44 protein-coding genes (2 of these 44 running past the window's edge) are annotated in these 57,671 nt (G+C 40.9%); 11 read left to right on the forward strand and 33 right to left on the reverse strand.

What is annotated here, in order from left to right; all coding sequences use genetic code 11:
* Together HS960_RS11270 and HS960_RS11275 are read right to left on the reverse strand one after the other, a co-directional pair.
* Positions 1-1,526 carry the 5' portion of a chloride channel protein gene (locus HS960_RS11270; RefSeq protein WP_075992018.1) on the reverse strand. The gene continues 274 nt to the left of window position 1, outside the view, so only the first 1,526 of its 1,800 coding nucleotides appear in the window; its start codon is at positions 1,524-1,526; the stop codon falls past the left edge of the window.
* Between the two features lie 6 nt (positions 1,527-1,532).
* Positions 1,533-2,471 (reverse strand): hydrogen peroxide-inducible genes activator, encoded by a 939-nt coding sequence (locus HS960_RS11275; protein WP_182332696.1) that lies wholly within the window; start codon positions 2,469-2,471, stop codon positions 1,533-1,535.
* Positions 2,472-2,697: 226 nt separating this feature from the next.
* Here HS960_RS11275 and HS960_RS11280 point away from each other — a divergent pair, with 226 nt between their 5' ends.
* Positions 2,698-4,860 carry a S46 family peptidase gene (locus HS960_RS11280; RefSeq protein WP_182332698.1) on the forward strand — a complete coding sequence of 721 codons (2,163 nt, stop codon included), beginning with the start codon at positions 2,698-2,700 and terminating at the stop codon, positions 4,858-4,860.
* 163 nt (positions 4,861-5,023) lie between these two features.
* On the opposite strand, the gene HS960_RS11285 is transcribed toward HS960_RS11280, so the two are convergent.
* The gene (locus HS960_RS11285; protein WP_153846897.1) at positions 5,024-6,202 is read right to left on the reverse strand and encodes a MalY/PatB family protein; all 1,179 of its coding nucleotides are present in this window, start codon (positions 6,200-6,202) and stop codon (positions 5,024-5,026) included.
* Positions 6,203-6,383: 181 nt separating this feature from the next.
* Here HS960_RS11285 and HS960_RS11290 point away from each other — a divergent pair, with 181 nt between their 5' ends.
* Positions 6,384-6,767: a diacylglycerol kinase gene (locus tag HS960_RS11290; RefSeq protein ID WP_153846896.1), complete on the forward strand. Its 384-nt coding sequence runs from the start codon at positions 6,384-6,386 to the stop codon at positions 6,765-6,767.
* On the opposite strand, the gene HS960_RS11295 is transcribed toward HS960_RS11290, so the two are convergent.
* Positions 6,750-7,238: a hypothetical protein gene (locus tag HS960_RS11295; RefSeq protein WP_153846895.1), complete on the reverse strand. Its 489-nt coding sequence runs from the start codon at positions 7,236-7,238 to the stop codon at positions 6,750-6,752. The genes HS960_RS11290 and HS960_RS11295 overlap by 18 nt on opposite strands.
* Before the next feature lie 265 nt (positions 7,239-7,503).
* Between HS960_RS11295 and HS960_RS11300 the strand changes: the two genes are divergently transcribed.
* The gene (locus tag HS960_RS11300) at positions 7,504-7,692 is read left to right on the forward strand and encodes a hypothetical protein (RefSeq protein ID WP_075992013.1); all 189 of its coding nucleotides are present in this window, start codon (positions 7,504-7,506) and stop codon (positions 7,690-7,692) included.
* Between the two features lie 155 nt (positions 7,693-7,847).
* Here HS960_RS11300 and HS960_RS11305 read toward each other — a convergent pair whose 3' ends face one another.
* The 9 genes from HS960_RS11305 to HS960_RS11345 form a co-directional block, all read right to left on the reverse strand.
* Complete coding sequence (locus HS960_RS11305) at positions 7,848-9,581, reverse strand: thiamine pyrophosphate-dependent enzyme (RefSeq protein WP_182332700.1); 1,734 nt, start codon at positions 9,579-9,581, stop codon at positions 7,848-7,850.
* A gap of 301 nt (positions 9,582-9,882) precedes the next feature.
* Entirely contained in the window at positions 9,883-11,664 is a 1,782-nt protein-coding gene (locus HS960_RS11310; RefSeq protein ID WP_202883788.1) for a DUF4091 domain-containing protein, read from the reverse strand.
* Between the two features lie 129 nt (positions 11,665-11,793).
* Positions 11,794-12,576, reverse strand: coding sequence for a M90 family metallopeptidase (locus HS960_RS11315; RefSeq protein ID WP_153846893.1), 783 nt, complete (start codon positions 12,574-12,576; stop codon positions 11,794-11,796).
* Between the two features lies 1 nt (position 12,577).
* Entirely contained in the window at positions 12,578-13,339 is a 762-nt protein-coding gene (locus tag HS960_RS11320) for a hypothetical protein (protein ID WP_153846892.1), read from the reverse strand.
* A 166-nt stretch (positions 13,340-13,505) separates the two neighbouring features.
* Positions 13,506-14,789, reverse strand: coding sequence for a glucose-1-phosphate adenylyltransferase (locus HS960_RS11325; RefSeq protein ID WP_153846891.1), 1,284 nt, complete (start codon positions 14,787-14,789; stop codon positions 13,506-13,508).
* A gap of 6 nt (positions 14,790-14,795) precedes the next feature.
* Entirely contained in the window at positions 14,796-16,208 is a 1,413-nt protein-coding gene (locus HS960_RS11330; RefSeq protein ID WP_153846890.1) for a glycogen synthase, read from the reverse strand.
* 35 nt (positions 16,209-16,243) lie between these two features.
* Positions 16,244-18,202, reverse strand: a complete 1,959-nt coding sequence (gene glgB, locus HS960_RS11335) for a 1,4-alpha-glucan branching protein GlgB (protein ID WP_182332702.1) — start codon at positions 18,200-18,202, stop codon at positions 16,244-16,246.
* Between the two features lie 2 nt (positions 18,203-18,204).
* Positions 18,205-20,664: a glycoside hydrolase family 31 protein gene (locus HS960_RS11340; protein WP_182332704.1), complete on the reverse strand. Its 2,460-nt coding sequence runs from the start codon at positions 20,662-20,664 to the stop codon at positions 18,205-18,207.
* Between the two features lie 148 nt (positions 20,665-20,812).
* Positions 20,813-21,286 carry a Dps family protein gene (locus HS960_RS11345; RefSeq protein WP_182332706.1) on the reverse strand — a complete coding sequence of 158 codons (474 nt, stop codon included), beginning with the start codon at positions 21,284-21,286 and terminating at the stop codon, positions 20,813-20,815.
* Positions 21,287-21,625: 339 nt separating this feature from the next.
* Between HS960_RS11345 and HS960_RS11350 the strand changes: the two genes are divergently transcribed.
* Positions 21,626-23,305 carry an RluA family pseudouridine synthase gene (locus HS960_RS11350; protein WP_182332709.1) on the forward strand — a complete coding sequence of 560 codons (1,680 nt, stop codon included), beginning with the start codon at positions 21,626-21,628 and terminating at the stop codon, positions 23,303-23,305.
* 301 nt (positions 23,306-23,606) lie between these two features.
* On the forward strand, positions 23,607-26,204 hold the full coding sequence (locus HS960_RS11355) for a DUF5686 and carboxypeptidase-like regulatory domain-containing protein (protein ID WP_228280287.1): 2,598 nt from the start codon (positions 23,607-23,609) through the stop codon (positions 26,202-26,204).
* A 69-nt stretch (positions 26,205-26,273) separates the two neighbouring features.
* On the opposite strand, the gene HS960_RS11360 is transcribed toward HS960_RS11355, so the two are convergent.
* The 3 genes from HS960_RS11360 to HS960_RS11370 form a co-directional block, all read right to left on the reverse strand.
* A complete protein-coding gene (locus HS960_RS11360) occupies positions 26,274-26,432 on the reverse strand; it encodes a hypothetical protein (protein WP_182332711.1) in 159 nt (52 codons plus the stop codon).
* 310 nt (positions 26,433-26,742) lie between these two features.
* Positions 26,743-28,428, reverse strand: a complete 1,686-nt coding sequence (locus tag HS960_RS11365; RefSeq protein WP_153846884.1) for a protein-disulfide reductase DsbD family protein — start codon at positions 28,426-28,428, stop codon at positions 26,743-26,745.
* Positions 28,429-28,527: 99 nt separating this feature from the next.
* Positions 28,528-29,595, reverse strand: coding sequence for a PLP-dependent cysteine synthase family protein (locus HS960_RS11370; RefSeq protein ID WP_153846883.1), 1,068 nt, complete (start codon positions 29,593-29,595; stop codon positions 28,528-28,530).
* Between the two features lie 160 nt (positions 29,596-29,755).
* Between HS960_RS11370 and HS960_RS11375 the strand changes: the two genes are divergently transcribed.
* Positions 29,756-30,214 carry an Lrp/AsnC family transcriptional regulator gene (locus tag HS960_RS11375; RefSeq protein WP_046675839.1) on the forward strand — a complete coding sequence of 153 codons (459 nt, stop codon included), beginning with the start codon at positions 29,756-29,758 and terminating at the stop codon, positions 30,212-30,214.
* Between the two features lie 93 nt (positions 30,215-30,307).
* On the opposite strand, the gene HS960_RS11380 is transcribed toward HS960_RS11375, so the two are convergent.
* The 3 genes from HS960_RS11380 to yihA form a co-directional block, all read right to left on the reverse strand.
* Positions 30,308-31,984, reverse strand: coding sequence for a PNGase F N-terminal domain-containing protein (locus HS960_RS11380; RefSeq protein WP_182332713.1), 1,677 nt, complete (start codon positions 31,982-31,984; stop codon positions 30,308-30,310).
* Between the two features lie 80 nt (positions 31,985-32,064).
* On the reverse strand, positions 32,065-32,919 hold the full coding sequence (locus tag HS960_RS11385) for a UbiA-like polyprenyltransferase (RefSeq protein WP_120334694.1): 855 nt from the start codon (positions 32,917-32,919) through the stop codon (positions 32,065-32,067).
* Between the two features lie 17 nt (positions 32,920-32,936).
* Entirely contained in the window at positions 32,937-33,566 is a 630-nt protein-coding gene (gene yihA, locus HS960_RS11390; RefSeq protein ID WP_153846881.1) for a ribosome biogenesis GTP-binding protein YihA/YsxC, read from the reverse strand.
* Positions 33,567-33,872: 306 nt separating this feature from the next.
* On the opposite strand from yihA, the gene HS960_RS11395 reads away from it, so the two are divergent.
* Entirely contained in the window at positions 33,873-34,808 is a 936-nt protein-coding gene (locus tag HS960_RS11395; protein ID WP_182332714.1) for an ABC transporter ATP-binding protein, read from the forward strand.
* On the forward strand, positions 34,801-36,126 hold the full coding sequence (locus HS960_RS11400; protein WP_182332715.1) for an ABC transporter permease: 1,326 nt from the start codon (positions 34,801-34,803) through the stop codon (positions 36,124-36,126). The genes HS960_RS11395 and HS960_RS11400 overlap by 8 nt, the downstream gene beginning before the upstream one ends.
* Positions 36,127-36,269: 143 nt before the next feature.
* On the opposite strand, the gene HS960_RS11405 is transcribed toward HS960_RS11400, so the two are convergent.
* Positions 36,270-36,797 carry a DUF962 domain-containing protein gene (locus tag HS960_RS11405; protein WP_075991994.1) on the reverse strand — a complete coding sequence of 176 codons (528 nt, stop codon included), beginning with the start codon at positions 36,795-36,797 and terminating at the stop codon, positions 36,270-36,272.
* Positions 36,798-36,938: 141 nt separating this feature from the next.
* On the opposite strand from HS960_RS11405, the gene HS960_RS11410 reads away from it, so the two are divergent.
* A complete protein-coding gene (locus tag HS960_RS11410; protein ID WP_153846878.1) occupies positions 36,939-37,589 on the forward strand; it encodes an HAD-IA family hydrolase in 651 nt (216 codons plus the stop codon).
* Positions 37,590-37,834: 245 nt separating this feature from the next.
* Here the strand turns inward: HS960_RS11410 and rny are convergent, their stop codons facing one another.
* From rny to pheT, 4 genes are all read right to left on the reverse strand, one after another.
* Complete coding sequence (rny, locus tag HS960_RS11415; RefSeq protein WP_088161054.1) at positions 37,835-39,388, reverse strand: ribonuclease Y; 1,554 nt, start codon at positions 39,386-39,388, stop codon at positions 37,835-37,837.
* Between the two features lie 354 nt (positions 39,389-39,742).
* On the reverse strand, positions 39,743-40,033 hold the full coding sequence (locus HS960_RS11420) for a cell division protein ZapA (protein WP_046675831.1): 291 nt from the start codon (positions 40,031-40,033) through the stop codon (positions 39,743-39,745).
* A gap of 54 nt (positions 40,034-40,087) precedes the next feature.
* Positions 40,088-40,393: a hypothetical protein gene (locus tag HS960_RS11425; RefSeq protein ID WP_153846877.1), complete on the reverse strand. Its 306-nt coding sequence runs from the start codon at positions 40,391-40,393 to the stop codon at positions 40,088-40,090.
* A 40-nt stretch (positions 40,394-40,433) separates the two neighbouring features.
* Complete coding sequence (gene pheT / locus HS960_RS11430) at positions 40,434-42,830, reverse strand: phenylalanine--tRNA ligase subunit beta (protein WP_153846876.1); 2,397 nt, start codon at positions 42,828-42,830, stop codon at positions 40,434-40,436.
* Positions 42,831-43,340: 510 nt separating this feature from the next.
* Here pheT and purL point away from each other — a divergent pair.
* Complete coding sequence (gene purL, locus HS960_RS11435; protein ID WP_182332717.1) at positions 43,341-47,072, forward strand: phosphoribosylformylglycinamidine synthase; 3,732 nt, start codon at positions 43,341-43,343, stop codon at positions 47,070-47,072.
* A 38-nt stretch (positions 47,073-47,110) separates the two neighbouring features.
* On the opposite strand, the gene HS960_RS11440 is transcribed toward purL, so the two are convergent.
* Together HS960_RS11440 and HS960_RS11445 are read right to left on the reverse strand one after the other, a co-directional pair.
* Positions 47,111-47,557: a DoxX family protein gene (locus HS960_RS11440; RefSeq protein WP_075991990.1), complete on the reverse strand. Its 447-nt coding sequence runs from the start codon at positions 47,555-47,557 to the stop codon at positions 47,111-47,113.
* A 234-nt stretch (positions 47,558-47,791) separates the two neighbouring features.
* Positions 47,792-48,706: an AEC family transporter gene (locus HS960_RS11445; RefSeq protein ID WP_182332719.1), complete on the reverse strand. Its 915-nt coding sequence runs from the start codon at positions 48,704-48,706 to the stop codon at positions 47,792-47,794.
* 107 nt (positions 48,707-48,813) lie between these two features.
* Here HS960_RS11445 and HS960_RS11450 point away from each other — a divergent pair, with 107 nt between their 5' ends.
* Positions 48,814-49,644 (forward strand): helix-turn-helix domain-containing protein, encoded by an 831-nt coding sequence (locus HS960_RS11450; protein ID WP_153847458.1) that lies wholly within the window; start codon positions 48,814-48,816, stop codon positions 49,642-49,644.
* Between the two features lie 55 nt (positions 49,645-49,699).
* Here the strand turns inward: HS960_RS11450 and HS960_RS11455 are convergent, their stop codons facing one another.
* From HS960_RS11455 to HS960_RS11485, 7 genes are all read right to left on the reverse strand, one after another.
* Positions 49,700-52,036: a mechanosensitive ion channel family protein gene (locus HS960_RS11455; RefSeq protein WP_153847457.1), complete on the reverse strand. Its 2,337-nt coding sequence runs from the start codon at positions 52,034-52,036 to the stop codon at positions 49,700-49,702.
* Between the two features lie 115 nt (positions 52,037-52,151).
* Complete coding sequence (locus tag HS960_RS11460; RefSeq protein WP_182332721.1) at positions 52,152-53,555, reverse strand: radical SAM protein; 1,404 nt, start codon at positions 53,553-53,555, stop codon at positions 52,152-52,154.
* Between the two features lie 11 nt (positions 53,556-53,566).
* Positions 53,567-53,806 (reverse strand): hypothetical protein, encoded by a 240-nt coding sequence (locus tag HS960_RS11465; RefSeq protein ID WP_046675824.1) that lies wholly within the window; start codon positions 53,804-53,806, stop codon positions 53,567-53,569.
* 5 nt (positions 53,807-53,811) lie between these two features.
* Positions 53,812-54,564, reverse strand: a complete 753-nt coding sequence (locus HS960_RS11470) for a prolipoprotein diacylglyceryl transferase (RefSeq protein WP_182332723.1) — start codon at positions 54,562-54,564, stop codon at positions 53,812-53,814.
* 137 nt (positions 54,565-54,701) lie between these two features.
* Positions 54,702-55,862 (reverse strand): diaminopimelate decarboxylase, encoded by a 1,161-nt coding sequence (lysA, locus tag HS960_RS11475; protein WP_075991987.1) that lies wholly within the window; start codon positions 55,860-55,862, stop codon positions 54,702-54,704.
* Between the two features lie 15 nt (positions 55,863-55,877).
* Positions 55,878-57,191 (reverse strand): aspartate kinase, encoded by a 1,314-nt coding sequence (locus HS960_RS11480; RefSeq protein ID WP_153847454.1) that lies wholly within the window; start codon positions 57,189-57,191, stop codon positions 55,878-55,880.
* A gap of 125 nt (positions 57,192-57,316) precedes the next feature.
* Positions 57,317-57,671, reverse strand: the end of a protein-coding gene (locus HS960_RS11485) for a D-2-hydroxyacid dehydrogenase (protein WP_075991985.1). It continues 593 nt past the right edge of the window; the window shows 355 of its 948 coding nt (coding positions 594-948); the start codon falls outside the window, past its right edge; it ends in the stop codon at positions 57,317-57,319.

Genomic DNA, 57,671 nt, shown 5'->3' on the forward strand with positions numbered 1-57,671 from the left:
AATTTCCCTTCGTAATCCACCACCGGAAAGATATTGCGTTTACTATGGATGATGTCGGTTTGTCGACCTTTTGGTGTTTCGTCAGGGCGTAAGATCACAAAATTAGTTTCCAATACATATTTTATCCGCATCATACTTAACACGGATCGATCCTTGTCTTCATAAGAAATTAGATCACCAGACTCCGCCAATACCTTGGTGTAAATGGAATGCTTTAAAACCGACCGATTAATCAAATAGGAAATGGAACAAACCAGCATCAATGGAACCATCAAAGTATAACCTCCCGTCACTTCTGCAATCAAAAATATGCCCGTCAACGGCGCATGCATAATTCCACTCAACGCACCGGCCATCCCCGCTACCACAAAATTTGGTACATTTAACTCGGCAATTCCCGTCAAGTTTACACCATAAGAAAATGCAAAGCCCAACAGACCTCCCATCACTAAACTTGGCCCAAATACCCCACCATTTCCACCGCCATTTAAGGTAAATAATGCAGCAAGGGATTTTCCAAATAAAGTCAATATCGTATAGCCCAGGACGACTAATCCCATATCCTTGTAGTCTGAGAACAAGCTGTTCTTAACAATCGAGTTAAACTGACCATTGAGAATCTGCTGAATGGTAATATAGCCCTCACCATACAGCGCTGGGAATACAAAAATCATCAGACCTAAGGCAATACCACTGACCCACACTTTATTATAGGGATTCTTAATCTTAGAAAACCATTTCCCCACACTCCTGGAAACACGTGCAAAGTAAATCGTATAAAGCCCAATCAGCACAGCTAATAGCAAATAAAACAACAATGCCGAAACTTGCCAATCGGAATTGAACGTACTGAATAAGGGTTCATTATAAAGCACCCGAGAGACAACAGAAGCCAATGCCGATGAGATCAGCAAAGGAATGAACACTGGAATTGAAAATTCGGGAAGCAAGATCTCGATAGCAAAAATCATTCCTGCCAAAGGGCTGTTGAAGGCGCCTGAAATTCCTGCAGCTGCACCACAAGCCAATAACATGGTAACTTCCTTATACTGCAATCCAAAGAAACGGGCGATATTAGAACCGATAGAAGAACCACCCAAAGCAACAGGAGCTTCCAAACCACAGGACCCGCCAAAGCCAACGGTAATAGCCGATGTCACCACCTGAGAATAAATATTGCTGGGATCCAATCGGCTGCCTTTCCGACTGATGGCATAAATAATCGGGGTAATCCCGTGCTCCATCTTCTTCCCTTTCAAAAATTTGCGAACAAAAAACACGCTGAGCAGAATCCCGATCAATGGAAAAATCAAGTAAACCGAGTACTTTACTTTCCAATCGATATCATCCTGTATAGTCGTTGCAATAAAATGGGTTAATCTTTTTAGCACAGATGCCATAATACCACCAACAATTCCAACCAAAAACGCGAGTATAATGATAAAGTTCCGGTTAGAAACTTTCTTCATTCGCCATTGATTGATCTGGTCTATTTTTTTAAAAAAACGTCTTTTGAGGTTTCTCATATCGTTCTATTGAAAGCTCAACACTTCCTTTTTCTTTTTTGTTTTGAATTTATCGGGTACTACGGCCAATATTTCTTTTTCTAAGGCCTGAATTGCATGTCTCTTTACATAATTTTGCGTCGTCACCAATGATATCTCCCGTACTGGTTCCGGTGATTTGAAATAACGGATCCTATCCAATTGTTCATCGGAATAATCCCAAATCGACAACTCAGGCAATATCGTGATTCCGTCGTTGATATCTACCATACGTTTTAGGGTCTCTACGCTACCCGTATTATACTCAAATCGCCCTGTAAGATCTTGATTATGTTTGTGATGACAAATATTAAGCACCTGCCCGCGCATACAATGTCCTTCATTGAGCAACCAAAGTTTATCATCGGCAATATCATCACCACTCAGTATCATTTTTGGAAACAGTGGACTATTGGCTGAAATATAGGCAACAAAATTCTCATAAAATAAGGGTGATTCCAAAATCCCGGGATCATTTAAGGGAGTAGATAGCACACCACAGTCCAAAAGTCCGACCTTCAATTCATGCACAATCCGTTCTGTCGTATATTCCCATATCTGCAATTGTAGTTTCGGATATTTCTCCATAAATGTGGTCAGCACATTCGGAAGTAAATAAGGTGCGATTGTCGGGATAACACCGACCCTTAGTGTACCCTCAATTTCCCCTTTTTTATCTTGTACAATCTCATTGATCTTTCGGCTTTCCGTCAATACCAATCGAGCTTGAAGAATAATTTTCTCGCCGATTTCTGTAGGAACAACAGGCTGACGGCTCCGGTCGAAGATTTTTGCCCCTAAAGACTCTTCAAGTTTTTGTATTTGCATGCTCAACGTCGGTTGCGTGACAAAACATTTTTCTGCAGCTGCAACAAAACTTCGGTAGGTATCAACAGCTACAATATATTCCAGTTGGATTAAGGTCATCTTACTATCTTTAAAGCACAAAATTACGAATCCTGTCGTAAACCAATGTCAAATCCTTTATAATTAAAGTCAACAGGAGCATTTGGCCTGCCGATTATACAATAAATACCTTGCCAAAAAGATCCAGTATATCCACTATTGTTACATTAGTTCACATAAAAAATCGATTTCATCAAAATGCTTTTCTTAAATTTGGAGATTTACAACAGTTGATAGTTAAAATCCTATGAAGTTTATAAATCGTACGACAATTGCACTAGCTTTATTCTTAACCATGGCAAACAGTCCTTACAGCAAGGCAAATCCCGATGAGGGAATGTTTCCATTGAGCGAATTAAATAGAGCTGGATTGAAGAAAGCTGGGTTAAAGATCAGTGAGAAAGATATCTACAATCCCGGTCAGGTCGGACTGGTAGATGCCCTGGTTCAAGTCAGTGGATGTACAGGGTCGTTTGTCTCAAACCGTGGTCTGATCGTTACCAATCACCACTGTGCTTTTTCTGCCGTTCAACTTGCCAGTACTGCAATCAACAATTACTTAAAAAACGGTTTTGTCGCACAAAATCAAGAACAGGAAATTGAGGCAAAAGGATTAAAAATAAGAATTACCGATTCTTATGAGGATGTTTCCGCTAAAATATTAAATGCTGTCGCCAACATCAGTGACCCGGTAGAGCGTATCAATACGATTAAACGTAAACAACAAGAACTGGTTAAACAAGCGGAAAAAGAAGATCCCACGATTAAAGCTGAAGTATCGGAAATGTTTATCGGTAAAAGTTATGTCCTATTCCGTTATAAAACAATCGAAGACGTTCGTTTAGTTTATATTCCACGTCAAAACATCGGTGAATTTGGTGGAGAGACAGATAACTGGGTATGGCCACGCCACACCGGAGATTATTCTTTTCTGAGAGCTTATGTCGGCAAAAACGGAAAATCTGCACCTTATTCTAAAGACAACGTTCCTTACCAGCCCAAAAAACACCTTAAAGTCAATCCAAATGGTGTCCGGGAAAATGATTTCACCTTTATCCTTGGTTATCCCGGAAAAACATTCCGACACAGACCAGCACAATATATTCAATATCAACAGGAATACCTTTTGCCTTACGTATCCAACCTGTATGATTTCCAAAATAAACAGATGGAGGAAGCAGGAAAAGATAATACCGATATCGCCTTGTCCTTGGCAACACGCATAAAACGTAATGCGAATGTATTGAAAAACTATCGTGGTAAACTCAAGGGTTTACGAGGAATCGACTTGCTATCGACAAAAAAACAAGAAGACGAAGCACTGGCGGCTTTTATCTTAAGTAAACCCGAACTGAAAAACAAATATGGAAGTCTACTCACTGATATTGATGCCTATTATCAGCTGAGTGATCAAGATGCCCTGAAAGAACTTTGGATCAATAATATTTACAATAGTACGAGCTTATTGAAAGTAGCTCGCGACCTGAACGTTCTGAAAACCAACTTGGCAAAGGAAAAATCATCCCAAGCTACCAAGCAGCTTTTCGAGCTGAATATCGAAAAATTAAAAACCGCTGTTAAAGAAACCTACGAAAGCTACAATAAGCAGGCTGATCAGCGTATTTTCTCCAGAATGTTGGAAGATGCCATCGCATTCCAAGGTAAAAATCAATTGGCTTCCATTCAGAAATTGCAATTTAATACGGGTACCGCACAAGAATTTGCAACCGAGATTATTCAGAACAGTAAACTTGGCGATCAAAGTTACATACTAAATACTGTCTTGGCCAATGCCGATGCACTTCAGAAATTTGACGACAAATTATTGGATTTCCAGGGCAAGCTGAACAATGATATTGTCCAGTTCGCTGCTGAACAAAAAAGACGTGAAGGGGTACTGAACAAATTAATGGGCGATTATGTTGCCGTCAAGGAAATTTTTCAGGCCAAAAACTTTATTCCTGATGCAAACTCAACCTTACGCCTGACGTATGGGCACATCAAAGGCTACTCTCCTGCTGATGCAACTTATATGAAGCCATTCACAACAATCGAAGGAATCATTCAAAAAGGAAATCTTGGTTTAGCAGAATTTGACTACCCGCAAGAAATCAAGACAGCTTACCTCAATAAGAATTTTGGTCCTTATCTTCAAAAAGATCTGGGATCTGTGCCGGTCAATATCTTATATGATATGGATACTACAGGCGGAAATTCAGGATCTCCAATAATGAATGCCAATGGTGAATTAATTGGTGTAAATTTTGACCGTGCTTATGACGCAACAATTAATGATTTCGCTTGGAACGAGAGTTACAGCAGATCCATCGGAGTCGACATTCGTTATGTCCTCTGGGTTGCCGATAAAATTGACAACGCGCATTTCATTCTGAAAGAAATGGGTATTTAATAGGGTCTAAACAAACCTCAAAAAATCCGCTGCATCGAGAGATACAGCGGATTTTTTTGTTCATTACGCTATTTCCTTTTCGCTCGGCGGCATAATACTATGAACGAAGAACTCTCCGTAAATCGGAACCTATTCATCTACCAACGCAGCATCTATTCGTATACTATTTTGCTCCTTGCAGTAAAGAGGAGAAAACAGTCTTCAAACGCAACAAGCCTGTTGTCAAGACTTCCCTTGAACAAGCAATGTTGAGGCGAATAAAGGCGTCGCTTCCCTTGCCATACATCGCACCGACATTGACCTGTACATGTGCCTCGTCCAATAAGAACTGCCCCAATTTTCGACTTGAAATCCCCAAAGCGGCGCAATCTACCCATACCAGATAAGTACCCTCCAAAGGAAGCACATGCAAAGCAGGCAGGTATTCAGCCATAAAGCCTTTCAGATAAACATAATTCGCACGAATGTAGCTTAAAGCTTGATCCAACCATTCCCCACCCGACTCATACGCAGCGATCAGGCCTGTAATGGCAAAAGGGCTTATGCTACTTATCTCGTTGGCTAAGAAAGCCTGCTGCACTTTCCTTTTGAGTTCAGGATCGGCCACGAAGACCGTAGCGACCTGGAGTCCTGCCAAATTAAAGGTTTTACTCGGTGCTACACAGGTAATCAAATTCGCCAAAAAGGCTGCACTGATGCTCCCAAAAGGAATATGTGTATGGCCCTCAAATACCAGATCGCAATGAATTTCATCCGAAATGACTAAGACCTGGTGCCGCAAACAGATTTCACCGAGACGTTCAAGCTCAGCTCTAGTCCAAACACGGCCAGCGGGGTTATGTGGACTACATAAAATAAATAACTTGACTTTCGGATCACTAGCTTTATATTCAAAATCTTCAAAATCAATGGCATACTCACCATTGCGGTAAATCAAGTCATTGGAAACCACCTCAGCTTGATTGCGTTCTATTGAGGAAAAAAAACAATGATATACAGGCTCTTGAACCAAAACCTTGTCACCGGGTGAGGTAAATGCGCTAACCAAAGCCGAAAGCGCCGGTACGACACCGATCACAGGAAGTATCCATTCCGGCTGAAGTACAAATTTATGCCGCTGCGAAGACCAGCTCATAACCGCGCTGTAAAAAGCAGCTGGAATAGTAGCATACCCATATACAGCATGTTGAACCCGCTGCGCAAGCGCATCCACAACAGGTTGTGCTGCTGGAAAGTCCATATCCGCAACCCAGAGTGGAATCAAATCGTCATAATCATGTTGATTCCATTTGACCGAATCGGTACCACGACGAACAATCGTTTTATCAAAATTATAGATCATACAGCAATTTACTCAAAATTAGGCTGCATTTGTAATAAAAGCCCCATAAAGTAAAAAGGATGAACAAGAAAGCGGATCAGATGGATATGGCAAAGGAATAGCTCGGACTAAATACAATAAAAAATCCAGTATGCCAAGATAAGCAGAAAGCGCTATCTTTACAGAAAATAGTAGGACAACTATGGCCAAAAACAACTTTTCATTTCGTGCTAGATTAAAGAGTTTTCACTATGCGTTCAGTGGGCTAAAAACAGCCTGGCAGGAAGAACATAATTTCAGGGTGCATTGTATAGCGGCCATTATTGCCATTACCCTGTCATTTGTGCTTCACATAAGTACCCACGAATGGGTTGCTGTACTCTTTTCCATTGGTTTTGTATTTGTCTGTGAATTGTTAAATACCGCATTGGAAAATATAGCCGACTTTATCTGTCCTGAAGATAATCCAAACATAAAAAAAATTAAAGATGTTGCCGCAGCGGCAGTGATGATCAGCAGCATCACTGCACTATTGATCGGCCTCTTAATTTTTATTCCCAAGCTGATCTCATTGGCCCTTCGCTAAATTTTCTAACGCGAATTTCTCATCAAAAGCTATCTTTTTAGGATCGGCAAAAGTCATTTTTCCAGCCTTCTCTTCCATCGCACCATAACCTTCCAGTGCACGCTCTTTGGATAGTTTAAATATTACCTGGCGGACGGATTCCTGTCCCTCAGAAGAAAAAGTATAATCGGCAGTTAAAATATCCCCCTTCAATACACCATCAATATGTCCCTTATTACGATCTTTTTCCTTCCAGGCATAGCTTAGATCACCCTGAACCTTTTCTCCATCAACAGTGATTGATAATGAAATGGTATCGCCATTTTTAAGGTATTGATACGTACTCTTTCCTGTAAGAAAACTCCCGGTATCCAATGGTTGAGTACTTTGAACAGTGTCACCGAGTTTCGCCGAAGTATCCTGTTTTTTTTGTTCCTGATGGCAGGCAGCGCAACACAGCAACACTATAAATCCAAAATTTATTATTCTCATCGTGTTTTTTTGTTTGATAGTATAGATAGCAATTCAAAAGAAATTTTGTTTTAAATAACTAACATTTAAAAATTTAAAATTCAGAAAACAAAAAGCAAGCAAATATTGTTTATAAGTTAGATAGCACTCGACTATTTTAGCACGATATAAGCTATTAAAAATAAACAATTTAGTAACAATAAAATTATTGCGGGCTTATTGTAAAGCTAATTTTTATTAGTAAATTGTACTCTATAAAATTCAGGAATTCTTAACCAATATTAGTATGAAAGATGTAAGCTTTAAGAAATTTGATAGTGGATGTACATCACTCACAAAATTGTCCATTGAAACAGACTTGGCTATTATTGTTAAAGAGCAAGTTACCATTTCTTCCGAATCCAAAGTTGAAAAACTCAGACGCTGTAAAGAAGAATTACTTAAAAGTCTTTGGTTTGTTCAACGTCAATGTTGAGATAACATTTTCCTCCAAATTTCGACTATCCGCTGATCAGCATATTATGGTCTGACAGCCACACATTCAAGTCACTTTTAACACAAAACAAGCCCCTCAGCTGTTATGCTTCGAGGGGCTTTTAATATGTTTAACAATTCGAATATCACAAGTGATTAAAGCGATTTCAAATGTTTATAGTTCGACTTAATGGTATCCCATACTTCTTCGAAATTACCCGACAACATTAATTTTGCCATACTTTCTGTCATCCCTTTCATTTGACTGAAGGATATCTTGGGCGGCATAGCCAATGCATTGGGATTGGTAAATATATCGATCAGGACAGGCTCGTCCGTCATACCAAGAGCTTCAGTGATAACAGCATCCACTTCTTGGGGCTGAGTGACCGTAAATGCGCGTATTCCCATCGCTTGAGCGATCATCGCAAAATCTGGATTGACCATATTGGTTTCCTGATCTTTCAGACCTGATACCTGCATTTCCAATTTAACCATACCAAGTGCACGGTTGTTAAAGACGATGATTTTAATCGGTAAGTTATATTGTTTTATTGTTGCGAGATCCCCCAACAACATGGATAGTCCCCCATCACCACAAAAAGCAATAACCTGACGTTCAGGATGTGTCAATGCCGCTCCAATAGCCATTGGCATGGCATTAGCCATAGACCCATGGTTAAAAGACCCCAGCATGATACGATCCTTTCGCTGATTAATATAACGTGCTCCCCACACACAGCACATCCCGGTATCAAGCAGAAAAATCGCATCATCACTGGCTTTTTGATCAATGGTATGCGCAACAAATTCAGGCTGTATCGCGCATTCACTGCCCGAATCGTCTACATAAGTCATGAGATCTTCCTTGACCTTTGCATAAGAAGCAAGCTGCTTCTCCAGAAATTTTGTATCCGAACGCGCTTCCACAAAAGGCAATACCGCTTTTAAAGTATGCTCGATATCCCCCACAAGCCCATAGTCTACGATGGACCTGCGACCAAGCTTTTCACCTTCAATATCAATCTGGACAATGGTTTTGTTGGTCGGTATAAAATCCTTATAAGGAAAATCAGTCCCCAAAAGTAAAATAAGATCCGAATGGTGCATGCTTTGAAATGCCGACGCCATGCCCAAAAGTCCGGTCATGCCGATTTCATTGGGATTGTCGCGTTGAATATCCAACTTTGCTTTAAATGAATAACCCACCGGCGCATGGATCTTTTGTGATAACGCTACAATTTGCTCCTGTGCTTTCTTGGCTCCCACACCACAGAACAAGGTTATCTTTTCTGCTTGATTGATATATTGGGCTAATCGCCCAATTTCCATCTCCGAAGGTCTAATTTGCGGCTCGGTAAAAAACACCTTGGTTGAGGTATTCATTTGAACCGCTTCCATTTCTGATACATCACCAGGCAAACCGATAACCGCCACATCCCGTTTAGAGATAGCCTGTTGTAATGCATTTTGCACCATACGTTGCACCTGCTCTGGCCGAGTGATCATTTGATTGTAGCAAGAACAATCATCAAACAATTTGATTGGATTTGTTTCTTGAAAATAATCGGTTCCAAATTCGTATGTGGCACAGGTTGATGCGATCACAAGCATGGGTACCCGTGTCTTGTGTGCTTCATAAACCCCATTGATCAGATGCACATGTCCTGGTCCACTGCTTCCCGCACAACAGGCGATCCCGTGCAAATCAGCCTCTGCCGTTGCGGCAAATGCCCCCACTTCCTCATGTCTTACATGTATCCATTGCATCGTTCCATCTGCATGAACAGCTTCGTTGAAAAAATTTAAACTATCGCCCGTTACGGCATAAATACGCTGAATTCCCGCATCCTTTAAAAGACCCACAATCTGGTGTGCTACATTTTTCATACCTATACTATAATTTAAGATTTTGTGACAGCGACCTTATGCAAATTATGTTATCGCCACTTAATAACAACAATAATTTAGCGTAATGGTTTGGGATATTACCTGAACAATACTGTATTACCCAAGCGTATAAACCGATCGAATGTACAACGATAGCCTCAATGGGGAGCAAGGACACACTGCGCTGAAAATTTCAGCCAACAGTGCGCTGCACTTAAAATAGAAAAAGATTGTAATCAACAAAAAAGCTGTTTCAAATTGATTGAAACAGCTTTTTTAAAATTATAGACTTGATAAATCCTTAGTTGATTTGTCGCGACAATTCATCGACAAAACGCTTCGTATCATTGAGATCTTTATTCCAGTCCGCATAGCGTTTAGCGGTATTCAATTTTGCGATTTTCGCATTTAGCTTCGCTAGGTTAGCTTGATCTTTTGACTTCTCCAACTTTGCTTTAAGAATGCCGACTTTGGTATAATCTTGAATACCTTCCAACATACGCTCATAACGGATAGAGCTTCTTCCTTGTGGATAAACAATATAAGTGTCTCCCGCTGGCCATGTACGGAACCTTGAATCATGCAGCGGATCTTTGACCCAGGAGTTAAATGCCCAACGCAATGCTCCATCGAAGCCTGCCGCTAGCGCATACCAAGCCATATAGGTGGATTCTGCTGGATCCGAGAACGTGAATTGATTTGGGAATTCGTCCGAACAACAAACATAAAATGTCGTGATGTACCCTTTTTTACGTCGCTCAATGAGATCTTTCTGATCAAAAGGATCTCCAGCGGCAACGCTGATATCGGTACTTTTATGATAGCGTTGGTAGCTTTTATGATTATCTGCAAATGCAACACCAAATTCGGGCGCTACTTTTTCCAACAATGCTATTGCTGGATCCATTTCCTCCCGGCCTCTTTCATCCATCGCAATATTGGTAATCTTTAACCAGCCCTTTGCGGTAATGTGTTTACTAAAATCCTTTAAGAAAGGCGTCCATAGTTCCTCGAATATAGCTGTACCGGGCTTCGCAATAACATTGACCAGTTCATTTTTGCTCTCATCGAAATAATGTACCTCGTTATTCCATGGTAAAAGCGAATAGCAATTGATCTGTTTGTTGACCCCCAGATCCATCATAAAGTTTACCCACCGATCAAAAACAGTATAATCGTAGGTCCAGGAACCGTCTTTTGCCTTCTTCCAGGTGATCATATCCGCATAAGGATCATAGGTCTGTACGTTCCAGGCATCCTTATTTAAAGTCGCAGTAATCACTTTTTGCCCTGCAGCTGCAAGTTGTTTCATAGTAGGCTTCAACGCTTCAAAATGCTCATCGCTCCACATCTTCACATTATTGACGCGAGCCACAGCAGAAGGGTGTTGCCATTGATCCAAATGATAAGTCCACTGGGATGCAGGTGGCAGCACATGATTTTGCACATTGACCGTAAGTTGTAACTGTTCCTTTACCTGACCATTTTGCTTAACCGAAATTGTCGTTTTATATTGTCCAGCAGCAGCTTCTTTGGGAACCGTTACTGTAATCCATACAGGACGGACTTTCTTAGCTTCAAGGTCATAGCTTTTCAGATCATCCAACATATCTGCCGACAGAGAAGCTTTAAAATCTTCTGGTTTACGATGGCCACAACCACTTGCAAATTCATCAGTCATGACATAACGAACAAAACGTGCTTGTACCGCATCGCTACCGATCACCTTGCCTGTTGTAGACTTTAATTCACTTGCCGATACAGCAACATCTGCTGCGGCAGCACTGGTCCATAACAATACTTGCGCCGATACTTGCTCACCTTTCCAGGCATCCACAGTCGCCGTACGTTGTGTTGTCAGATTTGGATTAACAGATTTGGGATAACGTTTGTCTATCGATACAAACGAAGCATGTAGACCGGCTTTAACATTCGACCAGTTGGATAAAGTATCCTTTGTGGGATCGCCCATTTCAGTAAATGTTGTCCCTGTAGCAAAACGCTGCTGGGAAAATCCCGGATTACTGCCACAAAATAGCATACAAGCCAGGGCAATAGAAGAATAAATTGTAGTTTTAGGCATAACAGTTATAATTAACAAAACTTTAGCGAAGCGATGATCTTCTTTCTAGCCCAGGAGCAGGGTGCTCGCAGAAAAAAGGCAAACAACTTCTGTTTGCCTTAAAAATACTAAAATTTTATTTATCTATAACTAACTTTGTTCAAAAATTTCAGAAAGTGCTTTATAGAGCTCGGCATGATGGGTCTTGAATTTCGCGGGGTTCTCAAAGAAATATTCAGACGCAACCGCAAAAAACTCAGCTGGATTGGTCATGCCATATACATCAATATCAGATTTATTTTCCTTTATCTTGGTAATTTCTTCCCGTATCAGATTCATAAAAGGAATGACTGAAGCTTTATCCATCAAATGTGTGGGAATGCCATCCACTGTGCCATCGGTTTTATCGATCAAGTGCACAAATTCGTGTATCGCTGTATTCTGTCCATCTTTTGGATTCTTAAAGCCATACTCCAGTGCCGATTTAGACAATATCATTTGTCCGTTCATGGCTCCCTCACCCACCATACCCATAATATTACGGTCAGCATGGCCTTCAAATTCATATGCAGTATTGAATTGGGAAGGATAAACCATAATATTGGTCAAATTGGGATAAGTCCATTTCTTAAAGGCAAATATTGGAATAATTGCACTGGCGGCAATCATCATATAATCTTTCAGCTCAACCGCTACACCCACACCTTCAATCTTGACCGTATCCAAAAATTTTAAACAGCGGGTTTCAAATTCCGCTTTGTCCGCAGTGGACAGATTGCGGTAATAGGCAACTTCTTTTTCTAGAATTTCCTTGCCTTCGTCGCTTAATACACGTTTAATGGCTTTGCTATTTTTGGCCGTACGATTTAACAGGTAATAAACAACATAAATGGTTACTGGTATAAGCAGTATAATGAATAGTTTTCCTAGCATATTATTTGATCTGTATCCATTTGGGATCCCGAGCCTGCAAATTACGCAAAAAGCCTTTAAAATGTGAGGTTCCAAATAAGATTAAAATCTTTTGCTGTGGAGCGTCAGCAACTAACGAAGCCAGGTTCTCTTCCCTTTTTTTCATGACAAATTCTTTATCAAATTTGTTTTTTAATGCTGCTTTAATAGGTTTGCAGGAGTAAGGTTCCTGGAGCGGTGTTTTGTAATCACAATCATCCAGGTTGATCGTACCATACAGGTATTCAAACTCGTCAAGCAATTTGTTTTTGGGAATATCCGCATTCACCGCCGTTTCATAATTCACCAGAAAAAAAGAATAATCGGGCTGACTAATGATTCGCTGCCCCAGTTTACGGTACATGGGCGCCCGAAGAACCCGGGAGGTATCGCCCGGTATTTCAATACATTGCTGCAACCCTAGCCGATTACCAGTAAGCTTTCTAAATTTGCGGTCATACAGATCACGTTGTGCCGCACTATCCACCTGATAAGCGATGCTTTCATAAAAAACAACATAGCCCGAATGTTGAAGAGAATCTACAGCACGCTGGATTTGATCATAGTACACACGCGTACCCAGATGCCGCATTGGAATGTAAACGACTGTTCGATTGCCGTTATGAAGTTCAAATCTACGCGAGGCATCACGCAAGACACCACTACCTTGAACCATCAATGAGGTATCACAACCTACAAAGACAAACAGTATAAAAAAAAGGGAGATAACCTGTCTCAATTGCATACGATTTCACTATATTAAAATGCTCTTTGCTAGCAAAGACAGTACCATGAAACAATTATTGCTATCTGCCCATAAATTGAGCCTGTAGATTAGCCGTATTTCGCGATACTTCCATTAGAATAACTTGCAATGATAACAATATATTATCTCCCTTGTTCTATAAATTTTATAGGCTTGTCAATCCTATTGTTGTTCCGTTTGGAATAACTGCATTTTTTTTGATAACAACTATGCCGTCACAAATGGTATAAGTGGGATGATTGGCATTCAGCAAATGAGGTCCGCCATTGATCCGTACATCGTTACCGATACGACAATTTTTATCCAAAATAGCATTCTCAATATAACAGCGTTCTCCAACCCCAACCACAGGTATATTTTTCCGCTTTGCATCCTCCATATCGACGAGATCCTCATAATAGTCAGACCCCATCATATATGTACCGCGTACCACAGATCCTGTACCAATCCGCGAACGAACGCCCACGACGGAACGGTCTACTTTATCCGCTTGGATAATACAGCCATCCGAAATGACAGAATTGATTAATGTTGTACCCGAAATTTTAGAAGGCGGCAACATCCTTGGACGGGTGAAAACCGTATTTTTATCAAACAGATTAAAGGCCGGAATATTATCAGTCAAACCAATGTTGGCCTCATAGAAAGAACCTATGGTACCGATGTCTGTCCAATAGCCCTCAAATTGATAGCTAAGCACCCTATTCGTATCAATTGCATCGGGAATAATTTCTTTTCCAAAATCCATTCCGCGATTCTCTTCCAGCATACGTTTCAGGACGCCTTTTGAAAAAACATAAATACCCATAGAAGCCAGGTATTCCCTACCCTCACCCTTTAAATGATCACTCACTTCTGAACTCCAATCCACCAGCTGCTCGCTATTCGGCTTCTCAATAAAGGAGGTAATGTGATTCTTTTCATCTGATTTCAGTATTCCAAAACCAGTGGCATCTTTGGCGTTTACTGGAATAGTCGCAATGGTCAGGTCGCCTTCGTTTTCGACATGAAAGTCAACCAGGGCATCAAAATCCATTTGATACAGCTGATCCCCCGATAAAATCAATACATAGTCATAATCAATACTAGCCAGCTTCCGGAACGATCGCCGCACGGCATCTGCCGTACCCTCGAACCATTTATCGCCATCATTGGTCTGTTCAGCAGCCAGGATATCAACAAAGCCCTTACTAAAAATACTAAAGTTGTAGGTATTCTTAATGTGGGAGTTGAGTGACGAAGAATTGAATTGTGTCAACACAAAAATCTTGTTAAAACCCGAATTAAGACAATTCGAGATGGGAATGTCCACCAAGCGATATTTCCCGGCAATGGGAACCGCTGGCTTAGACCGTTGATCGGTCAATGGATACAGACGTGAGCCCCTTCCTCCGCCCAAGACGATAGCTACTACATTATGACGTGACATATCAAATTACATTATTTGGTTATATAGACTTATATACTTCGCTGCAGATTTATCCCAAGAAAAATCCAACTGCATCATTTTACGTTGATTCTCCTCAAACTGCTTTTTACTGTCGTAAAAATTTATAGCCCGAACAATCGCTGCACTAATTTCAGTGATTGTCAAACTATCAAAACCTATACCGTAACCATCATTTTTCAGATCGATTACCGTATCTTTTAATCCCCCCACCTGATGCACGATCGGCAATGTACCGTACTTCATCGCATAGAGCTGATTAAGCCCACAGGGCTCAACACGGGAAGGCATTAAAAGAAAATCCGCACTGGCATAAAGCCAATGGGCAAGATTTTCATCATAACCAAAGAACACATCAAAATTATCAATTCCATCATCGACGAGCGATTTCACACGCGACTGGATCGCTGGGTCTCCGGCACCCAGTATAAATATACTTAATCTATCGCGATATTTCTCCGTCAAATCCAAAATTATCTCCGGTAGTAAATCCGCTCCTTTTTCTGTTGCAAATCGGCCGATAAAAACAAGCAGTGGTCGATCTGGATTGATTTTATACTGCTTCGCCAAAGCCTCCTTATTTTTCAATTTGCCAGAAAAAGCTTGTACAACATCATAGTTTTCGAACAAGGTATAATCAATTTTGGGATCCCAGATTTCCCAGTCAATTCCATTGACAATACCGATGGATTTATTTCGCTCATCATAAAATAGATGCTGTAAGCCATTTGCTTCCACATAAAGCTCTTCCAGATAGCCTTCAGAGACCGTTGTGTAAGCATCGCAACATTTAATTAGGGCCGCAAGCGGGTTAATTAAACCATCCCACTCCAATAATCCCCATTTCCAGCTATCGAAAGCAGGCAACAGAATGGCTTTGCTCCAATGTGTCCAGCCCTGATATTGCCCATTGTGCACGGTGGCTACCGTTTTAACATCGGCAAGAAAATTATAGTCATTGCTATACTTCATCAAAAAAGGCATCAAACCGACATGATGGTCGTGGCAATGCACAATATCAGGTACTATAGCTTTATCCTTAAACCAAGCCAATACAGCATGTTGAAAGGCGATAAACTGTTCGCCTTCATCGGGATAACAATACACCTCCTGCCGATCGAGTTTCCCTGGAATCTTAATCAAGTAGAGCTCAAAACCGAGTACCTGATGATCTTCCTTATAAACGCCGTAGCTCAGCAATTCAGATCCTTGATAAAAAGTACCTTCATGAACTAGGCTAAAAGCATGATCCCTAACAAAAGGACGATCATACCAGGGCATGACAACCGCCGCCTCCCACCCCAGCTTGGTTTGGTATTTGGGCAGCGCTCCCACGACATCCGCGAGACCACCTACTTTGGCCACGGGATAACATTCTACACTCAAGTGAAATACTTTCATTCTTCTTTTACAGCATGAGATTTAATAACAAGATTTTATACAGGGATACGCTCGCCTTGTTTAATTGGATTGACTTCCTCTACCGCTCTCTTTCTTTTCAGAATATATCCGCCAAGCGGAGGCAAATGAAGTTGTGCAGACTGTACTTGGTTCATCCAATGCAGGTGCTCACTATGGATATGCAGATTATGTATTCCGGAACCGAAATAGGTCAAATCATCCGAATTCAGCAGCACTTCCCATTCACCGGCGTAAGGTAAACCAATACGGAAATGTTCCCGAACAACAGGCGTTAAGTTAAGTACAACAACCGTATCATCCCAGGAGTCAAATCCCTTTCGCCAATAGACCACAATCGAATTTTCACGATCACCTGCATCTATCCATTCGAAACCTGCAGCATCGAAAGCCTTTTGGTAAAGACTTGGTTGAGCTTTATAAACCGCGTTCAGATCGGCTACAAATTGTTTCATACCCTGATGGGGCGCAAACTCCAAAAGATGCCAATCAAGCGATTGGTTTACATTCCACTCCGAAGTTTGCCCAAATTCACCGCCCATAAACAGCAATTTTGTTCCCGAAAAAGTATACATAAAGAGGTACAATGCTCTCAAGTTGGCAAACTTTTGCCATTCATCGCCTGGCATTTTATAAATTAGGGACTGCTTTCCGTAAACCACCTCATCATGTGACAACGGCAGCATAAAATTCTCATGGAAAGCATATACTGTCGCAAAGGTGAGTCGATCATGATGATAACTGCGGTTAATCGGATCCTCTTTAAAGTAATCCAACGTATCATGCATCCAGCCCATCATCCATTTCATTCCGAATCCCAATCCACCAGCATACGTTGGGCGACTGACACTCGGCCAAGAAGTAGATTCTTCGGCGATTGTCTGCACATCTGGAAAATGTCCGTAAACGGCTTCATTCAGCTCTTTTAAAAATTGTACCGCTTCGAGATTCTCATTTCCTCCAAATTCATTGGGAATCCACTCGCCTGCATTTCGACTATAATCCAAATACAACATAGAAGCTACCGCATCTACCCGAAGTCCATCGATATGAAAACGATCCAACCAATAAAATGCATTACTGATCAAAAAAGAACGCACTTCATTTCGCCCATAGTTAAAAATATAGGATTGCCAATCGGGATGAAACCCTTTCCTGGGATCTTCATGCTCGTATAAGCTCGTGCCATCAAAACGATAAAGTCCATGTGCATCACCTGGAAAATGCGAAGGAACCCAATCCAACAATACACCTATCCCGGCAGCATGCAGCTCCTCAATCAGATACATGAGATCTTGTGCCGAACCATAACGCGAACTCGCCGCAAAATAACCTGTTATCTGATATCCCCAAGAAGGATAATAGGGATGCTCCATTAAAGGCATAAACTCCACATGGGTGAAATTCATCTCCTTCACGTAAGAAACGAGCTGCACGGCTATTTCCCGATAATTGAGCAAAGTATCCGGACTTTCGGGATCCCGTGACCAGGACCCTAAGTGTACCTCATAGACCGACCAGGGTTGATCCAGCCTATTTTTAACAGCACGCTCCTGCATCCATTGCTTATCCTGCCACTCGTACCAGGTCGAATGAACAACGGAAGCAGTCTTTGGGGCAATTTCCCACCGAAAGGCAAAAGGATCACCTTTCTCGAGTTGCTCACCAGTATAGGTCTGGATAACATACTTATATGTCTCTCCATTGCCAAGCCCCGGAATAAACCCTTCCCAGATTCCGCTACCATCCCAGCGCACAAAGAGCGCGTGATGCTCCTTATCCCAAAAATTGAAGTTGCCGGTTACGGAAACGGATTTTGCATTTGGAGCCCAAACCGCAAAATAAACGCCTTTTTCACCGTTGACTTCCAGTTCGTGCGAACCGAACTTTTCGTATAATTTGAAGTGCTTACCCGACTGGAATAAGGCGACATCAAATTCAGAAAAGAGACTATGCGGAATTACTTCATTGGCCATGTTTAACCTTCTATCAATATGTTATCAAATTCTCGTGCGACATTAATCCAATACCGCCCCTTTTCATCTACTTGTACTTTTGTATCAATACCATCGGTCTTCACCTTCTTCACTTGAAAAGGCAGGCCGATCAACTGTAGTTTATATTCCTCATATCGCTCCGTAAAAAGCCCATCTCTGGTTTGTTTGATCGACAAGGATTCTTTGAGCCCTGAAACCGTAAAACATTTTTCAAGATAGATATCTTGTTCATACGCAAAGGTGTCGCCATGATCTGAATACACATACGAACGGGTTACTCCTTCAGCGAAGTAAACATTGAGCTGTAGCTCCTCAATTTTCTTTTCACCAGTATATTGCATCACCGGATATTCAGGGATAACAGATCCCCCGCGAATGAAAATCGGCATTTCATCAATCGGCGTAGCGATGGTATGTTCCTTACCGCCCACGTAGATTTCATTATTGAAATAATAGAACCAAGTCCCCTCAGGTAGATAGACAATCTTGCTTTTTTGTCCTGGCTGCAATACTGGGGACACCAATATTTTATCCCCAAAACAGAATTCCTCCTCGCGTTGCCAATTGGTCGCTATATGCTGCTCGACCATGGAAATCGGACGTAATATTGGAAAACCATACTTGGTCTGCTCCCAAAAACAGGTATAGATATACGGCAACAACTTATACCGGAGTTCGATAAATTTCCGATTGATCTTTTCCCAATCCTCCCCAAAACTCCAGGGCTCGCGATCGCGGGTATCGCCGGCAGAATGCACACGCATAAAGGGCGAGAAAACGCCAAATTGCATCCATCGCGTAAATAACTCACCGTCGGGCTCGCCCGTAAATCCACCGATATCCGTTCCGCAAAAGGACATCCCCGAAGTCGATAGACGCTGTAATTGCAAGGTCCCCAACTTGAGGTGTTCCCAACTCGCCAGATTATCGCCGGTCCAAACTGAAGAATAGCGTTGTGTACCCGCATAAGCCGCTCGGGTAATGGTAAATGGGCGCTTATTTTTATACAATTTCTTTAAGCCATCATAGGTTGCCCGAACCATCTGCATGCCATAAACATTGTGTGCTTTGCGATGTGAACCCCGATGGCCGTCGTATTGGTGACGTACATCGTCGGGGAATGTTCCGCGGCCAAATACCGCCGGCTCATTCATATCGTTCCAGAAGCCAGCAACACCATCTTCCACAAGCCCCTGGTATAATGTGCCCCACCATTGGCGAACCTCCGGATTGGTAAAATCAGGAAATTGACAACGTCCGGGCCACACAAATCCTTCCATAAAATAATCGTCCCCTCGACGACAAAAATATTTATTTTCTTTCCCTTCCCTGAACACCCAGTAGTTCTCATCAACCTTAATACCCGGATCGATCATCACCACGGTTTTAAAACCATCATTGGCCAAATCGCTGATCATATTTTTAGGATTGGGGAAATACTGCTTATTCCAGGTAAAACAGCGGTACCCTTCCATGTAATCGATATCAAGATAAATAGCATCACATGGAATCTGTCGCTTCCGAAACTCCTCAGCAACCTTCCGGACATTCGCTTCGGGATAATAGCTCCAGCGACATTGGTGGTAACCAATTGCCCACAACGGCGGCAGGTAATGCGTACCTGTCAACGTATGATAACGACGGATAACATCGATAATATGTGGACCATGGATATAATAGTACTGCAGTTCCCCGCCTTCGGACCAAAAGCTTGTTTTTCCGGGATCTTCTGCCGCGAAATCAAAATACGTTTTAAAGGTATTGTCAAAGAAAATGCCGTAGGCCTCACCGTCTTTTAAACCGATATAAAATGGAATAGTTTTATAAAGTGGATCCTGATCATAAGCAAAAGCATAGGTATCTGAATTCCAGTTTTTAAGCCTTTTACCTCTCAGATTCAATTTAGTGGCCTTGTCCCCAAGTCCATAAAAAGCTTCGTTTTCAAAGGCCACTTTCGTGCTATAGACATAGTAACCTCCAAAATCGGGATTTTCCTCCCAGTGCATCGGTGCCAAATCAGCGTTAAACAGCTTACCTGAACGATCAGCAAAAGAAATCAAAAAGTCATTCTTATTGATCTTACAAGAAATTGTATTCGTATGAACCAGATAATGGTCAGCCTCTTCCTTGCATTGATGTATACTGACACGATGATCTTTCTTGGCCAAGGCATAAGAAAAATCCTCTAAAAAAGTCCCTTGTGGAGCCAGCCGTACCCTGACGATCTCATCCGTTACAATCTTAATTTCTACCTTGGCTTTGCCGTCAGAAAAATAATAGGACTTATCGTTTTGATTGTGGGCTACTATGGTTTCAAGGTATTTCTTTTCAATTTTAGGTAAATCCAATACCGGATTATTCACATGATGCATACTCTCCAAAGTACCATCATTTTCCTCCTCATTTAGTGTGGTTTGATTTAGGTTGTCGTCTTCAAGCATAGTTGTAATATGTTAAAAAGTTTCTGAAGGCTTAATTCCTCTTTAAGATAGAAAATTAATCCTGCGCTGACAACAAAACACAAAAAAAAATCCCGCCTATTGGGATAGACGGAATTTTTTTCAATACCTGTGGATAAACTTCTACAGCTTACTTAACGAAATGCGCACGAAGCATCCAAGCCATCTTCTCATGCTTTTCTAATAATCCGACCAAAAAGTCCTCCGTACCATTATCCGCTGTTCCTTCAACTACGGAAAGATCGGCACGAATTGACATCGCTATAGATTCATGGTCAGCCAACAATTCCTTATAATAGGACTGACTGTCGGTTTTTTCTGAAGTAGACTCCGTTAAACGAGTCAATTTCAAATATTTATCAAAGGTACCTACCGCATAATGCCCTAAAGTACGTACACGTTCTGCGACTTCATCGATCACTTCAGCTAGTTCATCGTATTGTGATTCCAAAAATAAGTGAGCAGCATGAAAATCCGCACCTTCCACATTCCAATGCGCGTTGCGCGTTTTCATGTAGATAATGTGTTCATCTGCCAACAGCACATTTAGCAACTTTGCAACTTTTTTCAAGTCCGCATCTTTAATTCCAATTGAAGTTTTCATATGTATATTCTTTTGTTAACTATATGTTTTAAATGCTTAGTTAAATTTACCCAAAAATGCGGTAAAAACCAAATAAAAAGCCACTCAAATTCACAACAATTACCTCAACCCACTGTACCCAACCTGAATTGCATTTCGTATAGCTACAAAGAGTTTGCTATACTGAAAAAATGAAAATACCGAAGCTGCAGTGACCTTGATCTTTGTTGACCGCACTAAAACCTAGACCATTCCTTATGCACGAAACATTTTAAACAAAAATCGATCAAGCTAGTATTTAAAGTACATAATGTTGTATTTTTGCGGACATCTTTATTTTGAGGGAGCGCTGCGGACAAAATGGACAACAATACATATTTTCATCAATTCAAACAGGATATTTCAGCTATTGAACTTCCGACACGATTTACTTTCCCATTTTGCTATGAACCGCACCCCCTTGCCGTCACCGCCGCACAAGAACTCCAACACTACATCGAAACCCAAGACGATTGGTCCCACAATTTTGGCCTAGACGCCGCCGCGGAGGGACTCGCTATTGGAAAAATGTTCGGTGTTCTGGTTGTCAAAAACCAATATAATGAGCTTGGCTACCTTGCCGCTGTTTCGGGAAAACTGGCCGGGAGCAACAAACACCGACATTTTGTACCCCCCATCTTCGATATGCTGGAAGAAAACAGTTTTTTTCTAAACGAAGAGGTGCATCTCAATGCACTGAACCGAAAAATAGAAAATCTTGAAACAAGTGAAGAGCTAGCAAATGCTCAACGTAATCTTGGTCTATTAAAAAACGGATGGGATAAATCACTCGATGAACTAAAATCGAAATTGAGAATTCAAAAGAAGGAACGAAAAGAAACCCGTACAAAATTGAAGGTCAGTTTATCGGATGCGGAGTATGAATTATTGATGGAAGACATGCGGAGCCAGAGTTTAAAAGACAAACAACAGCTTCAACGCTTTCAATATGAAATGCATTTGGCCCTGGAGACAGGAAGTAACCATTTACACCAATTGCTATCGACGATTACTGCGCTAAAAGAGGAACGCAAAATGCGCTCGGGAAATCTTCAAAAACAGCTTTTCGAACAATATAATTTTCGCAATGCGAAAGGGCAACACAAAAATGTAGTCGGCATATTCGATGAATTTGACCGCACAACACCGCCTGCCGGATCGGGGGAATGCGCAGCGCCAAAATTGCTGCAATATGCTTATGAAAACCAGTTAACACCCCTTGCTTTGGCCGAATTTTGGTGGGGCTGCTCACCTGCATCTGAAATACGCAGGCACAAAAACTATTACCCTGCCTGCCGCAAAAAATGTGAACCAATTTTAGGGTATATGCTCGAAGGCTTAGTCGTAGATCCCAATCCCATGCAACAGGAAACGACTTTGGATATAGCACTTCCTCAAATTTACGAAGATGAGGATATTATTATCATCAACAAACCGGCTGAATTTCTGTCTGTACCGGGAATATATGTAAAGGATTCGGTCTACAACCGTATTCTCCAACGCTACCCAAAGGCAGGACCGATTATTATCCACCGCCTGGACATGTCTACATCCGGCTTGTTGGTTGTTGCCAAAAACAAAGAGGCCCATAAATTTATTCAAGATCAATTTATACAACATACCATCAAAAAAACATACATTGCTTTACTGGATGGTATTATCGAAGCCTCATCAGGCTTGATCGACCTCCCACTTCGCGTAGATCTGGACGATCGACCCCGGCAAATGGTCTGCTACACCTATGGCAAACCAGCGCAGACAAAATGGGAAAAAATTGCGATAGCGAATAATCAAACGAGGGTCAGGTTTTACCCCTTGACTGGCCGCACCCACCAGTTGCGCATGCATGCCGTACATCCAAATGGCCTAAATACACCTATCGTTGGTGATGATCTCTATGGCAGAAAAGCCAATAGATTACACCTCCACGCGGCTTCAATTACCTTTATTCATCCTCGTTCCAAGCAAGAAATGACCTTCGAAATCGAGCCAGATTTTTGATAGCGCTGACTATATCGTTACAAAAGTCAGTAAATAAAGCAACGGAAAATCATCGCCAAGTCAAAATGTAATGTAAAATTTATTGACCCAAATCAATAATTTAACATAAACAACTAATAAACAGTTATTTATATGGAAATGTAATTCAATTACTTTCCTTTATTACATTACAATAAAATTTTAATTATTCTTAATTTTTTGTTTCCTTTGTTCACTGAATTTTTGATTTTAATACCTATAAAGTCAAAAATAAAGTAAAAACAGGAAAACAATTTTGAATTTTCAAGATTATAGCAATATAATGAGAGCTAAAATAAACGCAACAACCTTCATAACTAAACTCTTTTTTTCGATAACGCTCGTGCTAACGGTGTCCATGGCTTTTGCCCAAAACAAAACCGTAACCGGTACAGTTAGAGATGCAAAGACCAAGAATCCTATACCCTATGCTACCGTAGCCGTTGTTGGCGCCCCGGCTTCTGCTGGAACCACAACATCGACCAATGCAAATGGTGAATACAAACTTGTCTTTCCAACATCTTATGTGAAAATCAGAGCAAGCTACATTGGGTATGACAGCAAAGATGCTTTTGTTACCAATGATGCCACGCAAACAAAAGAAATTCTGATGGATCAACAGGACAACATGCTGGAAGAAGTTGTCGTCAAGGCCAAAAAGAAAAAATACAGCAACAAAGATAATCCTGCTGTCGCATTGATCCGAAAAGTCATCGAGAATAAGGAAAAAAATAGACTTTCAGGGCAACAATATGCTGAATTTGACCAATACGAGAAGATGTCTTTAGGACTAAGCAATCTTTCGGAGAAATTTGTCAATAAAAAAATATTCAAAAACTATCAATTTCTTTTTGAAACGGACGACTCGGCTAAAACAGCCAACAAATATGTTTTGCCAGCGTTCATTGAAGAAAAAATGTCTAAGGTATATTACCGTAAAGATCCAAGCAAAACCAAACAGTATATCATTGGTGACCAACGGGCACAATTTGACCCTAGATTTATTGACAACGATGGTTTGACAGCCTACTTCAATAAACTGTACGAACAAGTTGATATTTATGACAACAACATTTCATTGGTTACCAATCAGTTTTTAAGTCCGATTGCAAACTCCGCACCTACTTTTTATAAGTTTTATATTACGGATACCATTAAGACTGTACAACCTTGGTTGGTCGAATTAAGCTTCTTTCCACGCAACAAGGCAGACATGTTATTCAAAGGTCAACTGTACGTTACTTTAGACGGCAACTACGCTGTTCAAGGCGCCAGTATGACTGTTGCAGATGACATTAATCTAAACTTTGTACGTGACCTTCAGATACAGCTTAAATTTGAGAAAGACAGCAAAAGTCGTTTCTACCTAAAAACAAGCACTCTGGGTATTGATTTTTCTTTAACGGAAAAAGGCATGGGAATACGTGGAAGCCGAACAGTGGATTACAATAATTACAAAGTCGGCATCCAGCAACCTGATAGTACCTATGATGGTCCGTCTACGGTTATTGCCTATAACGTCGAAAATAAGAAAGCGACAAAATCCTTATTTGAAACACAACGTCCGCTTGCTCTTGCGCAAAACGAACTGAACATCTATCATAATATTGATACATTACAAAAGATCCCTTCATTCCGTTCGTTCATGGATATCGCTGCGTTATTGCTGTCAGGATACAAACAGGCTGGCCCAGTTGAAATCGGCCCAGTCAATACATTCTATAGCTTTAATCCCGTAGAAGGTTTCCGTTTACGTGTCGGCGGACGTACGACAGAATCGTTAAGCAAGCGTTTCTATGCTGAAACTTATGCTGCCTATGGTTTTAAAGATCAAAAGTGGAAATACTTTTTCAGCGGCACCTATGCGTTCAACAACAAATCAGTATACTCCTTCCCGATGCACTACATCAGGGCCTCTTATAAAAAGGATACGAAGATTCCGGGACAAAAACTGGAATTTATTCAGGAAGACAACTTCTTGTTATCTTTCAAACGCGGAGATAATGACCGTTACATCTATGAGACAAATTATGGCTTAGAGTATAAAAAGGAATTTTTAAATCACCTGGCTATTGGCGCTGCTTTCAATATCAACAGACAAACACCTGCTGGAAGTCTGACTTACCAGATGGTCGATGCCAACAATGAAAGTAGACTGTTCAATGAACTGAACTCGACCGAAGTGTCTGTAAATTTCAGATATGCTCCACATGAAGAGTTTTATCAAGGAAAGATTTACCGGACACCTATATTCAATCAATATCCGATCTTCACGTTCAATTATACCGCTGGAATCAAAGGATTAGCGAAAGGTGAATACAATTACCACAACTTTAATGTTGGTGCATTCAAGCGCTTTTATTTGAGTCAATTTGGCTATGCCGACGTGACCGCAGAAGGGAATTATATTGCAGGGAAAGAGATCCCATTCCCTTTCTTGACGATCCATCGTGCCAATCAGACCTATGCTTATCAATTAAATTCATACAACTTAATGAACTTCCTTGAATTTGTCAGTGATCATAATGCGTCAATAAATGTACAATACTACATGAACGGTTTTCTGTTGAATAAGATTCCGTTGATCAAAAAGCTTAAATTACGCGAAGTATTTAGTTTCAAGGGGGTATATGGTGGACTGCGTAAAGAAAACAATCCTGACGACCCGAATTATGGTTCAAAGGTATTCACTTGGCAGCACAACGCGGATGGCACACAAAGCTCCTATACCTTCGGTTCAGAACCTTATATGGAAGCCAGTATCGGTCTATCCAACATCTTTAAAATATTACGTGTAGACTACGTAAAACGTCTAAATTATCTTGATCACGTCGATGCACCAGCTTGGGGTATTCGCGCTCGGGTCAAATTTGACTTTTAATAGTTTCCATAAATTTATAGTATAATTTGAAGCCCTGTTCATACAAATGACAGGGCTTCTTTTTTTGCCTTATGCTTCCGCAACATCGGCACCACCACCACCACCACCACCACCACCACCGTCGCCATCGCCACCTGGAGGATAAATAGGTGGATAAGATGGTAGTGATGGGTATGAAGACCGCGAAGGTAGAAAACCTGGATTACTTGGTAGGGGCGGCACATTCACCTCAGATAAGGTTCGCGGTAAGATTCGGACCTGCTTCGGACGAGGTTCGTACCTGCTTCGGACAAGCAACAGATATTGAACAGGTGCTGTACAGTTGTTGAACAGACCCCGAACAGGAAATATCTGGTCAGGGTTTGGTCAATATATGTTGCAAGATTGTCCCCGTCCGAAGCTGGTACGAACACAATACGAAGACAATATGAAGAAAGCCCCTCTGCATTAGCCCTGCAGACACAAAAAGCGATGTCTTATCAACAAAAAAATCCCCCTTGCACATAACAAGAAGGATAAAATTAGAATATGACGATGGTTAGTTTTTATGTTTAAATGCATCCACACCACTTTGCAGGAATGCCTTGTACTCTTCTACATTGTAGTTGGCACCGCTCTGAGGCACCAGTTTTTTGCCCGTCGGATCAACAATTACATACAGCGGTTGTGAATTGCTATCGAATGTAGCAGCCTGAAAATCACTGTTTTTCTTACCGATAGTATTGATCTTTTTGCCACTATATTTGGAAACAAATTGTTCGTTGGCAGCCAGCTCGGTCTTATCATCCACAAAAAGTTCGGCCATAACAAACTCTTCTTTTAGTAATTTGGCCACAGCTTGGTCTGTCCAAACATTCGCTTCCATTTTACGACAATTGACACAATTCCAACCCGTAAAATCAATTAAAACAGGCTTGTTTAATTCTTTAGCTGTAGCCAATGCCTGTTCATAATCATAATAAGGATCGAATCCCTTTGGCGTGCCCCTTTCATGAAAAATTTCAGCATATTTTTTCACCTTTCCGTCTGAATGTGCAGCAGCACCAGCACTTACACCCGAAGAAAGATCAAAGTCTTGTGTTGCCGATGGTGGTAAAAAGGCAGAAATCGATTTTAAAGGCGCTCCCCATAAACCTGGCACCATATAGACCACAAAAGAAAAAACAACAATTGCCAAAATCGTTCTGGGAACAGATAGGAATTTCAGTTCACTGTCATGGGAGAACTTTATCTTGCCAATCAAGTATAGACCCATCAAAGCAAAAATAGCAATCCATAGCGACAGGAACACCTCTCTATCCAACCAATTCCAGTGGTAAGCTAAGTCGACATTGGATAAAAATTTCAAAGCTAAAGCAAGTTCCAAAAATCCCAACACTACTTTTACACTATTCAGCCAACCACCCGATTTCGGTAAGGATTTAAGCATGGAAGGAAACATAGCGAACAAACCAAAAGGAATGGCCAGGGCAATGGAGAATCCCAACATCCCAATTGCTGGACCTAATCTTTCGCCTTTCGAAGCTGCCTCAACCAATAATGTTCCAATAATCGGACCTGTACAAGAAAAGGAGACCAATGACAAGCTGAAGGCCATAAAGAACAAGCCCACTAAACCACCTTTATCCGATTTGGCATCCATTTTATTGACGAAGGAGCTTGGTAAAGTAATTTCAAATGCACCAAAAAATGAAGCCGCAAATCCAACCAACAACAAAAAGAAAATGAAGTTAAAGATGCCGTTAGTCGAAAGCGCATTGAGTGCATCAGATCCGAATGCAATCGTGATAATCATCCCCAAGGCTACATAAATCACAATAATAAATAATCCATATAACAGGGCTTTACTGATACCACTGGCACGACTCCCCGCCTGTTTGGTAAAATAACTCACAGTCAGGGGTAACATCGGAAAAATACAAGGCATCAATAATGCTGCAAAACCGCCTATAAGGCCTGCAATAAAGATACTCCACAATGATTTCTTTTCTGCACCAGCAGCTTTTTCACCTGTTGCTACTACCGCTACTGTGGTCTTGTTCGAGTCGACTTTTACGGCAGCGGTATCTGGAGACTCCTCAAAAGATAGTGAATCGGGACTTATTGTACCATCCGTAAACTCAAGCCCCTCCAACTTGTTTGTTGTTGTATCCGCTTGGGCAAACATGGCCACAGGCGCTATCAGCAACATGAGAAGGATAAATAATTTGAAATTGACTTTCATTTTGTGTTATTCTTAGGTATATATTGGTTTTTGAATAAATGAAACCCGAGGAGCTAGAGACTCCCCGAGTTAACTATAAACATATGAAACTAAATCTTTTTAGGCTCCAAATACGGGATTTGCCAATCTGCAAATAGGTTGAAAACCCGAAAAATCAACGTCTGTAGAAAGATATCCTTCTTTTACCGGCTCGTCTTTCACCAAATCAGTACTTAGGTATTTTTTGTTATCATCACAAAGTAGCGTCACCACGACAGCTTCATCACCCAGCTCCTGTTGTAATTTAATCGCTCCGATTACATTTGCTCCGGAAGAGATACCAACAGCCAATCCCAATTGACGTGACAGCTTCTGCGCCATGATAATGGAGTCGCCATCATTCGCACAAACGACAGTATCGAGTTCATCTAAATCCACAATAGCAGGAATAAATTCATCAGATATTCCCTGAATACGGTGTGAACCTACTTTATGTCCTGTAGTCAAGGTTGGACTTTCTGCCGGTTCCAGTGGATGTACACGGACATTTGGGTTTACCTTTCTTAAGCTTCTCCCCACACCCATTACCGTACCACCAGTTCCCACACCAGCAACAAAAGCATCAGCTACTAAGCCCTGTTCTTCCAGTTGCTTTACAATCTCGTAACCTGTAGTTTTCTCATGCGCTTCGGCATTATATTGATTCTCAAATTGCCGAGGAAGAAAAACACCGCCCTTTGCAGCAAGCTCCTCACTTAAACGAATACTTCCTAAAAATCCACCTTCTTCTTTGCTTATCAACTGAATATCGGCTCCCATACTTCGAATAATATCGGTACGCTCCTTGCTCAGCCAGTTGGGCATAATAATCTTTACTTGATGACCAAGCGCTTTACCGATTGCTGAAAAAGCAATCCCCGTGTTTCCACTTGTAGCTTCAATAACAACATCACTTGGGCGGATCTGACAATTCATATACGCTTTATATAAAATATAAAGAGCCATCCTATCCTTAATGCTACCGGTCAGATTGTAGTTCTCACATTTTACGAAAATTCGTCCGGGTTTACCTTTGTATGTATACTGTAGTTCCAACATCGGTGTATTTCCTACTAATCGCCACAGATGTTTAAATCTCTTGTCCAATGCAGGTGACAAACACGCACTTAATAATTCTTGTTCAGCCATTTCTTATAAATGATTATTCTGTTGCAAAATTGGCCATTGACAAGATAATATTCAACACATGACTATAATTTCAATAAAAATTAAATTAAAAGACATAAAAAACAATAAATAATTCAGAACAATAGCGTATTTTTACAGCTGTACCGAAAATATTCAAATTATGGAATTGGATGAAATAGATGTAAAATTATTGCGTCTCCTACAGCAAGATGCCTCAATGAGTAATAAAGCGCTATCCTTTGAACTCAACAAATCTATTGCAGCTGTTCATGAACGTGTTAGAAAGCTAAAGCGGTTGGGTTACATCAAAAAAACGGTGGCAATTTTGGACCGCCACAAAATAGGCATTGGGTTAATTTCATTTTCCCAGGTTTTTCTCAAGGCGCATACGTTTGAAGTGTTGAATGAATTCGAAAAAGAGGTAGCTAAATTTCCCGAGGTTATGGAATGCTACCAAATGGCAGGCTCTTACGACTTTATGTTACGTATAGCAACCAAAGATATGGATGCTTATCATATTTTTCTGCGGCATCGACTGGCTGTATTACCTCAAGTAAACACCGTACAGACCTACTTTGTATTATCGGAGACAAAAAGCGAGACGGCTTATCCCCTTTAATCTTTGTCTTAAAAACGAGAGAATATCTAAAACGAGAGAAGATTGCTGCCATGTGCGATAACACTATTGCACATGACAGCAATGAAAAAATAATTAATCGAATAACAAGGTACCCGTCACATTCCAGCTACTGAAACTTGTTCCTTCAGGCGCTCCCTGTGGGATCTGTACCTGCATCGTATGGTCTCCAGCTTTTAAATCCCCCAGATCAATATAGATCGGTGGTGTTACTGTACCCGGACACCAATTGGAGCGACTCAGATCGGATGAAGACAGCCCTGTAGCAAAATTGCCTGAAGCTGGGTTCGACAAACGATACGAACCGCAATCATTGCGCCAAGGGGTGTATTTAAAGAGCAATGAATCGTTTAGGAAAATGCGATTTTCTTTAGGCACAAACTCATCACCGTTACCCCAGCCTCCATGCCCTGTGGTAATGTAGCGTAATTGCACGTTTTTAGCATCCTGGTCCAAATGAAATGAAACAGTAAGGCCTTTCTCCTTATCAAACATAGATCCGTACTCCTGACCGCCCATTTCCATTACATTGGTCGTCGTAAACAAAGACATCGTCTTTTTCAGGCTGCCTTTTGACTCGGCATCGAAGCCCGGATGTATCGTCAGCTCAACACTAACCTCATGTCCATTTTTATCATAGTTGCCAATGAAGGCGCCCACATACACCTCCTGCTCGCTCAACATACCTGCCAATTCGGTTACGTCCTGACGGTACAGCACCGAGTCTTGCCAAACCTTATCCTTTAACTGAAGATAGTTAAACTGCTTAACACCAAATGGTGTAAAGAAACGCATCAATTCAACAATAGGCTCAAAGGATGTTGTTTTTACAACCCCTTGATAGGCTTTACCATTGCCATTTTCATACTTAGGAAGGGTACCCATACCATTTATCATACCATCCAAAAAGCTCTGTGCCTTGTTGGTTGGGATGATAAAAACTGATCCGGTGCGATCATAGGCATCACCTTTCGATTGTTCAACCAACTGCACAAATACATTGTCGCTTGTCTTTATTTTTGGGATTTTCACCTTTTTTACCAAAACTGTCCCATTAGCAAAACGCAAAATAGAATCCGACTTTACACCATCCGAAAAACGTATACTCTCCTTCCGAAAAACAGGTATTTGGATAAAACGGTTCTTCCAGATAAGATCTTTATAGGAAAGTTCATCGTAAGGTTTTTCAGTTCCTTTTAGCCTCAGTTGATCCGGTATAGTCTTTACCTTTTCTACTTTGGTGGCAAAGGTACGTGTATTCCCATTGCGGATTACCTCGAGCACCAGACCAAGGTCCTGACCAAGTTCCGAGGGCGCACCTTTGACCCCTAATTTATCGGTATACCAAACTTCTATTTTATTGGAATTGATGCTCGTCTCCACTTTTTTACAGGGATAGCCCAAGATTGTTTTAGTCTCGTTTGTGGCGTTAAATTTTTGCTTCGAAAGCGCGAGCGAATCTTTGGTTAGAATAATTGATCCGTCTTTGAGTTTAGCAATTTTAAGTAAGGCATTGCCTCCGGCACGCTCCACCACAACCCGTTCGTATGGCGGCGCCAACTGTCCGTTCATTTCTTTTGCCGAACTAACAAAAGTCTCCTTTTCATTGGCATAGACTAGAATGGCATTTTGATTGGCAGCTGTATTCCCATTGAAACTTTGATTATATTGAATGACATAATTCGACAGCTTTTGCGCCTGCGAAGACAATGACAAACATAAAATAGACGTGAAAAGAATACTTTTCTTCATAGCATGTGTATTGGTTTAGATGCAAAAATAAGAAAGGCTTTAGGAATTCCTAAAGCCTTTCTTATTTTATGCTAAAACGTTTATTTGATCAACCAGATATCCAAGAGGTAAAATACCGCAAAAATCACCGAGGCATAACCATTGGTTGTCATAAAGTCGCGATTGACCCGACTTAAATTAGTCGATGAAAACAGGGTATGCTGGTAAATCAGCAATGCCCCATAAAAGGCCACACCTAAATAATAAATCCAACCTACCGGCATCAAAAATGCTGGTATCAAAATAAATATAAAAGAAAACACATGCAGACATTCCGAAACGCGCATAGCTCCTTTCGTTCCTAACCACACGGGTATCGAATTAAGATGATTTGCCCGATCAAAGGCTTCGTCCTGCAAAGCGTAAATAATATCGAAGCCACTCACCCAGGTCAACACAGCGAAACCATAAAGTACCGGAACGGTCGCAAATTGTCCTGTAATAACCATATATGCGCCTATTGGAGCCAATCCCAGCCCTGCTCCCAATACAAGATGACATAAGGGCGTTATACGCTTTGTATAGGAGTAAAAAAGCACGACAAAAAGTGCTATGGGCGACAACATAAAGCAAAGAGAATTGATAAAATACGTCGCTGCAATAAAAATCAGGCAATTTACCAGCGTAAAAACCAATGCATTTTTAGCGGAAATTTTTCCAGCAGGAATATCACGCATGGCCGTTCTTGGATTAATGGCATCAATATCTCTATCCAGATAACGATTGAATGCCATGGCAGCATTACGGGCCGTCACCATACACACGAGCATCAAAACCAATAATTTCCACGAAAAGGCATAGTCCGTTGTGTGCAATGCCAAAAAGAAGCCAATAAAGGCAAATGGCAATGCAAATACACTATGAGCAAATAAAACTAAGGACAAGTATTTTTTCATCTGAACTTAAAATCTAGCTAAAACTGTTCGTTTCCGTCGAGTTCAGGGCGAACAAATCGGCCATTAACTTCATCGATAGCTTCTAAAATAGGCTCATGACCCATTTTCTTCTCCGCTGACGTTAGGAAAATCGGCGGCACCTCCTCAAACCATTGGAGCAATGATTTTTTAAATTTCGCAATATTCGCATCGGATTTAACAGTCGATTGCTTATCGGCTTTGGTGAAAACCAACATAAATGGTAAACCGCATTCGCCCAACCAACAGCAAAAATCAAGATCAATCTTTTGTGGTTCATGACGGCTATCCACCAACACAAAAACACATTGCAAATTGTCCCGATGGGTAAGATACCTACGGATGAACTTTTCCCATTCATTACGACTTGTTTTAGAGGCCTTAGCAAAACCATAACCTGGCAAATCCACCAAATACCATGTATCGTCGATGACAAAATGATTGATCAACTGAGTCTTACCAGGCTTTTGGGAGGTCTTGGCAAGTCCTTTCTTGTTGGTCATTGCATTGATCAACGATGATTTACCGACATTTGAACGTCCGATAAACGCATACTCCGGCAAATTGGGTGCAGGTAATTTGTCAACTCTCGTGTTACTACACACGAATTCGGCTTTTTTCACTTCCATGGAACAAAGGTACGTTAAATGAATCCCTTTGACAAGATTTGTACCCCTTCTATTCCATAAAAAAGCTTCACTTCCGATTTTATGGGCAGGATAATAAAATGTCCCTAATTATTTTTAACTTTCATTACAAACGATTAGTCAAACGACTAAGCGCATTCCGAAGCGAAAATATGCATAAAATTTTTCAGGGGTGCTGTAACAATTCAGCTGTACAAGATACTAATAACATAAATAAACGTCAGCCTTTGGAAAAAGAGGGAATGCTCTTAAAAAGCCAAAGAACGAATAAATTAAACCTTAAAATAGATGTTACTCGAAATCAATCATGTCACCAAAGATTACGCCAATCACCGTGCATTGGACGATGTATCCATTCAAATCCCAAAGGGTAAAATTTTTGGGCTATTGGGGCCAAACGGAGCTGGAAAAACATCCCTGATCCGTATTATCAACCAAATTACCGCTCCCGATTCCGGCGAAATTCTGTTTAATGGCGAAGCATTGGGCCCACAGCATATTGCTCAAATCGGCTATTTACCCGAGGAGCGGGGTTTGTACAAAAAAATGAAAATCGGTGATCAAATGTTGTATTTGGCACAACTTAAGGGACTTTCCAAGCGAGAAGCCTTAGCACGCATCCAAGATTGGTGCCAGCGCCTGGATATCACATCCTGGTTGGACAAAAAAATAGAAGATCTCAGTAAAGGGATGCAGCAAAAAGTACAATTTGTCGCCACAGTCATCCACCAACCAGAATTGATTATCTTAGATGAACCCTTTTCGGGATTTGATCCCGTAAATGCCAATATCATAAAAGAGCAGATTCTCCGCTTAAATCAAGAAGGTGCGACCATTATATTCTCCACACACCGCATGGAGACTGTGGAAGAGCTTTGCGATAATATTGCCCTCATCAACCGATCCAAAAAAATACTGGATGGCTCTGTACAAGAGATTAAAAAAGAATACCGAAATCAAACCTATCAATTGGAATATACAGCAAACGAAGATAATTTTCTTCTGTCCGACGACACCCTATTTGAGGTCATAACGTCAACAAAGCATGAAAAAACATACATCACTACAATTAAGCTAAATAACAACAATCATATCAATGATGTGTTAATGCGATATATACCCCAAATACAGCTCAATCAACTCATTGAAATCGTTCCCTCCATGGCGGATATTTTCATCCAAAAAGTCACACAAGTCTCACCCCTATCTCAAGATCATGCATAAAATATTACTTATTATTCAAAGGGAATACCTATCACGGGTCAAGAAAAAATCTTTTATTGTCATGACTTTCGCCGTGCCCCTGTTCTTTTTCGCACTGTATGCAGGTATGTTTTATCTGACAAAAAAGAGCTTTAAAGATTCGCACACCGAAGTCTTTATTTTAGATGAGCAAGGCGACTTTGCCAACAAACTCCAAAGCAATAAAAATGTAAGTTATACGGTATCCAAATTAGACCTCCAGGCCCAAAAAGCGCAGCTTACACAAAGCGAAGGAAAAAAGTCGATCCTATATATTCCAAAAGATATTTTAACAAGTGAAAGAGCCGAACTGATTACCGGCGGCAAGACAAGTTTTGTCACACAGGAGATCATTAGTGGACAGTTGGAAGAAATCATCCGTGAAAAGGAATATAAAGCCAAGGGAATCGACCTGCAGATTATCCAGTCCATTAAGCCCAAAGTCTCCATCGATGCAAAAGAAATAACAGCAGACGGTGAAGAAAAGAACAGCAATACAGCCATTGCAATGGGCCTTGGTGTCGCTTTGGCTATCTTAGTATACCTATCCCTGTTTCTCTATGGTGCCCAGGTAATGCGTGGTATTATCGAAGAAAAGAGCAACCGTATCATCGAAGTCATTATTTCCTCGGTCAAGCCCTTTCAGCTCATGATGGGTAAAATTGTTGGGATCGGTATGGTTGGACTGACGCAATTTGTCATGTGGCTAGTGCTTACAGGAGGCCTATTTATCACGGCAACGCTCCTATTTGTCAATCCTCAGGATATGCAGGAGGTTGCCGCAAGCCAACCTGGAGCGGGTAATATGAGTACCGTATCAAAAGCAATGGCCCAGAATGATTCTGCTTCTATCCTTACTTCGATCCAAAGCTTTAACTTCACGGAAGTCATCATTTTCTTCTTTCTGTTTTTTATTGCCGGATATCTGCTGTATAGTGCTATTTTCGCTGCTGCTGGTTCAGCTGTCGACAATGAAACAGAGGCCAATCAGTTTTCAATGCCCATTACCATGCCTTTGCTATTGACCTATATTCTTTCTTTTGGCGTCATTATCAATGATCCCAATGGACCGATTGCAACATGGTTAAGCTTTATTCCATTCACCTCGCCTATCGCTATGCTCGTTCGCATACCTTTTGGTGTACCCCTATGGCAGATTCTGACCTCATTGACCTTGCTCATACTGACCTTCTTATTTGTTACCTGGGTTGCTGCCCGCATCTATCGTGTCGGTATTTTGATCTATGGTAAAAAAGCAAGTCTCAAAGAAATCATCAAATGGTTCAATTACAAAAGCTAGCCGTATTCTGAACCAGCTGTGCATAACTACAGCAACATAAAAAGGGCCAAATTGCAAGCAATTTGGCCCTTTCCTTTTATATACAAGCATCCCGATTAGGCTACGATCATAAATAGTATGCTCAGCACCTAAAAACCACTCAGTTAATATCTTAAATTCAATTTTTTAAAGACAAAATGCCACAACCATATCGGTCCGACAAGTAAAAACTGTAGAAACTGCTGTCCTGTGATTTTCTTCTTTTCCTTTCCCTTACCGATAAACAGCGCGACAATAGCTAGCAATGCGATCCCCAAACACACCCAGATGACAGCCGGGCCACCATTCTTTTGTGCGTATTCCAATTGCACAATAAAGAAACTCATGCCCCCGATAGAGAATAATATCGCATAGGACAACGTTGCAGACAGCTTTAAATAATAATAAATGACAATAGCGATGAAGAAAGACCCCCAATTCAAAAAGGTATGCCAATTGAGTTTGACCAAGAACTCGAACTGTGGAAATGGGATCATCCAGATGCAGCCCATGATACCAAAAAACAATAATGGTAAAAAGATGGCTTGAATCAGACGGTTGGTCGGATCCTGAAAATTAGCATCCAGCTCCGCAAAATACTTATCTACGGGGCGTAAAGGTTCGACTTCTTGAACTTTCTTCTTTTGTTTCATTCCGCAAATTTAACAAATATTGGGCATGCCTTAGGCCTTAAAAATGATAATATTCCCTATTTTTTGGTCTGCTGCAGGTCATTATATGCTTTCAGAGTACACAAACTCGCTTACTCCTATTCTATTCCGTAATATTGCAGCATGAAGTCTTACAAACATATCTTATTCGATCTGGACGGAACCCTGACCGACCCCGCAGAAGGGATTACGAAATGTATTGCCTATGCCTTGGAATCCAAAGGCATCCATACAGCAGATCTGAATAGCCTCAAACCCTTGATCGGCCCACCCCTTAAAGATTCTTTCATACACACCTTTGGATTTGAGGAAAGCGAAGCAATTGCCTGTGTAGAAAAATATCGGGAACGCTTTTCAACCATAGGGCTGTATGAGAATATCCTGTTTGATCGCATACCTGAGCTTTTAGCATTGCTGAAAACAAAAGGGTACAACATCTACCTTGCGACCTCCAAACCCGAAATTTTCGCCCACAAAATATTACAGCACTTTGCAATAAATACCTATTTTGATTTTGCGGGCGGAAGCGCTTTGGACGATTCCAGACCGACCAAAACCAGTGTCATCCAATATGTCATGGAACAGGCCAAGCTAACAAGTCCACAAGACTGCCTCATGATCGGAGATCGCAAACATGATCTGATTGGTGCCCGAGAAACAGGCATGGATGCTGTTGGTGTATTGTATGGCTATGGTAGCCAAGCCGAACTCGAACAGGAAGATCCGACCTATCTATTGGCTACAGTGACAGATCTGATGGAATTTTTCCAATAATTACCGATAATAAAAAGGGTATCCAAAATTTGATTCAATTTAAGTCAAGTCGATTCGAGCACTTCAAGTCAAGCCGATTCAAGTCAAGTCAAGTCAAGTCAAGTCATTTGAGTCGATTCAATTTAAGTCAACCCTTTGGAGAATGGAATGGCTGAAATGATCCAGTCGTGGGAAACGTGTAGAATTGCATAAAAAAAGCTCCAAACATTTCGTTTGGAGCTTTTTTTATGATGGATCCTTAGGATCTATTTTGCGTAAGACACTGATCTTGTCTCACGAATTACAGTTACTTTAATTTGCCCTGGATAAGTCATTTCCGTTTGAATACGGTTAGAGATATCAGCAGCCAGTATTTCCGACTGTGCATCAGACACCTTCTCACTCTCAACGATGACACGTAGCTCACGGCCAGCTTGTATCGCGAAGGTCTTCTCAACCCCAGGATACGATAAAGCCAAATCTTCCAACTCTTTTAGGCGCTTGATATAACTTTCGACAACCTCGCGGCGTGCGCCCGGGCGTGCACCAGAGATCGCGTCACAAGCCTGAACAACCGGAGATATTAAGGCAGTCATTTCGATCTCATCATGGTGAGCACCAATTGCATTACATACATCAGGGTGTTCCTTGTATTTCTCTGCAAGTTGCATACCTAAAATAGCGTGTGGCAACTCCGGATTATCATCAGGCACTTTACCAATATCGTGTAGTAATCCAGCACGTTTCGCATGTTTAACATTCAGGCCCAGTTCTGCCGCCATTGTTGCTGCAAAATTAGCTACCTCACGCGAGTGTTGTAAAAGATTCTGTCCGTAAGACGAACGGTAACGCATACGTCCTACCATACGAATCAATTCGGGGTGCAAACCATGGATTCCCAAATCGATTGCGGTACGTTCACCAATTTCAACGATTTCATCCTCTATTTGCGTCCGCGTCTTAGCGACAACCTCTTCAATACGTGCCGGGTGGATACGACCATCTGTTACCAAACGGTGTAAAGCCAAACGCGCTATTTCGCGACGTACAGGATCGAAACCAGATAGGATAATTGCTTCAGGTGTATCGTCTACAATGATTTCTACGCCTGTTGCAGCTTCCAATGCACGAATATTACGACCTTCACGACCAATAATACGACCTTTGATTTCATCATTTTCGATATTGAAAATTGAGACGGTATTTTCGATCGCAGATTCCGTAGCAGTACGTTGGATAGTCTGAATAACAACCTTTTTCGCCTCTTTTGTTGCCGTCAATTTGGCCTCATCCACAATATCTTTGATTTGAATCATCGCTTGTGAGCGGGCTTCTTCGCGCAACGAGTCCACCAATTGATTTTTTGCTTCGTCAGCAGTTACGCCAGCGATACTTTCCAATTGCTTAATCTGTTGTAATTTGAGCGTTTCTACTTCTTCAGATTTCTTTTCATTCAGTTCAACCAATTTATCCAATTGCTTTTTCTTGGTATCCACATCTTGCTTATCGCGATTGATGTTTTCCAGCTTTTGGTTAATTGACTGTTCTTTTTGTCTTAACGTATTTTCCTTTTGGTTGATGGTATTGTTACGTTGATTGACTTCCTTTTCGTGTTCAGATTTTAATTGAAGGAACTTTTCTTTGGCCTCTAACAGGCGTTTCTTTTTAATGTGTTCCCCTTCCTGCTCTGCATCTTTCAGTATGCTATTTACCTTATCCTTGGCTTCCTGCTCTTGTTTTTTAAATAACAGAACCAATAGATAACGACCTATAACAACACCAACAATCAGAGAAATTATGCTATAAATTGCGATGTCCATGTATGTATAATTGTATTATTTATGTTTGTTTTTATTAATTATGTTCAAATTCCAGTAAAATCATCAATCAGCCCACTCCCTTACCTTTGGTATGCGCCAACTCTGTAGCGATCCCGATAAGCGCATCAAGGCTTCATGACAAAAAAAAACCGCAATTAAATTTAAACAGGTCTCATGTATTATTAAACTTCGTGATTACATAATTAGGCTTAGATTATGACCCAGATGGCTTTCGCAAAATGGCCTATATCTTTTTGCGCCTGTAATATTGAAGCGTTAAGTTTAAAATAGTGACAACCCGAATTTAATTGCGGCAAATTCGTCGTTTAAGCTCTAAATATAAAGAACGTAAATTTATTTTTTAAAGAAATCCGTCAACAACTGATCAAGTTCCTGTACTGAATTTTCCAAACCCACTTCGTGGTTTTGAGACTGCCGCTCTGCATTAAGCATACGCGTCGCAAATTGCAATACACACATGGATAACAAATCCTGCTTATCTCTCACAGTATAGTTTTCCTGCAATTCCTTTACTTTTTCATTTATCAATTTCGCAGCGTGTCGAATTACTTCTTCTTCCGCGCTTTCCACCCGAAGGGGATAAACACGATCTGCGATATTTATTTTTATGGAAATCTCTCCCATTTCTTTGAGCTTTTTAACGTTGTATTAGTTTGAATCCGATAACACTTCTCCCAACTATTTCAACAAACTAATACACTTGTCTATTTCCCGCACAAAATCGTTAATTTTTTGTTTTGTGTCAAGTATTTTTTCATTAATTGCTTCCTTATCCGTTTCAGAATCTAACGTACGGGCAACTGCCAGCGCTTTGACCCTCTCTTCCAATTGCTTGCTCTTATCGTTGCTCGCATCGAAAGCCACTTTTAAGGATTGTACCTCTAATTTAAGCAAATCATTTTCTTCTTGCAAGACTTCGCACAATTGAATTAAATTTTTCGTTTTCTCAACGATCAGATTCATTTGTGAAGACAATGTTGCCATAATAAAAATTGAATATTACCAATTAATGTTGTATCTCTAATTAACCACGCACTTCCGCGCCTAGTTCCTTCTCAAAATTAACAATTAATTTTTGAACTATCGCATCAATTTGCTTATCAGTAAGTGTTTTTTCTTCATCCTGCAAGATAAAGCTCAGAGCATAAGACTTTTTCCCTTCCGGAATTTTATCACCTTTATACACGTCAAACACATTTACCTCCTTTAAAAGCTTGCGTTCGGTCTTTTGAGCAACAAATTGTAGCTTATCGAAGCTCACATTTTCATCGATCAAGAGCGACAAATCTCTGCGTACAGCCGGGAATTTGGAAACTTCTTTATATTGAATGCTATTCTTACGAATGATTTTCATCAAAACATCCCAGTCAAAATCAGCAAAGAAAACCTGACCTTCAACATCTGCTTTTTTCAAATCTGCGTTTGCAATTGCACCAAATGAAACCAAACATTTCTGCCCTTTCATATAGTTCAAACCATAGGCAAAATGTGAACTTGCAGCATCTTGTATCTGAATCCCTTCAATTTTCAGCCTTTTGATAACAGTATCTACGGCTGCTTTAAGGTTATAGAAATTGACCGCATCTTTTTTGCTATTCCATTGCTCAGCTTCATTTTTACCCGCCATGGCAAAAACCAGGTGTTGCGTTTCTTTATAGCCTTCACCATCCAGCGCATAAGTCTTACCGAATTCAAAGAATTTCAGATCGAAGTTTCTTCGTTTTTGGTTATATTCAATCGCACTCAAAACAGAAAACACCATATTTTGACGCATCGTATCCAAATCCGAACTCAATGGATTATACAATTTAACTGCCGTTTCGCTATCATCCGCATAGTCCAGCTTTGTTAGGGAGTTGGACAGAATCTCACGAAATCCATTTGCGATCAATAGATCTGCCAATTGATTTAAGACAACTTCCTTATCTGGCTTTTCAACCGTATTTAAAGATGCCTTAATTTGTGACTTCAACTCAATATTGTTATAACCGTAAATACGCAACACCTCCTCCACAACGTCTACCTCACGTGTGACATCGACGCGATACGCCGGCACCAACACATCAAGGCCTGTTTCAGTTTCTGAAGTGACTTCAATGCCAAGAGCGACAATAATGGATTTAATTTCTTCATTTGGAATCGCCTGACCGATCAAACGAACCACATTCGCATAGCTCACATGAAATGAAAACGGTTTAATCACAACAGGATACTCATCCTTTAGGGTAGATGAAATCGTTCCACCTGCAATTTCTTGAATCAATAAAGCAGCGCGCTTCAATGCTTCAACCGTAATATTAGGATCGGTACCACGTTCGAAACGGAAAGAAGCATCTGTTTTTAAACCATGTCTTTTGGAGGTCTTCCGTACAGAAACAGCATTAAAATAAGCCGATTCCAAAAATACGTTGGTCGTTTCGGCTGACACACCAGAATATGCTCCACCAAAAACCCCCGCAATACACATCGGTTTTTCAGCATCGGCAATCACCAAGTCCTCTGCAGACAAGGTACGCTCCACACCATCCAGGGTAACAAATTTCTCGCCCTCAGTCGCAAGACGAACAAGGACTTTATTTCCCGCAATTTTATCAGCATCAAAAGCATGCAGTGGCTGACCTAAATCGTGTAATATATAATTTGTGACGTCGACAATATTATTGATCGGACGAACACCGATAACATTTAATTTCTCTTTCAACCAATCTGGAGATTCGCCAACGCGAACACCAGTAATATTGATACCACTATAACGTGGGCTCGCCTGTGCGTCCGCAACGACCACTGTCGTTCCCTCAGCCTCAGCAGCCTTGAATGCAGAAACATCTGCTTTTAACAATTGTGTACGAAAATGTGCCGCAATATCTCTTGCAACGCCTAAATGCGAAGCTGCATCTGCACGATTTGGTGTTAAACCAATTTCATAACGGTAATCATCCTGGATATTGAAATGATCTTTCACTAAGGTCCCCACAGCAACATCAGCTGGTAATTCAACAATACCGGCATGGGATGTACCTAAACCGATTTCATCTTCTCCACATAACATACCTTCGGAAACTTCACCACGAATTTTAGATTTGGTAATTTTAAAAGGCTCTCCTGTAAGCGGATGACATGTAGTGCCCACTGTAGCAACAATGACTTTCAATCCTGTACGACAGTTCGGTGCGCCACATACAATGTGCAATAACTCCGGTCCACCGACATCAACGGTAGTTACTCTTAATTTATCGGCATTAGGATGCTGTTCACAAGTTTTCACTTCACCAACAACCAAACCATCCAATCCACCTGGGATACTCTGCACGACGTCCAAAGCTTCTACTTCCAATCCTGTATTTGTCAAGATAAGCGATAGTTCCTCCGGTGTCGAATCTATATTAACGTGTTGTTTTAACCAATTATATGAAATATTCATCTCGAATTTGATTTGATGCACAAACTTAGATAAATTTGAGTTTATATCCAACGTCAATTTACCCTTCATCAACAGTTGGTCTGAATTTAATGCAGTAGGTAGGCTCCTCAAAAGACTTCATTAAGCTAGGCAGCAAGCGATTTTATCTTTTTTGGAAAGTTGATACGATAGAACCAAGTTAGGTATTTGGACCTTAGATTTATACCGAAGGAAGAGATCGTATGAAGGAGTTCATAAACCCCTTCCCAAGGATAATCATATTTATTCATAGGTGATGAATGCTGCGAATGTAGGGGCTTTCCCCGAACGAAACGAATGCAATTATTAATTATAACTTTTATTTACATGAATTAACACAACTTTACACATATTTACACAAAACAGCAATTTTGGCCTTTTCCAGTAAACGCAACCTGAGCCTATTTTTTAATGAAAATTCAAGCATTTCCATCAAAATAAATATGTAACTTTGTGCTTTAATTTGAAGAACGTTCAAAACAAACATTTATAATGATTCATTTCTTTGAGAACCCATCGAACACTGTATATGGTGTTCAAAGCGTAAACTCTTTATCACAAGAAGACATTACTAAACTCAACTGGCTATTCGGCAACGCCAAAAAACTAGACGACCAAAACCTTAACCATTACTTTGTAGGACCCCGCGCTGCGATGGTTACTCCCTGGAGTACCAATGCCGTAGAAATCACACAAAATATGGGCATTGCAGGAATTGTTCGTATAGAAGAATTTCAACCGGTACCAGCGGATTTCAATGACTTCGATCCAATGATTTCACAAAAGTTCAGTATGTTGACACAGGACATGTATACCGTCAACATCACACCTGAACCGATATTGGAAATTGAAGACATCGAGGCCTACAATAAATCTGAGGGCCTTGCGCTAAATCCAGAAGAAGTAGACTACCTCAATAATCTCTCGACCAAGTTGGGTCGTCTGCTTACAGACTCGGAAGTATTCGCTTTTTCACAAGCAAATTCTGAACACTGTAGACACAAGATTTTCAATGGTACCTTTATCATTGATGGCGAAGAGCAGCCCACTTCCCTATTTAAATTAATCAAAAAGACTTCTGAAACCAATCCGAACGAGATTGTTTCTGCTTATAAAGATAACGTTGCCTTTGTTAAAGGTCCACGTGTCACACAATTTGCACCTAAATCTGCCGACAAACCTGATTTTTACGAAGAGAAAGCATTTGATTCGGTTTTATCAGTAAAAGCGGAAACACACAATTTTCCAACTACTGTAGAACCATTTTCGGGGGCTGCTACTGGGTCAGGTGGTGAAATCCGCGACCGTATGGCCGGCGGCCAAGGAGCGATTCCATTGGCAGGTACAGCCGTATATATGACTGCTTATTCGCGATTGGAACAAAATAAATTGGACCTTCAGGCAGGAACAGTAACTGAGCCGGCAAAGGAACTCAACAAAACTCGCCCATGGGAAAATGCGATGCAAGAACGTCAATGGTTATACCAAACCCCAGTTGACATCCTGATCAAAGCTTCCAACGGTGCTTCTGACTTCGGTAATAAGTTTGGTCAGCCCCTCATTACAGGTTCTGTATTGACCTTTGAGCATGAAGAGGATGGCCGTAAACTTGGTTACGACAAAGTCATTATGCAAGCTGGTGGTGTTGGCTATGGAAAACTAGATCAAGCGAAAAAACATACGCCGAAAACTGGTGATAAAGTCGTTATCCTAGGTGGTGAAAATTACCGCATCGGAATGGGTGGAGCTGCTGTATCTTCTGCAGATACGGGAGCATTTGGTTCTGGAATTGAGCTTAATGCGATTCAACGTTCCAATCCCGAAATGCAAAAACGTGCAGCGAATGCTGTTCGTGGCTTAGTAGAGTCCGATCATAACCCAATTGTCTCGATCCATGATCATGGTGCAGGTGGCCACTTAAACTGTTTATCTGAACTTGTTGAAGAGACCGGAGGTTTAATTGACCTGGATGCACTTCCTGTAGGAGATCCTACACTATCGGCAAAAGAAATTATCGGTAATGAATCGCAAGAACGTATGGGACTTGTGATCGCTGAAGATGATATTGACACGTTAAAACGTGTTGCAGATCGCGAACGTGCACCAATGTACACTGTAGGTGATGTCACTGGCGACCACCGCTTTACTTTCGAATCGAAAAGTACAGGTGAAAAACCAATGGATTACGCCCTTGAAGATTTCTTTGGTTCATCGCCAAAAACTTTCATGCGCGATAAAACCGTGGTTCGCAATTATGCGGATCTTGCTTATGATGCAACCGACATTCCAAACTACTTAAACCAAGTATTACAACTGGAAGCTGTTGCTTCGAAAGATTGGTTAACCAATAAAGTAGACCGTTGTGTTGGTGGCCGTGTTGCCAAACAACAATGTGTAGGTCCATTGCAATTGGCGTTGAACAACGTCGGTGTTATGGCACTTGACTATAAAGGTAAAGAAGGTATTGCGACAACAATAGGTCACTCCCCTGTTGCTGCCTTGGTGGATCCGGCGGCGGCAAGTAGAACGGCTATTGCTGAATCGCTTTCCAACATCGTATTTGCGCCAATCAAAAATGGCCTCGCAGGAATCTCCCTATCGGCCAACTGGATGTGGGCGGCCAATAATGAGGGGGAAGATGCCCGCTTATACCAAGCTGTTAAAGCCTGCTCGGATTTTGCCATTGCATTGGGAATCAATATCCCAACGGGAAAAGATTCTTTGTCGATGAAGCAAAAATATCCAAACGGCGAAAACGTCATTGCCCCAGGCACATTGATCATTTCTGCCGCAGGAAATTGTACTGATATCACAAAAGTGGTAGAACCTGTGCTGAACAAAAAGGCCGGATCGATCTATTACATCAACTTATCAAAAGATCAGTTCAAATTAGGCGGTTCGTCATTTGCGCAGATCATCAATAAATTAGGTACTGAAGTACCGACCATTCAAGATGCTGCTTATTTCAAAACAGCATTCAATACCGTACAGCAATTAATTAACGAAGGACAGATCGAAGCTGGTCACGACGTCGGATCGGGGGGCTTGATTACTACCTTATTGGAAATGACCTTTGCCGATGTGAATCTAGGCGCCAACTATGACCTTTCAGCATTAAATGAATCTGATAGCGTAAAAGCCTTCTTTAATGAGAATATTGCACTTGTCCTGCAAGCGAAAGACGACGCTGCTTTTGAAGCAATTGTCAAGAAAGCTGATGTGGACGCGGTTAAAATTGGTCAGGTGATCGAAGGTAATACGGTAACGATTAAAAATCAAGAAGCGGTATTCAGCTTTGATGTCGCAGCAACACGTGATGTATGGTCTACAACGTCATTCCTTTTGGATTCAAAGCAATCTAAAAATGGAACAGCACAACAACGTTTCGATAATTATAAAAATCAACCCCTAGCCTTTACTTTCCCAAGTCAATTTGATGGTAAGAAACCAGTAATCGACGGAACTAAACCACGTCCGAAAGCTGCGATCCTTCGTGAGAAAGGTTCCAACTCCGAACGCGAAATGGCTAACGCCATGTTCTTGGCAGGTTTTGATGTAAAAGATGTTCACATGACCGATTTGATAGCTGGTCGCGAGACATTGGAAGACATCCAATTTATCGGTGCTGTAGGTGGTTTCTCGAACTCAGATGTATTGGGTTCGGCAAAAGGTTGGGCTGGAGCTTTCCTTTACAATGAAAAAGCGAAAAAAGCCTTAACCGATTTCTTTGCTCGTCCGGATACACTTTCGGTGGGCATCTGTAATGGCTGTCAGCTATTTATGGAACTTGAGATGATCAATCCTGAGCATGAAATCCACGGAAAAATGCTACACAATACTTCCGGAAAACACGAGTCAAACTTTGTATCTGTAAAAGTTCAGGAAAACAATTCCGTCATGTTATCGACACTAGCGGGAAGTACATTGGGTGTTTGGATCTCACATGGGGAGGGAAAATTCAACCTTCCATATGCTGAAGAGCAATACAATATCGTTGCAAAATATGCGTATGAGCAATATCCGCATAACCCAAATGGTTCGGACTATAATACAGCAATGGTTTGCGATAAGACTGGCCGCCATTTGGCTACTATGCCACATATTGAGCGCTCGGTGTTCCAATGGCATTGGGCAAATTATCCAAAAGGTCGTCAGGACGAAGTTTCTCCTTGGATTGAAGCATTCGTTAATGCCCGCCAATGGATTGACGAGCAAGGCAAATAAAAAAGAAAAGCTCCTTCATGTATGAAGGAGCTTTTCTTTTAGATATCCCTTTTGTATCCTGGTTTGTTCATCATTTGGTCTAGGGAGTATTTTCCAGAACCCATGACCATAAAAAAGATCAGCAAAAAGAATACGACTATAGAAAGCCACAATTCGGAATTCAAATAACTAAAGCCGTGGGTGATATTAACAAAAAATACAGCCCCTACCAGTACCGGAAATAGCAGTAGTGAGGCCAAACGGGTTTGAAAACCTAAAATTAGGAACAACCCTCCCACCAAATGGGTAAAAACCACATAGTGAACAGCACCCCATGATGATAAGTGGAAACTACTTTGTTCAATCATATGTTGAACAACATCCCTATCATTTACGAAACTTACACCTTTGGCAAAAATAACGACCCCTAAAGCAATTCTTAGGTAATCAATCCATTGTGGGTGATGAGCATCGCCCCAATGTTCAATTTTGTGTATCAGGTTCATAATATACCTCCTTTTTATAGATGGTTATAGCCTAATAACAGTTGAACAGCAAAAAAGTTGTTCGCATGAGATGATTCACTATCAAAATGTTACGAAGTGAATACATCCCCACGCCTACACAATACTTCAGATAAGACAAATCCCTGCCAAATCAGGCCTACGCTGTTTTCAAAATCAATCAATCAATCAATCAATCAATCAATCAATCAATCAATCAATCAATGCAACCGTAGGTTAGGAGAAAAAAAGTCGAATAACAAAATCCCAAAATGCAGTTGTTAGCAGCCCCACAACAATACTAAAACCGATAACCAGATTGACCAACTTGGTATTCAGATGGTATTGTTCGGCAATGATCCCCGAAGTGACCAAGGTTGGCATAGCTGCTTCAAATATACTGACCCGCGCAACAGCTCCCTTCACACCAAGTAGTAATGCAAATAGTAATACCAATGCTGGGGCAAGAATCAATTTATAACTCATCGCTGTACTGATCTGCGAAATCTGTTGTCGCCAACCATCAAACTTCAACTGTAAACCAATAGAAAATAAGGCCAATGGTCCAACCGTGGCCACCAACTTATCAAAAAAAGGCTCGGCAACTGAAAGGTCAACAAATTGAGACAGCATTAAGGCTGTTATACAACCGATCAGGGGTGGAAAGCTAATTAGCTTTCGAAGCATAAATTTGACATCGATGGTTTCGCCATCCTGGACATTCGCTTTTAGTGCATTGATGATTCCGGCTGTAGAAAGTAGAATAAATGTAGTTTGGTCGCAAATAATCGCAATCGGCAACTGGGCTTCACCAAAATAGGCGATGATCAATGGAAAGCCTATAAAGGACGTATTGCTGTAACCTGCGGCCAATTCCAAGCTACTGCGGGAGCGCTGCTTATAATTTTTACGCCGACAGTATACTTCCATAAATAACCAACTACCTGCCCAAACGAGGATTGCCGAAAACACGGGAAACAGTAATTGTGATGACCATACGATCTTCGGAATATATTTGAAAGACACCGCCGGCAGGGCAAAATAAAGGATCCAGGTATTGATCCCTTTATGTGCCTCGGAATGAATTAAATTTGTTCGCCTTAACAACATCCCCGCTGCGATGCAAAATGCAATCATTATAAAATTAATCATGTTTTCTTATCATTTTATACGACACAAAGGTGCGATAGTAGAGCAGGCAATAACATGTACAAATACATTATTTTTATGTACATTTAAAGATATATATCAGGAGAGCAATGCGCAAAAAACAGTTTGAACCTTTACGGATCAGTGAATTTATTGAGGATAGTTTTCATTTGCCTCCACACGAGCAAAATTATTATGAGCTTGTTTATATTCGTTCGGGCAAAGGAACCCATGTGATCAACAAATTTGAACTGAATTATGAACCTGGCGATGTGTTCTTAATTAGTCCGGAAGACAAGCATTATTTTAACATTGAAGAAAAGACCCATTTTTTGTTTATTTTATTTACAGACACCTACTTTCTGCAGAATAAACGTAATCTCAAGCGCTATGCCTGGATTATGGAGCTAATGAACGATAAAGGATTGAAGGAACGCAAACTGTATATGGACGAGCACCATCGCCTGATTTATTCACATATCCTGGAAGCTGTCCGACTGTATAGTAATGCCACTGTCAACGAGCGTTCTGATTGGCTATTTGACCAACTCGTTGCGATCTTTGGGCTCTACAAAGAAATATCAGAAACACAACGCTTACCCCAGCAGCATGAACTATATGTTGACCGATCGATTTCGGCTTATATTCATCGCTATATTTTTTCGCCCGAAAAACTTCAGGTCAGCCTGCTGGCTCAGAAATTTAATATTGCTCCATCCTATTTTGGAATCTACTTTAAGAAGAACTTCGGCACTAGTTTGAGAGCCTATATCAACAGCTACCGGATCGAACTCATCGAGAACAGACTTAAATCCAAAGATTATACCTTGAAACAAATTGCTGCAGAACTCGGATTTACCGACGAGAGCCATCTTTCCCATTTCTACAAACGCGCCAAGGGATTCAGCCCGTTATATTTCCGAACCCATCTGACTAAATAATAAGCCCTCCCGATAATCCATTATGCATACTCGTCAGAAAAAGTCAATTGATAAACTAATTTTTGGGTGGAATGACACTATAAAATTTCAGGCCCTCCGCTTCAAACTTTTTGTATAATACAAGCAGCACATCGTTTTTAAGCGACGAGGCATTGGCTGCGGCGTTTACCCAGCAGTAAACACTTAGATAGATCATCTCCGCACTGATATCCTGTATGCTGATCCCGCTATCTCTATCCTGTATATAATGTGGGCTGGACATCATCGCATCTTTAATCCATTCTTTCGCTTTTTCCAGATCGGCCTGTCGATCGATATGGAGCACAAAGCTTGTTTTGCTGTATTCCTGTGATAAAGTCCAATTGACGACTCTTCCAGAGAGTAAATCGCCATTTGGGATGATAACGTCGGCACCATCTGCAGTTTTGAGGACACTGGCACGTATACCGATTTCTTTGACCCGCCCTTTTTTGTCGGCAAGTTCAATTTGGTCGCCCACCCGAAATGGCTTGTCAAAAACTAAAATAATACCAGACACAAAATTATTGATGATATTCTGCATGCCCAGACCGATACCAACACTCAGCGCTCCGATGACAACGGTAAGTTTATCCAAACTCATTCCCAGGGCAGAGATTGCCATAAAAAAACCAATCAGAATAATCGCCAACCGAAAGAGCGGAAATAGGGTCATCTTCTGATTATAGACCTGGCTAAGCTGACCGTCTTCACCGCCGAGAACAATCAAACTGATATTTTTTTGAAACCAGTTGGCTACCAAAAGCAGTAAAACAGCCACAACAAGGTTGCCGAGTGTAAAAGATATGCTTCCAATGCTGCGCACTTTGCCAAAAAAGACTTCGCTCGCTGCCAATAGTGTTTCTATAAACTGTAAGTTGTTTGCCAACACAATAATGGCCAAAAGCACACATACGATCCGAAGAATTTCTGTGATGATAGCCAATGTACGCTGTTCGTTAAAACGCATCCAGAATCCTGCAGTCAGTCGATCTTTTTTAAACTGATTACGTACATCAGCCTTAATCATGTCTGCAAAATACTGCAACGTAAAGGATTGGACTAAACCAACAGCACAGGCAATACTAAAGCTCCGCGAGTGCTCAACATGGCCAATCACATTCAAGGTAATTGCCGTGATATTGAGGATAGCGAAAACGACATAAATAAAATTGCTGATATACCCCGGACTATCTGCATTTTTGATTCGTCGCTTTGTGTAGCTAACAAGTCCCAGTGCGATCAGATTAAAGGCGATACAGACGATCCTTAAAAAGAGGTCATCGCTTACGATCATATTGACAAATACGTCCAGGATGTAGAATACAATGAGGATAATGGCAATTTTACGCTGTAACCCGCTCATGCGATGCCTTAGCAAAAACATGAAGATTAACATAATGACCAATTGGGAAGCCTGCAGAATGAAACTTGGTGTAAAGAAGTTTACAAAAGGCAACAGTGTCAAGAGAAAAATAATTGTTTTTCCAACGATAGCGTCAATCGCAAGTTTATGTTCAGGATCATTCTGTCGAAGGATATAGGACACCCGCACAATCCAGTAGCAATAGCCCAATCCCAATACAATCAATAGGATACGGCTCGCCCAATCGGTCCGATTAACATATTTGTCTATCGCTGTATTGTTACTATAATTACTCCGTATATTGTTTAAAATTACATCCTTTGAAATCGCCGCCGTATTCGCTTTCCAGATCGAACTTTTGCTCGACGTAGAATCGACCTTTTTACTTACATTTTTCACTTCATGCACAGCATCCAGACGCAGCAAATGGCGTTGGTTCTTGGCGATAAGTTCATCTATCGTCCGGTTGATTGCCTCCAGAGAATCCATTTTTGACGACAGCTTGAGCTGAGCATTATCAAGGTATTGGTATGCTCGACTATGATTACTGGTACTAATATCATAACGGTTGACCAAATTCCTGATCTGATCCTGGGTAACATTAAGACTGTTTGAATAATTACTGATACTGCCCTTAATAGACTTCAGCTGCTTAATTTCTTCGTGAATACTATTTTTAATTGCGGCAATACTGTCTTTGGCCGATCCTGTATTGGTCGCAGTATACGTATTGGATTTCTCATTCAGTTGGGCAACGAAATCCGCCATTGAACCTGTTCGAATATTAGCAAGAAAAGTCAAATTGACCTTCTTCAGGTCATTACGTAAGGAGTCATTGCCAACACGTGTGGAATCCACAGCTGACCTTTTATTGAAGCCAACATGTGCCGCGGTTCGATCGTTACTCTGATTTTTTCTAACCTGAACTGAATCCTGTGCAGACACATGCAACTGAAAAGCCAAGAGACTTAAGACAAAAATAAAACGCTTAACAATGCCCAATTTCATACTTCTAATTTTGTTGATTTCCTTACCTGGCAATGTGTAGCCAAATGCAATGAACACTACATTTTGCAAAGAAAGGACCAAAGGTATTTCTTCGACAAAAATAACTTATCTCCTGTTAAAATCGAATAGCATCCGATAGTTTTAGTTCTTCCAAGCGTTTTATTTTATCGTCACGATAAAATAAATTCATCGTCTCAAAAGGAATTAATTTCAAGTCTTTGTTGACGATATGGACACATGATTTTTTGACTGCACGAACGTCAAAATCGTAGGCATCCATAAAATTCATAATGATAATTCGGAAAAGATTGTCGTAATCAAGATCAGGTGCGCAGACTTCGGGTAAACAGCAAAGCAACTGGTTTACTTTTGGCCTTACCTTATCCACAGAAATTCCCGTGCTAAATATATCCAGCAATTGCATCTGAACACCTTTATCCTGTTCATATACAATGGTGTTGCGCGATTGGCTATTTAACAAAATAGCAGGATCAATATGTCGGGTCAAAGGTATACGCTCCGCACCTATTTTCAGTATATAGCCCATCGCCAAAGCATCAGGATTACAAGGAACAGGAATAATATCATGTGGGTCCAATAGTGGATATTGATTCAGGATTTCCTGACGTACCTCCGTTAATGTCATTTTATGTTGCTGTGCATCGGCCGCATTTCGACCGGCAATTTCAACCGGTTGAAAGGTTACCCCCCGTACACATCGCTGTTGTAAGGCGTAATCCAATATTTCCCCTATTTCATCATCGTTGGTTCCTTTTTCCAGGACGACAACCAAGGTTGTACTTAGATTAAGTGCATTTAATTTGTCTATGGCCTTTTTACGGATATCTGTAAGATCTTTGCCCCGGAATTTCTCAAGCACCGATGGGCGAAAGGAATCGAACTGGAGATAGATTTCAAATTCAGGCGCATACGTCGCGAGTTGCTCAGCAAAACCAGGATCATTGGCAATTCTGATCCCATTCGTATTGAGCATGAGATGCTTAATAGGCTTTGTCTTCGCAATGTCTAAAATCTTAAAAAAATCAGGATGTATGGTTGGCTCTCCACCGCTGATCTGAACCACATCCGGTTCACCTTCACTTTCGACGATTTTGTCAAACATCCGTTCAATTTCTTCCAGCGAGCGATGTCGTCCATAATGGGGCGACGACATGGCATAACAGGTTGGACAGGTCAAATTACAGCGGTCGGTCACCTCGATGATAGAAAGGCAACTGTGCTGTTCATGATCGACGCATAAGCCACAATCATAGGGACAGCCATAATGTACTTCATTATCAAATTTCAAAGGTGTTTCTGAGGCTTTATTATAATTCCGAATGTTCTTATAATAGTCAACATCAGTTGCAATCAGTGTTTTAAAAAAGCCATGATCAGGACAGTTTTTTGTCATAAATACCTGTTCATCCTCGATAATAATCTTGGCACCAACACGCGAAAGGCATGTTGGACATAGGCTGATGGTGTAATCGTAGTATGTATAGTTTCTAACTGGCATAAAGCTGATCTCTAGTTCATAAAGGTAAGTCCACAGGCAAGTCCCCCTGCCAACATTGCTCCAATTCCGCCCAACAATACTTTAAGCCAGGGATTGACATTGAATTTTGATTCTTTATTTCCAGCTTTAATAATCGAGCCGATAATAATAACCAAAAGTGCAATACCGATCACAATAGCACCTATAGTAAGTAGAAAAAGTCCCAACATCGCGGTACTTTCCGATCCAAATGACCCCTCAAGCAAATACATAATTTCTATTTTTTGATTAAACGTTCATTTTTTAATAAATAAATATAATAAATTATCACCACGATGCACGTAATTTGTATGGTACTTAGCCCCAAAAGTATAATTGCCCGTGGCTTGATAAAGTCCAGCAGGAAACGAAAACTAAAATAACTAAGCATAAAAAGCTGAAACAACACGCCATTTCGATAATTGTATCGTCGTTTAAAAAGTTGGAGTCCTACAAATAAGAGCAGTAAAAATACGATTTCATACAGCGCTACCGGATGCCGTTTATAGGCATCCCCCAGATACATCCCCAATGGAGACGTTGTGGGTAAACCATAGGTCTGCTCGAATACACCTGTATAAAAACAACCTACCCTACCAATGGAAATTGCACTAATCAAGGGAAAGACCATCCGATCACCAGTACTTTCTTTTTTACCCATGATCTTTTTCATCCCTTCCACGGCAACCAAACCTCCTGCCAAACCACCGATTATCGTATTGTTCACCCAAATGTAAGCCCATTTGTGTGTCGCATTGAGCAATTCAGCCGGGCGCTCGAGGGAACCGATGACATGTGAGCCGATTAAAGCCCCTAGGCCGGCAGCAATAACAATAAGAAGGGAATTGGTATGCCCTAAACTTTCCTGATCCTTCCATTTGAGCAACTGATAATAACGCATACCAATAAACATCCCCAATCCTTCCATAAAAGGATGTAAGAGAAATGTTTTTCCAAACAAATCTATCGTAACCGGAAATTCAATCGCCATAAGCATAAACAAGTATACGAAAGACGATCAAAAAAATGATAAACAAAAGTTTCTGCATATAGGACAAAACTATTAAAACCAAAAAGCCAGTCTGAAGAACAGACTGGCTTTTAAATAAATATTTTAAAAACGGGAGCTTATAGCTGATTGCTATACACGAAGCGTATTTCCTCACGTAGGTTATAACGCGAGGCCATCACTTCGCCATAAGCACCTGCAGAACGAATGGCAATTAAGTCGCCACGTTTTGAAACCGGAAGTGGCACTTCCTTACCAAAGCAGTCGGACGATTCACAGATTGGCCCAACCACATCGTAGTTAATGGATTCGGCGCTGTCTGTCGCGCTGATATTTTCAATTTTATGATAGGCCTGATACAAGGCCGGGCGCATTAATTCAGTCATTCCAGCATCCAATACCAAGAAATTTTTCTTGACACCATTTTTAACATACAACACGCGGCTAACAAGGCTTCCGCATTGTGCGACCAAAGCCCGCCCCAATTCAAAGTGCACTTCTTGCTGTGCTGTACGCTCCAGGAAGCGGTCGAAAATATCAAAATAGGCTTCAAAATCAGGAATTGTATTTCCATCAGGATTTTTATAATCAATCCCCAATCCGCCACCGACATTCAATACACGGATTTGTGTACCGCGTTCTTCAAACCAGTTTTTCCATTCATTAACCTTCACGCACAGGCTTTTGAATACGGTCATATCCGTAATCTGTGAACCTACGTGAAAATGAAGACCAACCAATTCAATAGATTCACATTTTTTAAGCACGGCTGCACATTTTTCCAAATCGGCATTGGGCACACCAAATTTGTTTTCGTCAAGCCCTGTTGTAATATAATGATGGGTGTGTGCATCCACATTTGGGTTGATCCTTAAGGCCACATTTGCTTTTACACCTTTTTTTGAGGCAAGCTCATTGATGACCTCAAGCTCCTGAATGGATTCCACATTAAAAGCAAAAATATTTTGATCGAGCGCATAATTGATTTCCTTATCAGATTTACCAACTCCCGCAAAAGTGACTTTCTTGGAATCAAAGCCACATTCAATGGCTTTCTTTACCTCATTGCCACTCACACAATCCGCACCAAAGCCGATCTCTTGAATCGCCTTCAATAACTCGTCATTAAAATTGGCCTTTAATGCATAGTGAACATGAAATCCCCGTTTGTGGGACGCAGCATGCGCAGCCTCCAGGGTCTTGTTTAACACATTCAGATCATAATAATAAAACGGCGTTTCTTTCTCTGCAAACTTCGCCGCGATACCTGTATTTATCATATAAAAACCTACTTCTTAAAATAAACGATTGTGCAATGAACGTAATGCTTCTGTTTTATGATCTGAATTCAATAGAATCGACACGTTAAAGTCTGAACCACCGTAAGAAATCATACGAACTGGAAGGTGTTTTACAGCGTCAAGTACGCGAGCAGCATAACCGTGGCTATTCAAACCGAAATCGCCTACAACGCATACAATGGTCTGATCACCATCTACTGTTACAGAACCAAAATCCTCCACTTCTTTGATAATATCAGCCAAATTGGTTGTATCATCAATGGTCAACGATACCGCCACTTCCGAAGTTGTGATCATATCGATTGGTGTTTTATAACGCTCGAATATTTCAAAAACACGACGTAGGAAACCATAGGCAAGTAGCATACGCGATGAATGGATGTGAATTGCCGTGATACCGTCTTTCGCGGCAATGGCGCGAATACAACCTTTCTGAGCACCGTCCTTACTGATCAAAGTCCCTTTTGCATTGGGTTCCATCGTGTTCAATAACCGAACTGGAACGTTATATTTTTGCGCTGGGAATACCGATTGTGGATGTAAAATTTTAGCACCAAAATAAGCCAGCTCCGCAGCTTCATCGAAGCTTAGATGTGCAATCGGTGTCGTTCCTTTGACAACACGAGGATCATTATTGTGCATCCCATCGATGTCCGTCCAGATCTGAACTTCCTCGGCACGGATTGCTGCGCCGATCAATGAAGCCGTATAATCTGAACCGCCACGGCGCAAATTATCGATTTCACCAAATGAATTTCGGCAAATAAAACCTTGTGTGATAAATAACGTATTTTCTGGGCTCTGTGCCAAAATACGACTTAGTTTTTCGCCAATGTATTCCACCATAGGCTCATTATCTTCATCAATTTTCATAAAATCCAGGGCTGGTAACAACGCGGATTTTATACCGATTTCATTCAAATAGAAATGCCATAAAGCAGTAGACATCAATTCACCTTGCGCCAAAATAACTTTTTCTTCAATAGGTGTAAATAACTCATTGGCTAAGGTAGAAATCAGATTAAAATGGTAATCGATCAATTCTTTACCATTTTTATATCCTTGTTCAGTGCTGAAAAGTTCTTTAATGAGGTCTTCGTACTTATCCTTATGCTTCTTGACCAAATCTTTAGCTTCGTCCTTCTTACCTCCTGTGTAAGCTTGACCTATTTCAACCAAAGCATTTGTCGTTCCAGCAACCGCGGACAATACGACGATCTGACGTTCAGCAGGGTTTACAATATCCAACAACCCTTTGATACGTGCTGCACTCCCCACGGAAGTACCACCAAATTTTAAAACTTTCATACTGAAGTTACAATTATTAAATTTCTGTGTGCCAATATAGGCAATTCATGAATTTATATTAAAAAAAATGCGGCACAAAATCATGAAAGTTTTGTGCCGCATATCTTAGATGTTATGCGGAAGAATTACTTCTTCAAGTTTTCGATCAGTAGACCGGCCAATTCTTCGCCGATTCTTTCTTGAGCTTCATTGGTTGCCGCTCCAATATGTGGCGTCAACGAAATTTTTGGATGTTTTAAGATCTCCTCGCGTGGAGTAGGTTCATTATCGAATACATCTAAACCGGCGAATGCAACTTTACCCGAATCCAATGCTTTCACTAATTCCAATTCATCAATAACACCACCTCTCGAGGCATTAACTAAGCCAACACCATCTTTCAATAATGGGAACTCTGCAGCTCCGATAGCTGGTTTATCCAAAAATGGAACGTGTAAAGAGATAAAATCTGAAACTTTAAATAAGTTGTCCATCTCCACT

Origin of the sequence: Sphingobacterium paramultivorum (assembly GCF_014109745.1) — a bacterium.
Taxonomy (GTDB): domain Bacteria; phylum Bacteroidota; class Bacteroidia; order Sphingobacteriales; family Sphingobacteriaceae; genus Sphingobacterium; species Sphingobacterium paramultivorum.

What these genes read in the sequence shown, in the direction of transcription:
- yihA (WP_153846881.1), bottom strand. Translation starts at nt 33,566, where the DNA reads ATGGAAGTGAAAAAAGCCGAATTCGTGTGTAGTAACACGAGAGTTGAC.
- HS960_RS11300 (WP_075992013.1), top strand. Translation starts at nt 7,504, where the DNA reads ATGAAAGATGTAAGCTTTAAGAAATTTGATAGTGGATGTACATCACTC.
- HS960_RS11295 (WP_153846895.1), bottom strand. Translation starts at nt 7,238, where the DNA reads ATGAGAATAATAAATTTTGGATTTATAGTGTTGCTGTGTTGCGCTGCC.
- HS960_RS11465 (WP_046675824.1), bottom strand. Translation starts at nt 53,806, where the DNA reads ATGTATTTGCTTGAGGGGTCATTTGGATCGGAAAGTACCGCGATGTTG.
- HS960_RS11340 (WP_182332704.1), bottom strand. Translation starts at nt 20,664, where the DNA reads ATGCTTGAAGACGACAACCTAAATCAAACCACACTAAATGAGGAGGAA.
- HS960_RS11350 (WP_182332709.1), top strand. Translation starts at nt 21,626, where the DNA reads ATGGACAACAATACATATTTTCATCAATTCAAACAGGATATTTCAGCT.
- HS960_RS11470 (WP_182332723.1), bottom strand. Translation starts at nt 54,564, where the DNA reads ATGGCGATTGAATTTCCGGTTACGATAGATTTGTTTGGAAAAACATTT.
- purL (WP_182332717.1), top strand. Translation starts at nt 43,341, where the DNA reads ATGATTCATTTCTTTGAGAACCCATCGAACACTGTATATGGTGTTCAA.
- HS960_RS11395 (WP_182332714.1), top strand. Translation starts at nt 33,873, where the DNA reads ATGTTACTCGAAATCAATCATGTCACCAAAGATTACGCCAATCACCGT.
- HS960_RS11385 (WP_120334694.1), bottom strand. Translation starts at nt 32,919, where the DNA reads ATGAAAAAATACTTGTCCTTAGTTTTATTTGCTCATAGTGTATTTGCA.
- HS960_RS11320 (WP_153846892.1), bottom strand. Translation starts at nt 13,339, where the DNA reads ATGCAATTGAGACAGGTTATCTCCCTTTTTTTTATACTGTTTGTCTTT.
- HS960_RS11480 (WP_153847454.1), bottom strand. Translation starts at nt 57,191, where the DNA reads ATGAAAGTTTTAAAATTTGGTGGTACTTCCGTGGGGAGTGCAGCACGT.
- lysA (WP_075991987.1), bottom strand. Translation starts at nt 55,862, where the DNA reads ATGATAAATACAGGTATCGCGGCGAAGTTTGCAGAGAAAGAAACGCCG.
- HS960_RS11330 (WP_153846890.1), bottom strand. Translation starts at nt 16,208, where the DNA reads ATGAAAGTATTTCACTTGAGTGTAGAATGTTATCCCGTGGCCAAAGTA.
- HS960_RS11315 (WP_153846893.1), bottom strand. Translation starts at nt 12,576, where the DNA reads ATGCTAGGAAAACTATTCATTATACTGCTTATACCAGTAACCATTTAT.
- HS960_RS11440 (WP_075991990.1), bottom strand. Translation starts at nt 47,557, where the DNA reads ATGAACCTGATACACAAAATTGAACATTGGGGCGATGCTCATCACCCA.
- HS960_RS11420 (WP_046675831.1), bottom strand. Translation starts at nt 40,033, where the DNA reads ATGGGAGAGATTTCCATAAAAATAAATATCGCAGATCGTGTTTATCCC.
- pheT (WP_153846876.1), bottom strand. Translation starts at nt 42,830, where the DNA reads ATGAATATTTCATATAATTGGTTAAAACAACACGTTAATATAGATTCG.
- HS960_RS11450 (WP_153847458.1), top strand. Translation starts at nt 48,814, where the DNA reads ATGCGCAAAAAACAGTTTGAACCTTTACGGATCAGTGAATTTATTGAG.
- HS960_RS11275 (WP_182332696.1), bottom strand. Translation starts at nt 2,471, where the DNA reads ATGACCTTAATCCAACTGGAATATATTGTAGCTGTTGATACCTACCGA.
- HS960_RS11355 (WP_228280287.1), top strand. Translation starts at nt 23,607, where the DNA reads ATGAGAGCTAAAATAAACGCAACAACCTTCATAACTAAACTCTTTTTT.
- HS960_RS11285 (WP_153846897.1), bottom strand. Translation starts at nt 6,202, where the DNA reads ATGATCTATAATTTTGATAAAACGATTGTTCGTCGTGGTACCGATTCG.
- HS960_RS11460 (WP_182332721.1), bottom strand. Translation starts at nt 53,555, where the DNA reads ATGCCAGTTAGAAACTATACATACTACGATTACACCATCAGCCTATGT.
- HS960_RS11405 (WP_075991994.1), bottom strand. Translation starts at nt 36,797, where the DNA reads ATGAAACAAAAGAAGAAAGTTCAAGAAGTCGAACCTTTACGCCCCGTA.
- HS960_RS11410 (WP_153846878.1), top strand. Translation starts at nt 36,939, where the DNA reads ATGAAGTCTTACAAACATATCTTATTCGATCTGGACGGAACCCTGACC.
- HS960_RS11280 (WP_182332698.1), top strand. Translation starts at nt 2,698, where the DNA reads ATGAAGTTTATAAATCGTACGACAATTGCACTAGCTTTATTCTTAACC.
- HS960_RS11445 (WP_182332719.1), bottom strand. Translation starts at nt 48,706, where the DNA reads ATGATTAATTTTATAATGATTGCATTTTGCATCGCAGCGGGGATGTTG.
- HS960_RS11365 (WP_153846884.1), bottom strand. Translation starts at nt 28,428, where the DNA reads ATGAAAGTCAATTTCAAATTATTTATCCTTCTCATGTTGCTGATAGCG.
- HS960_RS11310 (WP_202883788.1), bottom strand. Translation starts at nt 11,664, where the DNA reads ATGCCTAAAACTACAATTTATTCTTCTATTGCCCTGGCTTGTATGCTA.
- glgB (WP_182332702.1), bottom strand. Translation starts at nt 18,202, where the DNA reads ATGGCCAATGAAGTAATTCCGCATAGTCTCTTTTCTGAATTTGATGTC.
- HS960_RS11305 (WP_182332700.1), bottom strand. Translation starts at nt 9,581, where the DNA reads ATGAAAAATGTAGCACACCAGATTGTGGGTCTTTTAAAGGATGCGGGA.
- HS960_RS11375 (WP_046675839.1), top strand. Translation starts at nt 29,756, where the DNA reads ATGGAATTGGATGAAATAGATGTAAAATTATTGCGTCTCCTACAGCAA.
- HS960_RS11455 (WP_153847457.1), bottom strand. Translation starts at nt 52,036, where the DNA reads ATGAAATTGGGCATTGTTAAGCGTTTTATTTTTGTCTTAAGTCTCTTG.
- HS960_RS11400 (WP_182332715.1), top strand. Translation starts at nt 34,801, where the DNA reads ATGCATAAAATATTACTTATTATTCAAAGGGAATACCTATCACGGGTC.
- HS960_RS11370 (WP_153846883.1), bottom strand. Translation starts at nt 29,595, where the DNA reads ATGGCTGAACAAGAATTATTAAGTGCGTGTTTGTCACCTGCATTGGAC.
- HS960_RS11290 (WP_153846896.1), top strand. Translation starts at nt 6,384, where the DNA reads ATGGCCAAAAACAACTTTTCATTTCGTGCTAGATTAAAGAGTTTTCAC.
- HS960_RS11380 (WP_182332713.1), bottom strand. Translation starts at nt 31,984, where the DNA reads ATGAAGAAAAGTATTCTTTTCACGTCTATTTTATGTTTGTCATTGTCT.
- HS960_RS11325 (WP_153846891.1), bottom strand. Translation starts at nt 14,789, where the DNA reads ATGTCACGTCATAATGTAGTAGCTATCGTCTTGGGCGGAGGAAGGGGC.
- rny (WP_088161054.1), bottom strand. Translation starts at nt 39,388, where the DNA reads ATGGACATCGCAATTTATAGCATAATTTCTCTGATTGTTGGTGTTGTT.
- HS960_RS11345 (WP_182332706.1), bottom strand. Translation starts at nt 21,286, where the DNA reads ATGAAAACTTCAATTGGAATTAAAGATGCGGACTTGAAAAAAGTTGCA.
- HS960_RS11425 (WP_153846877.1), bottom strand. Translation starts at nt 40,393, where the DNA reads ATGGCAACATTGTCTTCACAAATGAATCTGATCGTTGAGAAAACGAAA.